Source organism: Variovorax paradoxus (genome assembly GCF_029919115.1).
In the GTDB taxonomy this organism is placed as follows: Bacteria; Pseudomonadota; Gammaproteobacteria; order Burkholderiales; family Burkholderiaceae_C; genus Variovorax; species Variovorax paradoxus_O.
The window spans coordinates 2,569,917-2,626,465 of record NZ_CP123990.1 but is presented as its reverse complement, the minus strand read 5'-3'; the positions used below and the strand labels follow the sequence as shown (position 1 = coordinate 2,626,465).

Annotated in this window: 50 protein-coding genes and 4 tRNA genes (2 of these 54 cut by a window edge); 35 read left to right on the top strand and 19 right to left on the bottom strand. The window is 65.1% G+C overall.

Translation table 11 applies throughout. From position 1 onward, the window contains the following. Positions 1–1,223, bottom strand: the 5' portion of a protein-coding gene (locus tag QHG62_RS12770) for an Hsp70 family protein (protein WP_281151190.1). The gene continues 478 nt to the left of window position 1, outside the view; the window shows 1,223 of its 1,701 coding nt (coding positions 1–1,223); its start codon is at positions 1,221–1,223; the stop codon falls past the left edge of the window. 267 nt (positions 1,224–1,490) lie between these two features. On the opposite strand from QHG62_RS12770, the gene QHG62_RS12765 reads away from it, so the two are divergent. From QHG62_RS12765 to QHG62_RS12730, 8 genes are all read left to right on the top strand, one after another. Continuing rightward, the gene (locus tag QHG62_RS12765) at positions 1,491–2,678 is read left to right on the top strand and encodes a substrate-binding domain-containing protein (protein WP_258506910.1); all 1,188 of its coding nucleotides are present in this window, start codon (positions 1,491–1,493) and stop codon (positions 2,676–2,678) included. A 168-nt stretch (positions 2,679–2,846) separates the two neighbouring features. Continuing rightward, positions 2,847–4,304 carry an extracellular catalytic domain type 2 short-chain-length polyhydroxyalkanoate depolymerase gene (locus tag QHG62_RS12760; protein WP_281151188.1) on the top strand — a complete coding sequence of 486 codons (1,458 nt, stop codon included), beginning with the start codon at positions 2,847–2,849 and terminating at the stop codon, positions 4,302–4,304. Between the two features lie 40 nt (positions 4,305–4,344). Then, positions 4,345–5,112, top strand: coding sequence for an ABC transporter ATP-binding protein (locus QHG62_RS12755; protein ID WP_281151187.1), 768 nt, complete (start codon positions 4,345–4,347; stop codon positions 5,110–5,112). Positions 5,113–5,248: 136 nt separating this feature from the next. Then, positions 5,249–5,977, top strand: a complete 729-nt coding sequence (locus tag QHG62_RS12750) for an ABC transporter ATP-binding protein (protein ID WP_281151186.1) — start codon at positions 5,249–5,251, stop codon at positions 5,975–5,977. Between the two features lie 148 nt (positions 5,978–6,125). Continuing rightward, the gene (locus QHG62_RS12745) at positions 6,126–7,109 is read left to right on the top strand and encodes a branched-chain amino acid ABC transporter permease (RefSeq protein ID WP_281151185.1); all 984 of its coding nucleotides are present in this window, start codon (positions 6,126–6,128) and stop codon (positions 7,107–7,109) included. A 13-nt stretch (positions 7,110–7,122) separates the two neighbouring features. Continuing rightward, positions 7,123–8,190, top strand: coding sequence for a branched-chain amino acid ABC transporter permease (locus tag QHG62_RS12740; protein ID WP_281151184.1), 1,068 nt, complete (start codon positions 7,123–7,125; stop codon positions 8,188–8,190). After that, positions 8,187–9,071, top strand: coding sequence for an alpha/beta fold hydrolase (locus QHG62_RS12735; protein ID WP_281151183.1), 885 nt, complete (start codon positions 8,187–8,189; stop codon positions 9,069–9,071). Before QHG62_RS12740 ends, QHG62_RS12735 begins: the two co-directional genes overlap by 4 nt. A gap of 52 nt (positions 9,072–9,123) precedes the next feature. Beyond that, positions 9,124–9,630 carry a DUF1993 domain-containing protein gene (locus QHG62_RS12730; protein ID WP_281151182.1) on the top strand — a complete coding sequence of 169 codons (507 nt, stop codon included), beginning with the start codon at positions 9,124–9,126 and terminating at the stop codon, positions 9,628–9,630. A 27-nt stretch (positions 9,631–9,657) separates the two neighbouring features. Here QHG62_RS12730 and hemH read toward each other — a convergent pair whose 3' ends face one another. Next, positions 9,658–10,692 carry a ferrochelatase gene (hemH, locus tag QHG62_RS12725; protein ID WP_281151180.1) on the bottom strand — a complete coding sequence of 345 codons (1,035 nt, stop codon included), beginning with the start codon at positions 10,690–10,692 and terminating at the stop codon, positions 9,658–9,660. Positions 10,693–10,707: 15 nt separating this feature from the next. On the opposite strand from hemH, the gene QHG62_RS12720 reads away from it, so the two are divergent. After that, entirely contained in the window at positions 10,708–11,439 is a 732-nt protein-coding gene (locus QHG62_RS12720) for an HAD family hydrolase (RefSeq protein WP_281151179.1), read from the top strand. A 9-nt stretch (positions 11,440–11,448) separates the two neighbouring features. On the opposite strand, the gene QHG62_RS12715 is transcribed toward QHG62_RS12720, so the two are convergent. From QHG62_RS12715 to hpnC, 5 genes are read right to left on the bottom strand one after another with little or no spacing between them, the layout of a single operon-like run. Then, positions 11,449–11,754, bottom strand: a complete 306-nt coding sequence (locus QHG62_RS12715; protein WP_281151178.1) for an NIPSNAP family protein — start codon at positions 11,752–11,754, stop codon at positions 11,449–11,451. A 40-nt stretch (positions 11,755–11,794) separates the two neighbouring features. Further along, positions 11,795–12,097, bottom strand: a complete 303-nt coding sequence (locus QHG62_RS12710; RefSeq protein ID WP_281151177.1) for a hypothetical protein — start codon at positions 12,095–12,097, stop codon at positions 11,795–11,797. Then, positions 12,094–13,353, bottom strand: coding sequence for a hydroxysqualene dehydroxylase HpnE (gene hpnE / locus QHG62_RS12705; RefSeq protein ID WP_281151176.1), 1,260 nt, complete (start codon positions 13,351–13,353; stop codon positions 12,094–12,096). The genes QHG62_RS12710 and hpnE overlap by 4 nt, the downstream gene beginning before the upstream one ends. Beyond that, a complete protein-coding gene (gene hpnD / locus QHG62_RS12700; protein ID WP_281151175.1) occupies positions 13,350–14,189 on the bottom strand; it encodes a presqualene diphosphate synthase HpnD in 840 nt (279 codons plus the stop codon). The genes hpnE and hpnD overlap by 4 nt, the downstream gene beginning before the upstream one ends. Then, positions 14,186–15,097, bottom strand: a complete 912-nt coding sequence (hpnC, locus tag QHG62_RS12695; RefSeq protein ID WP_281151174.1) for a squalene synthase HpnC — start codon at positions 15,095–15,097, stop codon at positions 14,186–14,188. The genes hpnD and hpnC overlap by 4 nt, the downstream gene beginning before the upstream one ends. A 150-nt stretch (positions 15,098–15,247) precedes the next feature. On the opposite strand from hpnC, the gene QHG62_RS12690 reads away from it, so the two are divergent. The 13 genes from QHG62_RS12690 (at position 15,248) to QHG62_RS12630 (ending at position 30,330) form a co-directional block, all read left to right on the top strand. Further along, positions 15,248–17,092, top strand: coding sequence for a potassium transporter Kup (locus tag QHG62_RS12690; protein ID WP_281151607.1), 1,845 nt, complete (start codon positions 15,248–15,250; stop codon positions 17,090–17,092). A gap of 110 nt (positions 17,093–17,202) precedes the next feature. Then, on the top strand, positions 17,203–18,396 hold the full coding sequence (locus QHG62_RS12685) for an efflux RND transporter periplasmic adaptor subunit (RefSeq protein WP_281151173.1): 1,194 nt from the start codon (positions 17,203–17,205) through the stop codon (positions 18,394–18,396). Further along, a complete protein-coding gene (locus tag QHG62_RS12680) occupies positions 18,393–21,548 on the top strand; it encodes an efflux RND transporter permease subunit (RefSeq protein WP_281151171.1) in 3,156 nt (1,051 codons plus the stop codon). The genes QHG62_RS12685 and QHG62_RS12680 overlap by 4 nt, the downstream gene beginning before the upstream one ends. 201 nt (positions 21,549–21,749) lie before the next feature. Then, a tRNA-Leu gene (locus QHG62_RS12675) sits at positions 21,750–21,836 on the top strand. A gap of 26 nt (positions 21,837–21,862) precedes the next feature. Then, positions 21,863–23,179, top strand: a complete 1,317-nt coding sequence (gene tig, locus QHG62_RS12670; RefSeq protein ID WP_281151170.1) for a trigger factor — start codon at positions 21,863–21,865, stop codon at positions 23,177–23,179. 123 nt (positions 23,180–23,302) lie between these two features. Beyond that, a complete protein-coding gene (gene clpP, locus QHG62_RS12665; protein ID WP_281151169.1) occupies positions 23,303–23,911 on the top strand; it encodes an ATP-dependent Clp endopeptidase proteolytic subunit ClpP in 609 nt (202 codons plus the stop codon). A gap of 119 nt (positions 23,912–24,030) precedes the next feature. Beyond that, a complete protein-coding gene (clpX, locus tag QHG62_RS12660; RefSeq protein ID WP_281151168.1) occupies positions 24,031–25,296 on the top strand; it encodes an ATP-dependent Clp protease ATP-binding subunit ClpX in 1,266 nt (421 codons plus the stop codon). A 130-nt stretch (positions 25,297–25,426) separates the two neighbouring features. Next, a complete protein-coding gene (gene lon, locus QHG62_RS12655) occupies positions 25,427–27,865 on the top strand; it encodes an endopeptidase La (protein ID WP_157614308.1) in 2,439 nt (812 codons plus the stop codon). 54 nt (positions 27,866–27,919) lie between these two features. Continuing rightward, positions 27,920–27,995, top strand: a tRNA-Gly gene (locus QHG62_RS12650). Between the two features lie 63 nt (positions 27,996–28,058). Then, positions 28,059–28,132, top strand: a tRNA-Cys gene (locus tag QHG62_RS12645). Between the two features lie 104 nt (positions 28,133–28,236). Further along, positions 28,237–28,328 (top strand) — tRNA-Leu (locus QHG62_RS12640). Positions 28,329–28,350: 22 nt separating this feature from the next. Continuing rightward, positions 28,351–28,983 carry a DUF6806 family protein gene (locus tag QHG62_RS12635; protein ID WP_281151167.1) on the top strand — a complete coding sequence of 211 codons (633 nt, stop codon included), beginning with the start codon at positions 28,351–28,353 and terminating at the stop codon, positions 28,981–28,983. Between the two features lie 39 nt (positions 28,984–29,022). Next, positions 29,023–30,330, top strand: coding sequence for an MFS transporter (locus QHG62_RS12630; RefSeq protein ID WP_281151166.1), 1,308 nt, complete (start codon positions 29,023–29,025; stop codon positions 30,328–30,330). Positions 30,331–30,345: 15 nt separating this feature from the next. Here QHG62_RS12630 and QHG62_RS12625 read toward each other — a convergent pair whose 3' ends face one another. From QHG62_RS12625 to proV, 6 genes are read right to left on the bottom strand one after another with little or no spacing between them, the layout of a single operon-like run. Further along, positions 30,346–31,125, bottom strand: coding sequence for a hypothetical protein (locus QHG62_RS12625; RefSeq protein ID WP_281151164.1), 780 nt, complete (start codon positions 31,123–31,125; stop codon positions 30,346–30,348). A gap of 11 nt (positions 31,126–31,136) precedes the next feature. Next, positions 31,137–31,949, bottom strand: a complete 813-nt coding sequence (gene murI / locus QHG62_RS12620; RefSeq protein ID WP_281151163.1) for a glutamate racemase — start codon at positions 31,947–31,949, stop codon at positions 31,137–31,139. After that, positions 31,946–33,499, bottom strand: coding sequence for a fumarate hydratase (locus tag QHG62_RS12615; RefSeq protein WP_281151161.1), 1,554 nt, complete (start codon positions 33,497–33,499; stop codon positions 31,946–31,948). The genes murI and QHG62_RS12615 overlap by 4 nt, the downstream gene beginning before the upstream one ends. 59 nt (positions 33,500–33,558) lie before the next feature. Next, complete coding sequence (gene proX / locus QHG62_RS12610; RefSeq protein WP_281151160.1) at positions 33,559–34,566, bottom strand: glycine betaine/L-proline ABC transporter substrate-binding protein ProX; 1,008 nt, start codon at positions 34,564–34,566, stop codon at positions 33,559–33,561. A 22-nt stretch (positions 34,567–34,588) separates the two neighbouring features. Then, the gene (gene proW, locus QHG62_RS12605) at positions 34,589–35,734 is read right to left on the bottom strand and encodes a glycine betaine/L-proline ABC transporter permease ProW (RefSeq protein WP_281151158.1); all 1,146 of its coding nucleotides are present in this window, start codon (positions 35,732–35,734) and stop codon (positions 34,589–34,591) included. 20 nt (positions 35,735–35,754) lie between these two features. After that, a complete protein-coding gene (proV, locus tag QHG62_RS12600) occupies positions 35,755–37,008 on the bottom strand; it encodes a glycine betaine/L-proline ABC transporter ATP-binding protein ProV (protein ID WP_281151157.1) in 1,254 nt (417 codons plus the stop codon). Between the two features lie 501 nt (positions 37,009–37,509). Between proV and fumC the strand changes: the two genes are divergently transcribed. Further along, a complete protein-coding gene (fumC, locus tag QHG62_RS12595) occupies positions 37,510–38,907 on the top strand; it encodes a class II fumarate hydratase (RefSeq protein ID WP_281151156.1) in 1,398 nt (465 codons plus the stop codon). Between the two features lie 66 nt (positions 38,908–38,973). On the opposite strand, the gene QHG62_RS12590 is transcribed toward fumC, so the two are convergent. Further along, entirely contained in the window at positions 38,974–39,591 is a 618-nt protein-coding gene (locus QHG62_RS12590; RefSeq protein WP_281151155.1) for an NAD(P)-dependent oxidoreductase, read from the bottom strand. A 101-nt stretch (positions 39,592–39,692) separates the two neighbouring features. Between QHG62_RS12590 and QHG62_RS12585 the strand changes: the two genes are divergently transcribed. After that, a complete protein-coding gene (locus tag QHG62_RS12585) occupies positions 39,693–40,610 on the top strand; it encodes a LysR family transcriptional regulator (RefSeq protein WP_281151154.1) in 918 nt (305 codons plus the stop codon). 20 nt (positions 40,611–40,630) lie between these two features. Here the strand turns inward: QHG62_RS12585 and QHG62_RS12580 are convergent, their stop codons facing one another. Next, entirely contained in the window at positions 40,631–41,269 is a 639-nt protein-coding gene (locus QHG62_RS12580; RefSeq protein WP_281151153.1) for a YqhA family protein, read from the bottom strand. Between the two features lie 145 nt (positions 41,270–41,414). Here QHG62_RS12580 and acs point away from each other — a divergent pair, with 145 nt between their 5' ends. Next, positions 41,415–43,415 (top strand): acetate--CoA ligase, encoded by a 2,001-nt coding sequence (gene acs / locus QHG62_RS12575; RefSeq protein WP_281151152.1) that lies wholly within the window; start codon positions 41,415–41,417, stop codon positions 43,413–43,415. 140 nt (positions 43,416–43,555) lie between these two features. After that, a complete protein-coding gene (locus QHG62_RS12570; RefSeq protein WP_281151151.1) occupies positions 43,556–44,056 on the top strand; it encodes a LapA family protein in 501 nt (166 codons plus the stop codon). On the opposite strand, the gene QHG62_RS12565 is transcribed toward QHG62_RS12570, so the two are convergent. Next, positions 44,057–44,362 (bottom strand): c-type cytochrome, encoded by a 306-nt coding sequence (locus QHG62_RS12565; protein ID WP_281151150.1) that lies wholly within the window; start codon positions 44,360–44,362, stop codon positions 44,057–44,059. Positions 44,363–44,467: 105 nt separating this feature from the next. Between QHG62_RS12565 and QHG62_RS12560 the strand changes: the two genes are divergently transcribed. After that, positions 44,468–44,716: a TIGR04438 family Trp-rich protein gene (locus QHG62_RS12560; RefSeq protein WP_126749684.1), complete on the top strand. Its 249-nt coding sequence runs from the start codon at positions 44,468–44,470 to the stop codon at positions 44,714–44,716. An 82-nt stretch (positions 44,717–44,798) separates the two neighbouring features. On the opposite strand, the gene ilvD is transcribed toward QHG62_RS12560, so the two are convergent. After that, entirely contained in the window at positions 44,799–46,493 is a 1,695-nt protein-coding gene (ilvD, locus tag QHG62_RS12555) for a dihydroxy-acid dehydratase (protein WP_281151149.1), read from the bottom strand. Positions 46,494–46,600: 107 nt separating this feature from the next. Between ilvD and QHG62_RS12550 the strand changes: the two genes are divergently transcribed. The 7 genes from QHG62_RS12550 to QHG62_RS12520 all read left to right on the top strand — a co-directional run bounded on the left by QHG62_RS12550 (position 46,601) and on the right by QHG62_RS12520 (position 54,124). Continuing rightward, positions 46,601–47,539 (top strand): LysR family transcriptional regulator, encoded by a 939-nt coding sequence (locus QHG62_RS12550; protein ID WP_281151148.1) that lies wholly within the window; start codon positions 46,601–46,603, stop codon positions 47,537–47,539. A 56-nt stretch (positions 47,540–47,595) separates the two neighbouring features. Beyond that, positions 47,596–48,417 (top strand): prolipoprotein diacylglyceryl transferase, encoded by an 822-nt coding sequence (lgt, locus tag QHG62_RS12545; RefSeq protein WP_281151147.1) that lies wholly within the window; start codon positions 47,596–47,598, stop codon positions 48,415–48,417. 122 nt (positions 48,418–48,539) lie between these two features. Then, positions 48,540–49,208, top strand: a complete 669-nt coding sequence (locus tag QHG62_RS12540; RefSeq protein ID WP_281151146.1) for a GntR family transcriptional regulator — start codon at positions 48,540–48,542, stop codon at positions 49,206–49,208. 49 nt (positions 49,209–49,257) lie between these two features. Continuing rightward, the gene (locus QHG62_RS12535) at positions 49,258–50,730 is read left to right on the top strand and encodes a malonyl-CoA decarboxylase (RefSeq protein WP_281151145.1); all 1,473 of its coding nucleotides are present in this window, start codon (positions 49,258–49,260) and stop codon (positions 50,728–50,730) included. Between the two features lie 78 nt (positions 50,731–50,808). Further along, positions 50,809–51,798, top strand: coding sequence for a Bug family tripartite tricarboxylate transporter substrate binding protein (locus QHG62_RS12530; RefSeq protein WP_281151144.1), 990 nt, complete (start codon positions 50,809–50,811; stop codon positions 51,796–51,798). Beyond that, positions 51,798–52,577 carry an enoyl-CoA hydratase/isomerase family protein gene (locus QHG62_RS12525; protein WP_281151143.1) on the top strand — a complete coding sequence of 260 codons (780 nt, stop codon included), beginning with the start codon at positions 51,798–51,800 and terminating at the stop codon, positions 52,575–52,577. Before QHG62_RS12530 ends, QHG62_RS12525 begins: the two co-directional genes overlap by 1 nt. A gap of 11 nt (positions 52,578–52,588) precedes the next feature. Then, entirely contained in the window at positions 52,589–54,124 is a 1,536-nt protein-coding gene (locus QHG62_RS12520; RefSeq protein ID WP_281151142.1) for a malonate--CoA ligase, read from the top strand. On the opposite strand, the gene QHG62_RS12515 is transcribed toward QHG62_RS12520, so the two are convergent. Both QHG62_RS12515 and QHG62_RS12510 read right to left on the bottom strand, forming a co-directional pair. Further along, positions 54,121–55,212, bottom strand: a complete 1,092-nt coding sequence (locus QHG62_RS12515; RefSeq protein ID WP_281151140.1) for a phenylacetaldoxime dehydratase family protein — start codon at positions 55,210–55,212, stop codon at positions 54,121–54,123. The genes QHG62_RS12520 and QHG62_RS12515 overlap by 4 nt on opposite strands. Positions 55,213–55,230: 18 nt before the next feature. Beyond that, a complete protein-coding gene (locus tag QHG62_RS12510; protein ID WP_281151139.1) occupies positions 55,231–56,277 on the bottom strand; it encodes a carbon-nitrogen hydrolase family protein in 1,047 nt (348 codons plus the stop codon). Positions 56,278–56,453: 176 nt separating this feature from the next. On the opposite strand from QHG62_RS12510, the gene QHG62_RS12505 reads away from it, so the two are divergent. Beyond that, positions 56,454–56,549: the 5' portion of a helix-turn-helix domain-containing protein gene (locus tag QHG62_RS12505; protein WP_281151138.1), read on the top strand. The gene runs 873 nt beyond the window's last position; only the first 96 of its 969 coding nucleotides appear in the window; its start codon is at positions 56,454–56,456; its stop codon lies beyond the right edge, outside the window.

The window sequence follows — 56,549 nt, the reverse complement described above, 5'->3', positions numbered from 1 at the left end:
GCTGTCTGCCCGTCCTGCACAGTCGAGTAGGACTGCACACGCGACACCGGCACGGCCGTGTTGCGCTCGATGATGGGGGAGAAGCGGTTGGGGTAGTGGCGGCCGTCGATCTCTTCCGACACCACGATGCCGAGCGAGTAGGGCATCACGTCGGTGAGCACGACCTCGTCGAGCGCAGCGTTTCTTTCTTTGAGCGCTGCCTGTATCGCGGCGCCGCGGGCGACGGTTTCGTCCGGATTGATGGTTCGCAGCGGAAGCCGGCCGAACAAGCGTGTCACAACCTGCCGCACGATAGGCATGCGGCTTGCGCCCCCCACCAGAACCACTTCGCTGAGGCCGCTCGGGTCGAGCTTTGCGTCCATCAGGGCGCGTTCGAGCGGCCTTCGCAGACGCAGCAGCAAGTCGGCGCAGCGTTTTTCGTATTCGGCGCGGGTCACTTCCAGCGTGTGCGTGGCTTCATTGCGCTGAAGCTGGAGTTGCGCGGTTTCGCGTTCGCTCAGGTCGCGCTTGGCTTGCTCGGCCGATCGCCAGAGCGCGTTGTCGGAGGCGATGGCTTCCTTGTCCGCATCGTTGAGCGCGGGAATCTTCTCGACGAACCAGTCGACCAGCACCTTCACGAAGTCTTCGCCGCCAAGGCGGGTGTCGCCCGCGCTGGCGCGCACCTCGATCACGCCTTCAAAATATTCGAGCACCGAGACGTCGAAGGTGCCGCCGCCAAGGTCGAACACGAGGAAGGCCGAGTGATCGGCGCGTTCCTGCAATCCGTAGGCAAGCCCGGCCGCGGTGGGCTCGTTGAGCAGCCGCTCGACCTTCAGGCCCGCCAGGCGTCCGGCTGCCTGGGTGGCCTTGCGCTGCACGTCGTTGAAGTACGCCGGCACCGTGATCACGGCCTCGGTGACAGGCTGGCCCAGATAGGCCTCGGCATCGGCCTTCAGGGCGCCGAGCACGAGCGCGCTCAGTTCCTCGGCGCGCATCCGGCGCTGGCCGAGCATTACGGTGTGGTCCGTGCCCATCCAGCGCTTGAAGGCGGTGGCCGTGAGCCTGGGGTGGGTGGCGGCGCGTTCGCGAGCGGGCAGTCCGACGATAAAGCTGCCGTCGTCAGCCACGCCAACGGCAGAAGGAGTCAGCACGTGCCCCAGCGAATTCGGGATCAGTTCTGTTTTTCCGTCTCGGTATACACAGACCAGGCTATTGGTCGTTCCCAGGTCGATTCCAACTAGCATCTCACTCCCTCATAGGACACGTTGCATTTTGTTGCCAAGCATACTTCGGTGCCGTGTCTGCTGCTGTGCCCGTGCATGAGCGACTGCAAGGGTGCACTCCTAGTTAACCCTGATCGAATAGAAGACAGGTGTCTGAAAATCAGACGATTCAGGTGTTCTGAAGCTGGACGAACTGACTGCTGTCCGAGACAAATCCGTTTGGCATCAACGGCTTCGACGCCTGGCACGAACTGTGCAATATTCAGGCATCTAATAAGGAGACAAAGAATGAACCGTCGCCACCTCGTTGCCCTGGCCGCACTCGCCGCCTGCGCCGCCGCTGCACCCGCATGGGCCCAGTCCAACGAAATCCGCATCGCGCACATCTACAGCAAGACCGGTCCGCTCGAGGCCTACGGCAAGCAGACGCAAACCGGCTTCACCATGGGCCTGGACTACGCCACGGGCGGCACGATGACGGTCAACGGCAAGAAGCTGGTGGTCATCGAAAAAGACGACCAGGGCAAGCCTGACCTCGGCAAGTCGCTTCTCGCGGCCGCCTACTCCGACGACAAGGCCGCGCTCGCGGTCGGCCCCACGGCTTCGGGCGTGGCGCTGGCCATGCTGCCGGTGGCCGAGGAATACAAGAAGATCCTGATCGTGGAGCCGGCGGTGGCCGATTCGATCACCGGCGACAAGTGGAACAAATACATCTTCCGCACCGGCCGCAACTCGAGCCAGGACGCAATTTCCAACGCGGTGGCCATCGACAAGGCAGGCGTGACCGTTGCCACGCTGGCGCAGGACAACGCCTTCGGCCGCGATGGCGTGAAGGCCTTCGGCGCCGCGCTCAAGAAGGCGAAGCTGGTGCACGAGGAATACCTGCCGCCCGCCACCACCGACTTCACCGCTGGCGCACAGCGCCTGATCGACAAGCTCAAGGACCAGCCCGGCCGAAAGATCATCTGGATTGTCTGGGCCGGCGCGGGCAACCCGTTCAAGATTGTCGATCTAGACCTGAAGCGCTACGGCATCGAGATTGCCACCGGCGGCAACATCCTGCCGGCCATGGCGGCCTACAAGAACCTGCCCGGAATGGAAGGCGCGGCCTACTACTACTTCGGCATTCCGAAGAACCCGGTCAACGAGGCACTGGTGTCGGCGCACTACAAGGAATTCAAGGCGCCACCGGACTTCTTCACCGCGGGCGGTTTCTCTGCCGCCATGGCGGTGGTCACGGCGCTCAAGAAGACCGGCGGCGACACCGGCACCAACAAGCTCATCAGCGCCATGGAAGGCATGAGCTTCGACACGCCAAAGGGCAAGATGACCTTCCGCAAGGAAGACCACCAGGCGATGCAGTCGATGTACCACTTCAAGATCAAGGTCGACCCAGCATTCGCGTGGGGCGTGCCCGAGCTGGTGCGCGAGATCAAGCCTGAAGAGATGGACATCCCCATCAAAAACAAGCGCTGAGCTGAGCGCCAAACCCTACCGCGGCCCTCGAGGCCGCAAGCCTTTCGCCCCGGGTGGCCGCCGGGCGAAGCGCCAGCTTGCGCCTTGCGGCGCGAGTACGGCGCCACCAACGGCCGATTCGTCAGCAATCAAGCAAAGCGTTCGACAAACCTACAAAAGGAGACAGCGATGGCAGCGATGCGATGGAACTGGAAGGGATTGGCCGCGGCTGCGGCAATGGCGTTTGGCGCGTATGCCTGTACGGCAACCGCGGCGGTGCCGCTGCCGTCACTCGGCGCGAATCCGGCGGAGGTGAGCGTGTCCGGCCTTTCGGCCGGCGGCTTCATGGCGGTGCAATTGCACGTGGCCTATTCGGCCACCTTCAAGCGCGGCGCGGGCGTGGTGGCCGGCGGGCCGTACTACTGCGCCGAAGGCTCGGTACTCAATGCCACCGGGCGCTGCATGACGCACAGCACCAGCATTCCGGTGTCGTCGCTCGTCAGCACCACCAACAGCTGGGCCGTCAGCGGGGCGATCGACCCGGTGTCGAACATGACGGCATCGAAGGTGTACCTTTTCTCCGGCACGTCGGACAACACCGTGAAGCCGGCTGTCATGGACGACCTGAAGACCTACTACCAGAGCTTCGTGCCCGCTGCCAACACGGTCTACAAGAACAACATCGGCGCCGGCCACGCCATGGTGACCGACGACTACGGCGGCGCCTGCAGCACCACCGCCGCGCCCTACATCAACAACTGCGGCTTCGATCTTGCGGGCGACATCCTGCAGCATCTCTACGGCCCACTGAACCCGCGCAACAACGGCACGCTGGGCGGCACGTTCACCGAGTTCAACCAGTCGGAATTCATCACCGGCCACGGCGTGGCCGCGACGGGGTGGATCTATGTGCCGCAGGCCTGCACCACAGCTTCGTGCCGCGTGCACATGGTGTTGCACGGCTGCAAGCAGAACTACACCGACGTGGGCGACCAGTATGTGCGCAAGACCGGCTACAACCGCTGGGCCGACACGAACAACATCGTGCTGATCTATCCGCAGACCAGCACCGCGGCCACCAACAGCTGCTGGGACTGGTGGGGCTACGACAACGCGAACTACGCGAGGAAGTCGGGGCCGCAGATGGCTGCGCTCAAGGCCATGGTCGACCGCGTGACCGGCTCGGGCGGCGGCTCGTCGCTACCGGCGCCCACCGGCGTGGGCACCTCGGGCGCGACCAGCAGCAGCATGGTGATCGGCTGGGCCGGCGTCTCGGGCGCGAGCGGCTACAACGTGTACCGCGGCGGCAGCAAGGTTAACGCCGCCCCCGTCGCGGGCACCAGCTACACCGACACCGGCCTGGCACCGTCCACCACCTACAGCTGGACCGTGGCGGCGCTGGACGCCAGCAACGCGCAGGGTGCGATGTCGGCCGCGGCCACCGGCACCACGCTGGCCGGCAGCGGTGGCGGCGGCACCTGCTACACCGCCAGCAACTATGCGCACACGGTGGCAGGGCGTGCCTATGCGCTGTGGGGCCTGACGTATGCCTACGGCTCGGCGCAGGCCATGGGGCTGTGGAACATCTACGTCACCACCACGCTGAAGCAGACTGGCCCCAACTACTACGTGATCGGCACCTGTTGAGACCGACCGGTCCCCGACTTTTATTTGCAAATGACCAACGATGCTTGAGACCCGAGACCTGACCATCCGCTTCGGCGGGCACGTGGCCGTCAACAACGTGAGCTGCGCCTTCGCGCCGGGCACGCTGACGGCCATCGTCGGCCCCAACGGCGCGGGCAAGACCACGTACTTCAACCTGATTTCGGGCCAGCTCAAGGCGAGCGCGGGCACGGTGTCGCTCGACGGGCAATTGCTCTCGGGCCTCTCGCCGTCCGCGCGCACGCATGCGGGGCTGGGGCGGGCGTTTCAGCTCACCAATCTGTTTCCGAACCTCACGGTGCTGGAGAACGTGCGCCTTGCGGTGCAGGCCACGCGCGAAGGCGCGCACCGGCGCGGGCTCAATTTGTGGAGCATCTGGAGCGACCACAAGGCGCTGACCGAACGCGCGGACCAGATCCTGGCGGATGTGGCGCTGAAGTCGCGCGAGCATGCGACGGTGGCAAGCCTGCCGCATGGAGACCAGCGCAAGCTGGAGGTGGCGCTCTTGATGGCGCTCGAACCCAAGGTCTTCATGTTCGACGAACCCACGGCCGGCATGAACGCTGCCGAGGCGCCAGTCATTCTCGACCTGATCCGCAAGCTGAAGCGGGACAAGACCAAGACCATCCTGTTGGTCGAGCACAAGATGGATGTGGTGCGCGAGCTCGCGGACCGCATCATCGTGCTGCACAACGGCACGCTGGTGGCCGATGGCGAGCCGGCCGAGGTGATTGCATCGCCGGTGGTGCAAGAGGCCTACCTGGGCATTGCGAAGGAGGCGACTGCATGAAGGCGTCGATGAATTTCTCCCTCCCCCGCTGGAGGAGGGCAGGGGTGGGGGCTCTCGGCCGTCGAACCGCCGCGGCCTTTCAAGCGCCGCATGCCCCAATCCCAACCTTCCCCCGAAAGGGGAAGGAGCAACACCGATGACAACTCAGAACCTGTTGACCCTCGAAGGCGTGCAGACGCACATCGGGGCGTATCACATCCTCCACGGCGTCGACCTGCATGTGCCCAAGGGCCAACTCACCATGCTGCTGGGCCGCAACGGCGCGGGCAAGACGACCACGCTGCGGACCATCATGGGCCTGTGGCATGCGTCGGAGGGCAGGGTGCGCTTTGGTGACAAGGACATTACTGCCCTGCACACGCCGCAGATTGCGGAGCTGGGCATTGCCTATGTGCCCGAGAACATGGGCATCTTTTCCGACCTCACGGTGAAGGAGAACATGCTGCTCGCCGCGCGCGGCGCGAAGAACGCCGAGCAGATGGACGACACGCGGCTGAAGTGGATATTCAAGCTCTTTCCGGCGGTGGAGAAGTTCTGGAACCATCCGGCGGGCAAGCTCTCGGGCGGGCAGAAGCAGATGCTGGCGGTGTCGCGCGCCATCGTCGAGCCGCGCGAACTGCTCATCGTCGACGAGCCCAGCAAGGGGCTCGCGCCGGCCATCATCAACAACATGATCGATGCGTTCGGCGAGCTCAAGCGCAGCGGCGTGACGATTCTTCTGGTGGAGCAGAACATCAACTTCGCCCAGCGCCTGGGCGACACCGTCGCGGTGATGGACAACGGCCGCGTGGTGCACAGCGGCGGCATGGCGGAGTTCTCCGCGGATGCGCAATTGCAGCAGTCGCTGCTTGGATTGGCTCTATGAAGTACTCGACGTTTTTCTCCGTCCCCTCCCGGGGGAGGGTTGGGGTGGGGGCTCGCGGCCTTCGATACAGCATGGCCTTGCAAGTGCCGTCAGCCCCCATCCCAGCCTTCCCCCAGAGGGGCAAGGAGCGAGAGAAGGGGGCGCAACAATGAAAGCACTCGACTTCGACTGGAAGCCGCTGCTTCTCGCCCCCGTGCTCGCAGCGGTCGCGTTGCCGCTCACCGGCTCGTTCTCGACGTGGCTCACACTCACCGTGGCGGGCCTGGCCATGGGCATGATCATCTTCATCATCGCCTCCGGCCTCACGCTGGTGTTCGGCCTGATGGACGTGCTCAACTTTGGCCACGGCGTATTCATTGCGCTCGGCGCCTTCGTGGCCAGCAGCGTGCTCGGCCTGATGGGCGACTGGACCGGTTCGCAGGAGCTGTGGCGCAACCTTGTGGCAGTGTTTCCAGCCATGCTGGTGGCCATGGCGGTGGCCGGCGCGGTGGGGCTGGCGTTCGAGCGCTTCATCGTGCGGCCGGTGTACGGCCAGCACCTGAAGCAGATCCTCATCACCATGGGCGGCATGATCATCGGCGAGGAGCTCATCAAGGTCATCTGGGGACCCGCACAGGTGCCGCTGCCGCTGCCCGAAGCCCTGCGCGGCTCGCTGCTGATCGGCGATGCGGCCATCAGCAAGTACCGCCTGCTTGCGGTTGCGGTGGGCGTGCTGGTGTTCGGGCTGCTCGCGTGGACGTTGGGCCGTACCAAGATCGGCCTGTTGATCCGTGCCGGCGTGCAAGACCGCGAAATGGTCGAGTCGCTTGGCTACCGCATCGGCCGGCTGTTCGTCGGCGTGTTCGTGGTGGGCAGCGCGTTGGCGGGCCTGGGCGGCGTGATGTGGGGGCTGTTCCAGCAGAACCTGGTGCCGCAGATGGGCGCGCAGGTCAATGTGCTGATCTTCATCGTGATCATCATCGGCGGGCTGGGCTCGACGGGCGGGGCGCTCATTGGCGCACTGCTGGTGGGGCTCATGACCAACTACATCGGCTTTCTGCTGCCCACGCTCACGCAGTTTGCGAGCATCTTGCTGATGGTGGCCGTGCTGCTGTGGCGGCCGCAGGGCGTGTACCCGGTGGCCAACCGTTGAGAAAGAAGACGCCATGTTCCTGAAACGACTTCTCTCCAACGACATGCCCCGAAGCCGCCTGCTGGCGCTGCTGCTGGTGGCGCTGTTCATTGCGCTGGCCTTCGCGCCCTTTATCTTCCCGGGCGTGAAGGCGCTCAGCGTTGCGGCCAAGATCCTGGTGTTCGTGGTGCTGGTGGCCAGCTTCGACTTGCTGCTGGGCTACACCGGCATCGTGAGCTTTGCGCACACCATGTTCTTCGGCATCGGTGCCTACGGCATCGCCATTTCGGCGTCGCGGCTCGGGCCCAACTGGGGTGCGATGCTGCTCGGGCTGGGGGCGGCGCTCGCGATCTCGCTGGTGCTCTCGTTTGCCATCGGGCTGTTCTCGCTCCGGGTGCGCGCCATTTTCTTCGCGATGATCACGCTGGCGGTGGCCTCGGCCTTCCAGACGCTGGCTTCGCAGCTCTCGGACTTCACCGGCGGCGAAGACGGCCTTACCTTCAAGCTGCCCGAGCTCATTTCGCCGAGCTTCGAGTTCTCCGAAGAGCCGTTTCTCGGCGTTTCGCTCGACGGCCGGCTGCTGTGCTATTACCTGCTGTTCGTCGTCGCCGTGGTGCTGTTGCTGGCATTGCTGCGAATCGTGAATTCGCCGTTCGGCCGCGTGCTGCAGGCCATTCGCGAAAACGAATTCCGCGCCGAGGCCATCGGTTACCGCGTGGTGGTGTACCGCACCACGGCGGCCGTGCTGTCCGCGCTCTTCGCCACGCTGGCAGGTGCCATGCTCGCGATCTGGCTCCGCTACAACGGGCCAGACACGTCGCTGAGCTTCGAAATCATGATCGACGTGCTGTTGATCGTGGTGATCGGCGGCATGGGCACCATGTATGGCGCGGCCATCGGCGCGGTGCTGTTCGTGCTGGCGCAAAGCTACCTGCAGGACCTGCTGCGCGTGGGCAGCGAGGCGGCAAGCGGGCTGCCCTGGCTTGCCGCTCTGCTGTCGCCCGACCGGTGGCTGCTGTGGCTGGGGGTGCTGTTCGTGCTGTCGGTGTATTACTTTCCGACCGGCATCGTCGGCAAGCTCAGGGCGAGGGCTGCGCGATGAGCAACGATCTCGTTCCGGTTTCACGCTACGCGCAACTCGCCGGCCGCGAAATTCACTGGCTCGATTGGGGCGCGTCCGATGCGCCGGTCGTCATTGCGTGGCATGGCCTTGCGCGCACCTGCCGCGACATGGACGAGCTGGCACAGCACTTTGCCGCGCGCGGCTTCCGCGTGATCTGCCCCGACACCATCGGCCGCGGACTGAGCCAATGGAGCCCGCTGCCCGACGAGGAATACCAGCTCTCGTTCTACGCGCGCCTTGCCGGCGCCCTGTGCGACGAGCTGCGCCTAGGCCGCGTGCACTGGGTCGGCACCTCGATGGGCGGCGCCATTGGCACGGTGTGCGCGTCGGGCCTGTTCGAGCCGCGAATGAAGGGGCGCATTGCGAGCCTGGTGCTCAACGACAACGCGCCGCAGCTTGCACAGGCGGCCATCGAGCGCATTCGTGCCTATGCCGGCGAGCCGCCCGCATTCGACACGGTGGCCGAGCTCGAGCTTTTCTTTCGTACCGTCTACAAGCCCTATGGCTGGCTCAGCGATGCGCAGTGGCGCCGGTTGACCGAAAGCTCCACGCGCCGCCTGCCCGACGGCCGCGTCACACCGCACTACGACCCGGCGATGGTCCGGCAGTTCAGCGCGCACGACAACGACTACCTCATCTGGCCGCACTACGACGCGATCGAGGTGCCGGTTCTGTGCCTGCGCGGCGCCGATTCGGATCTGGTGCTGTCCGAGGTTACCCGGCAGATGCGGGAACGGGGGCCTGGCGTTTCGGGCCAGCTGCAAGTGGTCGAAATCGAGGGGTGCGGTCACGCCCCCGCGCTCAACGTGCCCGAACAACTGGAGCTCATCGAAGGGTTTATTCGGGCCGCCGGCCGCTAGTGGCAAGTCGGCGAGACAATCGCCGCCGATTCCAACCACAAGGACTTTTGCCATGGCGCTTTCGATGTACGACCTCTCCGTGCCGGTCTTCTCCCGCGGGCTCGGCCAGCTCACCCATCTGCTCGAAAAGAGCCTGGCACATGCCAAGGCCAACGATATCGATCCCGCAACGCTGGTGGAAGCAAGGCTTGCACCCGACATGCTCACGCTGGCCGGGCAGATCCAGCGCGCGAGCGACGCCTCGAAGCTCGGCGTGGCTCGCATCGCCGGCATCGCGGCGCCAAGCTTCCCCGATGAGGAAAAGACCTACGACGATCTGCTGGCCCGTATCGTGAAGACGCAGGACTTCCTGGCGACCGTGGACCGCGCGTTGATTGACGGCCACGAGGAGCGCCCCGTCACCATCAAGGCCCGCGAAGGCGAAGCGCATTTCACCGCGCAGCGCTACCTGCTCCAGTTCGCGCTGCCCAACTTCTTCTTCCACGTGACCACGGCCTACGGCGTGCTGCGCCACAAGGGCATGCCGATCGGCAAGATGGACTATTTGGGCAAGTTCTAGGCGCGGGCCTTCCTGAGTTCCAGCGTCTCAAGTGCCGGCGGGCCGCTGCGTCGGCCAGCCCGCCAGGTTGCGTTCGGCAATACCCGCCAGCGCGGTGATCCACGCGGGGCTGTCGTTCAGGCACGGGATGTAGCTGAAGGCCTCGCCGCCTGCATGCATGAAGGCTTCGCGGCCCTCCATGGCAATTTCTTCCAGCGTTTCGAGGCAGTCGGCCGGAAAGCCCGGGCACACCACGTCGACGCGCTTCACGCCGCTCGCGCCGAGCTCGCGCAACGTGGGCTCGGTGTAGGGCTCGAGCCATTTGGCGCGCCCGAAGCGCGACTGGAAGGTCACGCGATGCTGGGCCGCGGAGAGGCCGAGCCGTGCCGCAAGCAGGCGCGCGGTTTCGAGGCACTGCGCCTGGTAGGGGTCGCCGAGTTCGATGTTGCGCGCCGGAATGCCATGGAAGCTCATCAGCAAGACTTCGCCGCGGCCTTCTTTCTTCCAGTGCTGCTCGATACCCGACGCAAGCGCCTCGATGTAGGCCGGATCGTCGTGGTACTGGTTGACGAAGCGGAACTCCGGAATACGCCGCTGGCGGCGGCTCCAGTCGTTCACCGCATCGATCACGCTGGCCGTCGTGGTGGCCGAATACTGCGGGTAGGCCTGCAGCACCAGCACACGCGTGGCGCCTTCGGCCTGCAGCGCATCGAGACGCGAGGCGATAGACGGGCTGGCGTAACGCATGGCGTCGCGCACCGTCACGCGGTGGCGGCGTTCGCCGAGCCAGCCGGCAAGCAACGTGGCCTGCCTTTGCGTCCATACCTTCAGCGGCGAGCCCTCGGGCATCCAGATGCTCGCGTACTTGGCGGCCGACTTGGCGGGCCGCACGCGAAGGATGATGCCGTGCAGGATCAACGCCCAGACCAGCTTGGGAATCTCCACCACGCGGGGGTCGCCGAGAAACTCCGCAAGGTAGGGCCGGACGGCGGCCGCGGTGGGTGCGTCGGGTGAGCCCAGGTTGCACCAGAGCACGGCGGTACGCCCGGCGATGGAACTGTCGTTCGTGTTGACTTGAGGCATGCGATATTCTCGGGCATGACCTCCGCTTCCACGGCGCTCGCGAACGCCGAGCCCCTCGATATCAAGCGCATTGCCGCGATCTCGCTCGACCTGGACGACACCCTGTGGCCGATCTGGCCGACCATCGAGCGTGCGGAGACCGTGCTGCAGGAGTGGCTGCTGCGCGAGGCACCCAAGACCGCCTCGCTGCTGCTGACGCCGGGCATCTTGCGCGAACTGCGCGAAGCCACCGCCAAGGAGCGTTCAGACCTGGCGCACGACCTGAGCGCGCTGCGCCGCGAATCGATTCGAACGGCGCTGAAGCGGGCGGGCGAAGACCCCGCGCTGGCCGACCCGGCCTTTGATGCCTTTTTTGCCGAACGCCAGCGCGTGACGCTGTACGAAGACGCGCTGCCTGCCCTCAAGTGGCTGAGCGAACGCTATCCGCTGGTGGCGGTGTCGAACGGCAATGCCGACATTCATCTGACCGGTGTCGGCCGATGGTTTCGCACCGCCTTCAATGCACGCGCATTTGGCAGCGGCAAGCCGCATGCACCGATTTTCCGCGCCGCGGCCGCTTCGGTCGGCTTGTTGCCGAAAGACGTGCTGCATGTGGGCGACGACGCGGAGCTGGACGTGGTGGGCGCGCTCAACGCCGGCATGCAGGCAGCCTGGCTGGTGCGCGACGAGCGCCCGTGGGTGCACGGCGCACGGCCGCAGCTCATCGTGCCGAACCTGCACGCCTTGTGCGTGGCGCTCGGCGCCTGAACTCCCGCTCTACGAGAACACAGGCCGGAAGAAGCTGCGCTCGTAGCTCACGATGCAGCGGGTGTCTTCGGCGTACCTGAATGCGGCCTGGCATTCGGGGTCTTGCATCGAATCGGCCCGGTACTGCTCGTAGGCCGCCAGGCTCGGAAAGCTGAACATCGCCAGTGCCACGTTGTTGGCACCTTCAGACGGCAGGAAGTAGCCATGGTGCTGCCCGCCGAACTTCTCGACCAGCGGAATCCACAGCTTGCCGTAGTGCTCGAATTCCTTGAGCTTGTAGGGATCGACGATGTAGCGGAGATAGCAGGTGACCATGGTTCTTTCCGTGAACAAGTGGGATCGGCAAATCGGCTTTTCAGTCCAGCCTGAACTGTTCGCGCAGCGCGGCGCAGAAATCGGCGGTGCCGCTGAGCGAGAAGGTCACCGTGTCGAGCTCCGGCGCTTCGCTGGTCTGCTGCAGGTCGAAGTCCCAGGCGGCGCCGTCTTCCAGCGCGCCTTGCGCATCGGGAAAGGTGGCGTTGGCCCAGGCCAGCACTTCAGCAACTTCGGCCAGCACTTCGCGAGTCTTGGCGGGCACGGTCGTGGCCATTGCATCGAAGGTGCCGTGGCCTTCGGTGTCTTCGCTGTAGTCGAAGTCGAGATAACGCAGGTGGTTCATGGTGAGTGCAGGGCATTGGCGGCGGCGAGCCCGCTGAGTACCGCGCCTTCGAGCGTGGCGGGGTAGGGGCCTTCGGTGTAGTCGCCACAGGCCAGCAGGCCGGAGGCGATCTTCGCAGGCGGCCGTGCGAGCGCCGGCGTGCACGCGAAGGTGGCGCGCTTCTCCACGACGGTCTGCACGAGCTGCAGCGAGGTCTGTCCCAACTGCGCGGCAGCCTGGGCCATCACCTGATGCTCCAGCGCCTCGCGCGGAGTTTCATTCGCGCTCACGACCATGGCAAGCACGCCCTCCGGCCCGCCGAGTTGCGCGCGATCGAACACGAACTGCGCCGGTGCCGTGGCGGGATGGCTGCGCAGCGCAAGCATCGGCTCTGTAAGGCGTGTGGCGCCGCGCACATAAACGGTGGCAATGGCTTCGAAGCGCAAGGCCTCGGTGGTTTCGCACCAGCGCTCTGCCGGCAGGCCGGATGCGCGCACCAGCCGGGCCGCGTCCCACGGTGCGCAGGCGAGCACGACTTGATCGAAGCCCTCATCGTCTACGCGCCATTGCTCGCCTTGACGCGAGATGGCGCGCACGCGCGTGCCGATGCGCAGCGTGGCGCCATGCTGTGCGAGCCAGGTCAAGGCCGCGTCAGGAAAAAGCGCACCCAGGTCCACACGCGGAATCAGCAGGTCGGCGCCGCCGCTGCCGCTGAAAAGTGCGTCGCGCAGCACGCGCAGGAACACTTCTCCGCTCGATTGATCGACCGGCGTGTTGAGCGCCGAAACGCACAGCGGCTCGATCAGCTCGTGCATCACGCGCGGTGTGAGGCCGGTGCAGAGCGCGCCAACGGAAGTGCCGGGCGCGCAGCGGAATCCGACGAGGCGCCACTGCACGGCGGTGCGCAGCAAGGTGGATTTGTCGCGCCATGTCCAGCCGCGCGCGCTGAAGATGCCAGCCAGCAGATCGAGCGGCGCTGGCAGCCGCGGCAGCTTCAATCCGCCGCCGTCGGCAAAACGCAGCGAAAGCGGCATGCGCAGCAGCGCAGTGCTTGCATCGACGCCCACATCGCACATGAGATTCAGCGTTGCGGTGTAGGCGCCGATGAGGATGTGCTGCCCGTTGTCGAGCGCCATTCCGTGCATGTTGTCGACCCGCCGCGCCCGTCCGCCCGCCATGTGCGCGGCTTCGTGGAGCGTGACGGCATGGCCGAGGCGCGTGGCTTCGACGGCGCAGGCGAGGCCGGCCCAGCCGGCGCCGATGACGGCTGTTCTCAAATGCGCCCCAGCGCCTGAACCTTCCACGCCAGCCAGAACTTGCGCACCGGCGTCAGGCTCACGCGCTGGTTCAGCACCTGGAAGTTGTCGCGCTCTATTTCGCGCAGCAGCGTGCGGTAGATGCTGGCCATCATGAGGCCGGGCTTCTGGGCGCGGCGGTCTGCAATGGGGAGGAGGGCGAGGGCCTCGTCGTATGCCGCATGCGCGCGCTCGGCCTGGAACTTCATGAGCGCGACAAAGCGCTCCGAATGCACGCGGTTGAGAATTTCGTGCGCCTTCACGTCGAACTTCTGCAGTTCGTTCACGGGCAGGTAGATGCGCCCGCGCAGCGCGTCTTCGCCCACGTCGCGAATGATATTGGTGAGTTGCAGCGCCAGGCCGAGCTTGTGCGCATAGGCGGTGGTCTGCGGATCGGTCTGGCCGAAGATGCGTGCTGCGACTTCGCCGACCACGCCGGCCACGAGGTGGCAGTAGCGCGCGAGGCCCGGAAAGTCGAGGTACCGGGTCTGGTCGAGGTCCATCTGGCAGCCGTCGATCACTTCGTTGAGCTGCCGGGGCTCGATGCCGTAGGCCGCGGCATGCGGCAACAGCGCCTGCATCACAGGGTGCCGCGGCGGGCCCGAAAAAGATTGCGCCACCTCGGTGCGCCACCAGGCGAGCTTGGTGGCGGCCACACCGGGGTCGCTGACCTCGTCGACCACGTCGTCGATCTCGCGGCAGAAGGCATAGAACGCCGTAATGGCCGCGCGCCTGGGTTTGGGCAAGAACAGGAAGGCGTAGTAGAAACTGCTGCCCGAAGCGGCGGCCTTGTCTTGTACGTATTGCTCGGGAGTCATCGGGGGAGCGCTTTCATGGGCGGCAATTGTCTCCGCATCCGCAGGGCCCGCCACACCAGCAGCGGTGCATCGCTCTTGCCGATCTTGGGGCGCTGCGAGAAGGTGTCGAAGCCCAGGTCTTCGATCTTGTCGAGAATGCGCAGGCCCCCCTGCACGACGAAGCGCAGTTCCCAGCCCGCGCGGCCCGGCAGCCGGTGGACCAGCGGTGCGCCCAGCGTCATCAGTTCCCGTGCCCAAGCGCTTTCAACGGCAATGAGGTTGATGGCTTCCTGCGGAGGCGGTGCGTCACCCAGGGGGGCGAAGACCTTGAAGCTCTCGCGCGCCAGGCCGCGCCGGGTGCAATCGGTGAGCGGAAAGTAAAAGCGGCCGCGGGGCAGGTCCACGCTCGGGTCCTGCCAGAAATTGATCAGTTGCAGCGCGCTGCAGATGGCGTCGCTCTGCGCCAGAGATTCCGCATCGGTCACGCCGTAGAGATGCAACAGCAGGCGGCCGACCGGGTTGGCGGAGCGGCGGCAATAGTCGAGCAGTTCGGCGCGGTCGGCATAGGTACCGCCGTCGCGGGTCTTTTCGATGTCCTGGATGAAGGCACTCAGCAGGTCGGCGAGCAAGTCTTCCGGCAGTGCGAACTGCGCCATGCTGTAGGCGAGCGGGCCGAACACCTCGGGCCAGCGCGGGGAGGGCGGCATGCTGCCCAGGGCGGCGGCGCGGAGCTCTTCGCGGTAGGCGCGCAGGTCGGCCAGCCGCTCGTCGGGCGAGGCATCGCCTTCATCGGCGATGTCGTCGGCGGTCCGGGCGAAGTGGTAAATGGCGGCAATCGGCGCGCGCAGGTGCGGCGGGCACAGCCACGAGGCGACCGGAAAGTTTTCGTAGTGCGCGGGCGGCGCGGCAATGGGGGATGGTGCGGACACGCGGCGATTGTCCGCGACGAGCGATGCGGCGGACTATGCTCATGGTGTCGCCATCAACAGTTTTCAGCTTTCATGAATGCATCGGCACCGGTTCCCTCTGCCCCTACTCCAGCGCCCGGCGAGGCGCCTCATGCGGCAGGGCCGGGCCTGATGATTGCCGCCTTGGGCGTGGTGTTCGGCGACATCGGCACGTCGCCGCTCTACGCCTTCAAGGAAACGCTGAACCCGGAGCACGGCGTGGCGTTTACGCCCGGTGCGGTGCTGGGACTGCTCTCGCTGATCTTCTGGGGCCTGATGTTCGTGGTAACGCTGAAGTACGTGGTGTTCGTGCTGCGCGCGGACCACGACGGCGAAGGCGGCATTCTTGCGCTGCAGGCGCTTGCCCGCAGCGCGGTGGCAGGCCCCCAGGCCCGGCCGTGGATGTGGAACGTGATCGGGGTGCTCGGCCTGGTGGGCGCGGCCATGTTCTATGGCGACAGCCTGATCACGCCGGCCATCTCGGTGCTGTCTGCCGTCGAGGGACTCGAGGTGCAGGCACCCGTGCTGCAGCGGGCCGTGATTCCGATCACCATGCTTATCCTGCTCGGGCTCTTTGCGGTGCAGCGCAAGGGAACCGGCGTGGTCGGCAAGGTGTTCGGGCCGGTCATGCTGCTGTGGTTTGCGGTGCTGGCGCTTGCGGGAGGCTGGCAGGTGCTGCAGCAACCGCAGGTACTTGCGGCACTCGATCCGCGGTGGGCCGTCGGGTTTCTGGTCGAGCACCGGGCCCAGTCGCTGGCGGTGCTTGGCGCGGTGTTCCTGGCCTTTACCGGCGGCGAGGCGCTGTATGCCGATATGGGGCATTTCGGCGCGCGGCCGATCCGCCTGGCCTGGCTTTTCATTGCGCTGCCGGGCCTGGTGCTCAACTATTTTGGGCAGGGTGCGCTGGTGCTGGCAAACCCGGCGGCTGTCGACAACCCGTTCTTCCGGCTCTTTCCTTCCTGGGGTGTGGTGCCGATGGTGGTGCTTGCCGCCATGGCAACCGTGATTGCCTCGCAGGCCGTGATTTCGGGTGCCTTTTCCCTCACGGCCCATGCCATGCGCATGGGCTACCTGCCGCGCATGCGCGTGGTGCAGACCTCGGGTGCGGCCATCGGCCAGATCTATGTGCCCACGGTCAACTGGCTCCTGATGGTGGGGGTGTTGCTGCTGGTGCTGGGCTTTCGCAGTTCGGCGGCGTTGTCGGCGGCGTATGGCATTGCGGTGTCGATCACGATGGTGACCACCACGCTGCTGGCCGGCATCGTGGCCTGGGGCCTGTGGCGCTGGAACCGGGCGGCGGTGTTGCTTGGCGTGGTGGCTTTCGCGCTGGTCGACCTGACCTTCGTGGTGGCAAACAGCCTCAAGGTAGCTGAAGGCGGCTGGCTTACGCTGGCCGTGGCGGCCGGGGTGATGGTGCTTTTCACCACCTGGGCCAAGGGACGCCGCCTGGGCCTCGAAGCCGCGGCGGCCGAAAGCCTGCCGCTCAAGGCATTTTTCGAATCGCTGGCGCTGCACATGCCGCATCGGGTGAGCGGCACGGCGGTGTTCCTGAATGCCGATGCGACCTCGGTGCCGCACGCCTTGCTTCACAACCTCAAGCACAACCAGGTTCTGCACGAGCAGGTGATCGTGTTGCGGGTACTGGCCTGCGACACGCCGCGGGTGGAAGCACGCATGCGCATAGAGGCCGAGTGCCTGATGAAAGGCATCTGGGTGTTTACCGCCCGCCATGGCTTCATGGAGCGGCCCGATGTGCCCGAGTTCATCCGCATCCTGGCGTACCAGAAGGCGTTGGCGATCGACTCGATGAAGACCTCGTACTTCGTTTCGCGCGCCTCGGTCGGCGAAGAAAACCTTCCGGGCATGAACCCCGTACGCCGCGCGCTTTTCGGCTGGCTGCAGCGAAACGCCGGCCGTGCGTCCGACTATTTCGAGATTCCGGGCAACCGGCTGGTGGAAATGGGGCAGCGAACGTAGAAACGAAGCGCCCCGGCTGTCACGCCGCGATTGACAGTGTTTAAGGTTTACCCTAGATTACTAACCGGTGGGTCAGTAATTGACCCGGTTCGACCTTTCTAGGGTGTCTCATGACCGCCTCTTCCGGCCTCTCTCCTCTTGCCCGCGGTGCCGCCTGGCTACTGCTTCCCGCCTTGTTCCTGGCCGGCTGTTCGCAGTCGAAGCCGGCCGAGGAACCTGTGCGCGCGGTCAAGCTGGTGACCGTCGGCACCAGCGACTTCGACGCCCAACCCGAATTCTCGGCCGAGGTCCGGGCGCGTGTCGAATCGCGCCTGGGGTTCCGCGTGGCGGGCAAGATCATCAAGCGCCAGGCAGAACTGGGCCAGCACGTGCAGGCCGGGCAGGTCTTGGCGCAACTCGATCCGCAGGACTACCGGCTGGCAGCCGAAGCGGCGAGGGCCCAGTTGGCCGCAGCGCAGACCAACCGCGATCTTGCGGCGGCCGATCTCAAGCGCTACACCGAATTGCGGTCGCAAAACTTCATCAGCGGCGCCGAACTCGAGCGCCGCGAGTCGACTTTCAAGGCTGCGCAGGCCCAGCTCGAGCAGGCGCAGGCCCAGCTGTCGTCGCAGGGCAACCAGGCCAGCTACACGTCGCTCGTTGCAGACGTGGCCGGCGTCATTACTGCCATCGAAGCCGAACCCGGACAAGTGGTGCAGGCCGGTACGCCCGTGGTGCGCATTGCGCAGGACGGTGCGCGCGATGTGGTGTTTGCGGTGCCCGAAGACCGGGCCGCGCTGATCAAGCCCGGCTCGCCGGTGACGGTGCGCGGCTGGTCGGGCGGCGATGAACTGCAAGGCCAGGTGCGCGAAGTGGCGGCCAGCGCCGACGCCGTTACGCGCACCTATTCGGTCAAGGTGGCAATCGACGCGGCAACCTCGCCTGCGCTCGGCGCCACCGTCTACGCGCGCCCGCAGGCGCTGGCTCGCGCCGGCGGCGCGGTCATCAAGCTGCCGACCAGCGCATTGCGGCAGGAGGGCAAGGGCACCGCGGTCTGGGTGCTGGACAAGCCGACGATGACAGTGCGGTCGCAGCCGGTGCAGGTTGCCACGGCAGACGGAAACGAAGCCGTGATCGGCGCCGGGCTCGCACCCGGCATGATGGTCGTCGCCGCGGGCGTGCATGTGCTTTCGCCGGGACAAAAGGTCACCATCTACCAGACGAAAGAGGCTGCCGCCGCAGCCGCCAGCGCGAACGAATCGGTTAAGCCCGCCCAACCCGTTGCGGCGACGAAGAAGGAGATCGCAGCAGGTGCCTCCAAATGACGCAGGGCGCTGCGACAACGGACAAGCCCGCAGGCTTCAATCTCTCCAAATGGGCGCTGGACCACGCGCCGCTCACGCGCTACCTGATGGTGGTGTTGATGGTGCTGGGAGCCTTTGCGTATTTTCAGCTCGGTCAGGACGAAGACCCGCCGTTCACCTTTCGTGCGATGGTGGTGCGCACCTATTGGCCCGGCGCCACGGCGCAGCAGGTGGCCGAGCAGGTAACCGACAAGCTCGAGCGCACGCTGCAAGAGGCCCCCTACGCCGACAAGATCCGCAGCTATTCGAAGCCGGGCGAGTCGCAGATCATTTTCCAGATCAAGGATTCGTCCAAGGCGGCCGATGTGGCCAACGTCTGGTACACGGTGCGAAAGAAAATCGGCGACATGCGCAACACGCTGCCGCCGGGCGTGCAAGGCCCATTCTTCAATGACGATTTCGGCGATGTGTATGGCGTGATCTACGCGCTGGAGAGCGAGGGCTTCAGCCAGGCCGAGCTCAAGACGCTGGCTGACGAAGTGCGCCAGCAGTTGCTGCGCGTGAAGGACGTCGCCAAGGTCGACCAGTTCGGCGTGCAGGACCAGAAGGTCTATATCGAGATTTCGCAGAAGCGTGTTGCGCAGCTGGGGCTCGACTTCAACGCCGTGCTCGCGCAGCTCGGCTCGCAAAATGCCGTGGAAAGCGCGGGCACGATCCAGTCGCCGCTCGACGTGGTGCAGGTGCGCGTGGGCGGGCAGTTCACCAACGTCGAGCAACTGCGCGAAATGCCGATCCGCGGCAGTTCTGGCAACCAGCTCAAGCTTGGCGACATTGCCGAAATCCATCGCGGCTATGTCGATCCGCCTGCCGTGAAGGTGCATCACCAGGGCAAGGAAGTGGTTGCGCTTGGCGTTTCGATGGCCAAGGGCGGCGACATCATTGCGCTGGGCAAGGCATTGCGCGCCACCACCGCAACCATCGACCAGCGCTTGCCCGCCGGCGTGAAGCTCGCGCAGGTGCAGGACCAGCCAGTGTCGGTGGCCAGCTCGGTCAATGAATTCGTCGGCGTGCTGATCGAGGCCGTGGCCATCGTGCTGGCCGTGAGCATCATCTCGCTCGGCCTGCACAAGGGTGGGCGCTTCGGCTGGTACATCGATATTCGCCCGGGCCTGGTGGTGGCAATCACCATTCCGCTGGTGTTGGCCGTTACCTTCCTGGCCATGAACTACTTCGGCATCGGGCTGCACAAGATATCGCTGGGCTCGCTGATCATTGCGCTGGGCCTCCTGGTGGACGACGCGATCATCGCGGTCGAAATGATGGTGCGAAAGATGGAAGAGGGCTACGACAAGGTGCGGGCCGCCACCTTCGCCTATGACGTCACCGCCAAGCCCATGCTGACCGGCACGCTCATTACCGCGGCGGGTTTCCTGCCCATTGGCATTGCCAAGTCGGTGACGGGTGAATACACCTTCGCCATCTTTGCGGTGACGGTCATTGCGCTGGTACTGTCGTGGATCGTGTCGGTGTATTTCGTGCCCTACCTCGGCACGCTGCTGCTCAAGGTCAAGCCGCACGACCCCGATGCGCCGCCGCACGAGCTGTTCGACACCCGGTTCTACAACAGCTTCCGCCGCGCGGTGAACTGGTGCGTGCAGCACCGCTGGCTGACCATCGGCGCCACCGTGTTCATCTTTGCCCTGGGCATCTTCGGCATGGGGAAGGTGCAGCAGCAGTTCTTCCCGGATTCGAGCCGGCCCGAAATCATGGTGGACATCTGGTTCCCCGAAGGCACCTCGTTCCCCGCGAACGAAGAGGTGGCCAAGCGGGTAGAGCAGCGCATCATGAAGGAAGAGGGCGTGAAGACGGTCAGCACCTGGATCGGTTCCGGCGTGCCGCGCTTCTACCTGCCGCTGGACCAGGTGTTTCCGCAGACCAACGTGTCGCAGCTCATCGTGCTCGCCAAAGACCTGAAGGTACGGGAAAGCTTGCGCATCAAGCTGCCCGCGCTGCTGGCGCAGGAGTTCCCGGAAGTGCGCGGCCGCGTGAAGCTGCTGCCCAATGGGCCGCCGGTGCCCTACCCGGTGCAGTTCCGCGTCATCGGAACCGACCCGGCGCAACTGCGCGCGCATGCCGACGAGGTGAAGGCCGTGCTGCGCGACAACGCCAACATGCGCGGCGTGAACGACAACTGGAACGAGTCGGTCAAGGTGATCCGGCTCGAGGTCGACCAAGCCAAGGCGCGCGCGCTCGGCGTGACCAGCCAGGCAATCGCGCAAGCGTCCAAGACGATGTTCTCCGGAACCACGGTGGGCCAGTACCGCGAAAACGACCTGCTGATCGACATCGTTCTGCGCCAGTCAGCGGACGAGCGCGAGGCCATTTCGGACATCGGCAACGCCTACCTGCCCACGACCTCCGGGCGTTCGATTCCGCTCACGCAGATCGCGCGGCCTGTATTCACCTGGGAGCCGGGCGTGATGTGGCGCGAGAACCGCGACTACGCCATCACGGTGCAGGGCGACGTGGTCGAAGGGCTGCAGGGCGCCACGGTCACCGAGCAGCTGCTGCCGCAGTTGCGCAAGCTCGAAGCCGGCTGGCATGCAGCGGGCGAGGGCGCCTACCGCATCGAGGTGGCGGGCGCCGTCGAGGAAAGCAGCAAGGGCTCGGCTTCCATCGTGGCGGGCGTGCCGATCATGCTGTTCCTGGTGTTCACGCTGCTGATGCTGCAGCTGCACAGCTTCAGCCGCTCGCTGCTGGTGTTCATTACCGGTCCCATGGGCATTGCCGGCGTTGCCGGTGCGCTGCTGCTGCTGAACCGGCCGTTCGGCTTCGTCGCGCTCCTGGGCGTGATTGCGCTGATGGGCATGATCCAGCGCAACGCGGTGATCCTGATCGACCAGATCGAGAGCGACCGCGCAGCCGGCGTGCCCGCGTGGGACGCCATCGTCGAGTCGGCCGTGCGGCGCCTGCGCCCCATCGTGCTGACCGCGGCGGCGGCGGTACTGGCGATGATTCCGCTTTCCCGCAGCGTGTTCTGGGGGCCGATGGCCGTTGCCATCATGGGCGGGCTGGTCGTGGCTACGGTCTTGACCCTGCTGGCCCTGCCGGCAATGTACGCCGCCGCATTCCGCATCAAGCGGGAGCCGAAAGAGGGTCTGATTAGCGCTTAAAATACGCGGTTGACCGATTTCAGGCGGACGGTCGCGGGAGCCGAAAGAGGGTCTGATTAGCGCTTAAAATACGCGGTTGACCGATTTCAGGCGGACGGTCTTTGGGCGGCGGGTATTCGATATCGGCGATATCGAATACCCGTGGCACCAGGACCGTCCGCCTGACCGTCCGCCTTTGCATTCACCTGAAAAATTTGGCAAGCGCGGGTGGCGAAATTGGTAGACGCACCAGGTTTAGGTCCTGACGTTCGCAAGAACGTGCCGGTTCGAGTCCGGCCCCGCGCACCAGCCACACCCCTCACAAGGAAGACACCATGACCGTGACCGTTGAAACTCTCGAGAAGCTCGAACGCAAGATCACGCTGACCCTGCCGGTCGGCACCATCCAGTCCGAAGTCGATTCGCGCCTCAAGAAGCTCGCGCGCACCGTCAAGATGGATGGCTTCCGTCCGGGCAAGGTGCCGATGAACGTCGTGGCCCAGCGCTACGGCTACTCGGTGCACTACGAGGTCATGAACGACAAGGTTGGTGAAGCCTTCTCGCAAGCCGCCAACGAAGCCAAGCTGCGCGTGGCCGGCCAGCCCCGCATCACCGAGAAGGAAGAGTCGCCCGAAGGCCAGCTCGCCTTCGACGCGGTGTTCGAGGTGTTCCCCGAAGTCAAGATCAAGGACCTGTCGGGCGCCGAAGTCGAGAAGCTCTCGGCCGAGGTGGGCGACGACGCCATCGACAAGACGCTCGACATCCTGCGCAAGCAGCGCCGCACCTTCGCGCAGCGCGCACAAGACGCCGTGGCCCAGGACAACGACCGCGTGACGGTCGACTTCGAAGGCAAGATCGACGGCGAGACCTTCCAGGGCGGCAAGGCCGAAGACTTCCAGTTCATCGTCGGCGAAGGCCAGATGCTGAAGGAATTCGAAGACGCCGTGCGCGGCATGAAGGCCGGCGACAGCCGCACCTTCCCGCTGTCGTTCCCGGCCGACTACCACGGCAAGGACGTGGCCGGCAAGCAAGCCGACTTCATGGTCACCGTGAAGAAGATCGAAGCCTCGCACCTGCCGGAAGTCAACGAACAACTCGCCAAGTCGCTCGGCATTGCCGAAGCCACGGTCGAAGGCCTGCGCGCCGACATCAAGAAGAACCTCGAGCGTGAAGTCAAGTTCCGCCTGCTGGCCCGCAACAAGAACGCCGTGATGGACGCCCTGGTGGCCAACGCCGAGCTCGACCTGCCCAACGCCAGCGTGCAGTCCGAAGTGAACCGCATGATCGAAGGCGCCCGCGCCGAGCTCAAGCAGCGCGGCATCAAGGACGCCGACAAGGCGCCGATTCCCGAAGAAGTGTTCCGCCCGCAAGCCGAGCGCCGCGTGCGCCTGGGCCTGGTGGTGGCCGAACTGGTGCGTGCCAACAACCTGCAGGCCAAGCCCGAGCAGATCAAGGCGCACATCGATGAGCTGGCAGCCAGCTACGAAAAGCCGGCCGACGTCGTGCGCTGGTACTTCAGCGACAACAACCGCCTGGCCGAGGTCGAGGCAGTCGTCATCGAGAACAACGTGACCGATTTCGTGCTCAGCAAAGCCAAGGTCAACGAAAAGTCGGTTTCGTTCGACGAGTTGATGGCTCAGCAGCAAGGCTGAGCGCCGGGCCTGCCCGCCGCCCGCAACGCCAATGGGGCTTGTGCTTTACGGCACGAGCCCCATTTCACTCAGGCGTACAGTTAAATTCGAACAGCGAACGAACCTTTTCCGGAGAGCAAATCAATGAGCGCACAGGATACCAAGGCCCTCGGCATGATTCCGATGGTCATCGAGCAGTCGGGTCGCGGCGAGCGGTCCTACGACATCTATTCGCGTCTCCTCAAGGAGCGCATCATTTTCCTGGTGGGCGAAGTCAACGACCAGACCGCCAACCTCGTGGTGGCGCAGTTGCTGTTCCTGGAGAGCGAGAATCCGGACAAGGACATTTCGTTCTATATCAATTCTCCGGGCGGCAGCGTGAGCGCCGGCATGGCCATCTATGACACCATGCAGTTCATCAAGCCCGACGTTTCCACGATGTGCATCGGCTTTGCGGCCAGCATGGGCGCCTTTTTGCTGGCGGCCGGCGAAAAGGGCAAGCGCTTTTCGCTGCCCAATTCGAAGATCATGATCCACCAGGTGCTCGGCGGCGCTCGCGGCCAGGCCACCGATATCGAGATCCATGCCCGCGACATCCTGCGTACCAAAGACCAGATGAACCGCATCCTGGCCGAGCGCACGGGCCAGCCGCTCGAGAAAGTCAAATCGGACACCGAACGCGACTATTTCCTCACGGCGGACGAAGCCAAGGATTACGGCCTGGTCGACCAGGTTATTGCAAAGCGCGGCTGATCAATCGGCCCGCGCCGTGGCGCCGGTGCGCCAAAAAGGCAAAAACGGCGTTTTCCCCACGGGAAACGCCGTTTTTGTTTAGTTATCATTGTCCCCACCCCGTTACGAGGCACCTGTCCATGGCCGAAAAAAAAGGCTCTTCCAGCGAAAAAACGCTTTATTGCTCGTTCTGCGGCAAGAGCCAGCATGAGGTCAAAAAGCTGATCGCGGGCCCTTCGGTCTTCATTTGCGACGAGTGCATCGACCTTTGCAACGAAATCATCCGCGACGAGCTCCCGGCCGGTGAAGAGGCGCGCGAGTCGCGCAGCGACCTGCCCACGCCGCTGGAGATCAAGACCAACCTCGACAACTACGTGATCGGCCAGGAGCCGGCCAAGCGCATGCTGTCGGTGGCGGTGTACAACCACTACAAGCGCCTGCGCCACAAGGAAAAGGCCAAGGGTGACGACGTCGAACTCAGCAAGAGCAACATCTTGCTGATCGGTCCCACGGGCTCGGGCAAGACGCTGCTCGCGCAAACCCTGGCCCGCATGCTCGACGTGCCCTTCGTCATGGCCGACGCCACCACGCTCACGGAAGCGGGCTATGTGGGCGAAGACGTCGAGAACATCATCCAGAAGCTGCTGCAGAGCTGCAACTACGAGGTCGAGCGCGCCCAGCGCGGCATCGTCTACATCGACGAAATCGACAAGATCTCGCGCAAGTCGGACAACCCCTCCATCACGCGGGACGTGTCGGGCGAGGGTGTGCAGCAGGCGCTGCTGAAGCTCATCGAAGGCACCATGGCCAGCGTGCCGCCCCAAGGCGGGCGCAAGCACCCGAACCAGGACTTCCTGCAGATCGATACGACCAACATCCTGTTCATCTGCGGCGGTGCGTTTGCCGGCCTCGAGAAGGTCATCGAAAACCGCACCGAAGCCTCGGGCATCGGCTTTGGCGCTTCGGTCAAGAGCAAGGCGCAGCGCAGCATCACCGAGGTGTTCCGCGAGGTCGAGCCTGAAGACCTGATCAAGTTCGGCCTGATTCCCGAACTCGTCGGCCGTATGCCCGTGGTGGCTTCGCTGGCCGAACTCAGCGAAGACGCGCTGGTGCAGATCCTGACCGAGCCCAAGAATGCGGTGGTCAAGCAGTTCACCAAGCTGCTGCAAATGGAAGGTGTCGACCTCGAGATCCGTCCCGCGGCGCTGAAGGCCATTGCCCGCAAGGCGCTGGCCCGCAAGACCGGGGCACGGGGCTTGCGTTCGATCCTCGAACAGTCGCTCATCGACACCATGTTCGAGCTCCCGAATGCCACCAACGTCGACAAGGTTGTGGTCGAAGAATCCACAATCGATGAAAACAAGCCGCCGCTGCTCGTGTACCGGGAAGCGGCCAAGAAGGCTTGAGCGAGGCTTGAATGAACGCGGCGCCGGCTCTTTCCACCAAAGCTTCCGGCGCCTTCGACAAAGACCGGGTGCATGGGCTTGAAATGCCCCAACACCCATCCATCTTTGCCTGATCAATCAAAGGATATTCATGTCCGGTCATACCCCCCTGCCTGCCGACGCGATCGACCTGCCGCTGCTGCCGCTGCGCGACGTCGTCGTGTTCCCCCACATGGTGATTCCGCTGTTCGTGGGGCGCCCCAAGAGCATCAAGGCGCTCGAGCTGGCCATGGAGGCCGAACGCCGCATCATGCTGGTGGCCCAGAAAGCCGCCGCCAAGGACGAGCCCTCGGTCGAGGACATGTTCGAGGTGGGTTGCGTCTCCACCATTTTGCAGATGCTGAAGCTGCCTGACGGCACCGTGAAGGTGCTGGTCGAAGGCCAGCAGCGCGCCCGCGTGAACCGCATCGACGACGGTGAAACCCATTTCACCGCCAACGTCACGCCTGTCGAGGCGCCCGAAGGCGGCGAGAAGGGCACTGAGGTCGAGGCGCTGCGCCGCGCCGTGATGCAGCAGTTCGACCAGTACGTCAAACTGAACAAGAAAATTCCGCCTGAGATCCTTACCTCGATCTCGAGCATCGACGATCCGGGCCGCCTGGCCGACACCATTGCGGCGCACCTGCCGCTCAAGCTCGACAACAAGCAGGCCGTGCTCGACCTCGACGACGTGAAGTCGCGGCTCGAGAACCTGTTCGGCCAGCTCGAGCGCGAGGTCGACATCCTCAATGTCGACAAGAAGATCCGCGGGCGCGTGAAGCGCCAGATGGAAAAGAACCAGCGCGACTTCTACCTCAACGAGCAGGTCAAGGCGATCCAGAAGGAGCTTGGCGAAGGCGAAGAGGGCGCGGACATCGAGGAGATCGAGAAAAAGATCAAGCTCGCCAAGATGCCCAAGGACGCGCTGAAGAAGGCCGAGGGCGAGCTCAAGAAGCTCAAGCTCATGTCGCCCATGTCGGCCGAAGCCACTGTGGTGCGCAACTACATCGACGTGCTGGTCGGCTTGCCGTGGAGCAAGAAGACCAAGATCAAGCATGACCTGGCCAACGCCGAGGCGGTGCTCAACGCCGACCACTATGGCCTCGAGAAGGTCAAGGACCGCATCCTTGAATATCTCGCGGTGCAGCAGCGTGTCGACAAGGTCAAGGCACCCATCCTGTGCCTCGTGGGCCCGCCAGGCGTGGGCAAGACCTCGCTCGGGCAGTCGATCGCCAAGGCGACCGGCCGCAAGTACACCCGCATGGCGCTGGGCGGCATGCGCGACGAAGCCGAGATTCGCGGCCACCGCCGCACCTACATCGGCGCGCTGCCGGGCAAGGTGCTGCAGGGGTTGAACAAGATCGGCACGCGCAATCCGCTGTTCCTGCTCGACGAAATCGACAAGCTGGGTACCGACTTCCGCGGTGATCCTTCGAGCGCGCTGCTCGAAGTGCTCGACCCGGAGCAGAACCACACCTTCGGCGACCACTATGTCGAGGTCGACTTCGACCTGTCCGACGTGATGTTCGTGGCCACCTCGAACTCGATGAACATTCCGCCGGCGCTGCTCGACCGGATGGAAGTCATCCGCCTCTCGGGCTACACCGAGGACGAGAAGACCAACATCGCAATCAAGTACCTGCTGCCCAAGCAGATGAAGAACAACGGCGTGAAGGAAGACGAGCTGCTCGTCACCGAAGAGGCCGTGCGCGACATCGTGCGCTACTACACGCGCGAAGCCGGCGTGCGTTCGCTCGAACGCGAGCTCTCCAAGATCTGCCGCAAGGTGGTGAAGGGTCTTCTGCTGAAGCAGCTCACGCCAAAGGTCACGGTCGACGGTGCCAACCTCAACGACTTCCTCGGTGTGCGCAAGTACAGCTTCGGCTTGGCCGAGAAGCAGAACCAGGTCGGCCAGGTGGTCGGTCTGGCCTGGACGGAAGTCGGTGGCGACCTGCTCACCATCGAAGCCGTCACCATGCCCGGCAAGGGCGTGATCAGCCGCACGGGTTCGCTCGGCGACGTGATGAAGGAATCGGTCGAGGCCGCGCGCACCGTGGTGCGCAGCCGTTCGCGCCGCCTTGGCATCAAGGACGAGATTTTCGAGAAGCGCGACATCCACATCCACGTGCCCGACGGCGCAACGCCCAAGGACGGCCCGAGTGCGGGTGCCGCGATGACGACGGCCTTCGTGTCGGCGCTCACGGGCATTCCGGTGCGAGCGGACGTCGCCATGACCGGCGAGATCACGCTGCGAGGCGAGGTCACCGCAATCGGAGGGCTGAAGGAAAAACTGCTGGCGGCATTGCGCGGCGGCATCAAGACCGTGCTCATTCCCGAGGAGAACGCGAAAGACCTGCAGGACATTCCCGAGAACGTGAAGAACGGCCTCGAGATCGTGCCGGTGAAGTGGATCGACAAGGTCCTGGAAATCGCGCTCGAGAAAATGCCGGAGCCGCTGTCCGACGAAGAAGTTGCGGCTTCCGCCGCTGCCGTGGCCGAACTGGCCAAGCAGCGCGAAGCACGCGCTTCCGAGGGTTCCGTCAAACATTGATTGGCAAAACTTGCCGGGCCCCGAAAAAGTGTTCTATAATTCGAGGCTCGAAACGCGGGAATAGCTCAGTTGGTAGAGCGCAACCTTGCCAAGGTTGAGGTCGAGAGTTCGAGACTCTTTTCCCGCTCCAGTTTTTGAAAAAGGGAAGCAATGCTTCCCTTTTTTTCGCGAGTTCGATTTCGTTTTTCAGCGTGGCGCGATAGCAAAGCGGTTATGCAACGGATTGCAAATCCGTCTAGCCCGGTTCGACTCCGGGTCGCGCCTCCACCTCTCTCTGATCAAGTTCGATCCACCCTCCACTGAAAATGAGCCCCGCCAACCTCGTTGCCGGGGCTCGTTTTGTTTGGGTTATCGTCGATGTTCAACCCGAGGCCCGGATGGTGAAATTGGTAGACACATCGGACTTAAAATCCGCCGCTTCCTTAATCGGGGCATACGGGTTCGACCCCCGTTCCGGGCACCACATCTAGACAAGGGAGCACACAATGCCTCGTTACAACGCTCCATTTGAAATTCATGTGCACGGCGACGTGCCGCTGCGGTCCGACGTCAGCTTCGACCAGATCCAGGAAGCGCTCAAGCCCCTCTGGACCTATGCGGGCGCCAAATCGCTGGCAGACGGTGCCACCAGCACCTACGAGGAGGAACCCGGCATCCGTTTCGAGCAGAAAGACCACATGCTCCAGATGTGCTGGACGGTGCCGGGCGACGAAGACTTTCGCCAGGCGCTCGACGAGATGTGCATGGCGCTGAACGAACTCTCCGAGCGCGGCGCGGCCATCGAGGTCACGTTCTACGACACCGACTTCGACGAGGAAGAGGGCGACCCCGAAGAAGAGTCGCGCGACGACTTCCTGATGCTGTTCGTCGGCCCCAATCCGGCCGCAATCATGCAGGTGCAGCGCGATTTGCTGGTGGAAGACGTCGTCAACCTCATGGAGCGCCACTTCGACGGTGCCGAACTGGGCGGCGTCGTCTCCGAAATCGACCGCCTCTTCAGCGACCGCTTCGATGCGCTCGTGAACTCGCTCGAAATCGGCAAGCGTCCGCGCGGCACCGGCGGCAGTGGCAGCGGCGGCGGGCATGGCGGGGGCCGCCGTCCGCGCCACCTGCACTGACGCGGTTCGCGAAGGCTCCGGCGCCCTGATCAACGCCGCATGGCGCTGTTTCCGTCCTCCGCCCTGAACGCCGGCGTGCGCAAGCGCGAGGTGTTCGGCTGGGCGATGTACGACTTTGCCAACTCGGGCTACACCACGGTCGTCATCACGGCCGTGTTTGCCGCCTACTTCGTGGGCGGCATCGCCAAGGGCGCGCCTTGGGCGGCCTTTGCATGGACGGCGGCACTCAGCGTCTCCTACGCCATCGTCATGCTCTCCATGCCCGCCATAGGGGCCTGGGCCGACCGGCGTGCAGCCAAGAAACGCGTGCTTGCCGTTGCGACCCTCGGCTGCGTCGTTGCAACGGCCGCGCTCGCGCTCACACCGGGCTTCTCCGGGGCCGAAGGCGTGGCCCTGGCCATGCTGCTGGTGATCGTCTCGAACACCTTCTATTCGTACGGCGAGTCGTTGACCGGCGCTTTCCTGCCCGAACTCGCAACAGCCGAGGGAATGGGCAAGGTCAGCGGCTGGGGATGGAGCTTCGGCTACGTCGGCGGCATGCTTGCGCTCGGCTTGTGCCTGGCTTATGTCCTTTCGGCCCAGGCCAAGGGGCTGCCGGCTTCGCACTTCGTTCCGGTCACCATGCTGATCACGGCGGCCATCTACGGCGGGGCGGCGTGCGCTACCTTTGCGTTGCTGCCAGAGCGCGCGCAGCCCCAGGCCGCCATCGAGGCGTTGGGCACCTGGCAGCGACTGCGCAACACCTTTGTGCAGGCCCGTGCGTACCGCGATTTCATGCGGCTCCTGGTCTGCACCGTTTTCTACCAGGGCGGGGTGGCGGTTGCCATCACGCTCGCAGCCATCTATGCAGAACAGGTCATCGGCTTCGTTGCAAGCGAGACCATGGTGCTGATCTTCGTGCTCAACCTGGCAGCCGCGCTGGGGGCGTTCAGCTTCGGCTATGTGCAAGACCGCATCGGCCACAAGGTTTCGCTGGCCGCCACGCTGGTGGCGTGGATTGCGGTGTGCGTAATTGCCGCCCTGGCAACCACCAAGGGAGCCTTCTGGTGGGCCGCGGCCATTGCGGGGCTCGCCATGGGCTCGAGCCAATCGGCTGGCCGCGCAATGACCGGCTATCTCGCGCCGCCACAGCAGCTCGCCGAGTTCTTCGGCCTCTGGACCTTCGCCACGCGGCTGGCGAGCATCATCGGTCCACTGATGTTCGGCGCCATTGCCTGGGCCGCTGGCGGCAACCAGCGCATTGCCATTCTCTCGACGGCGGCGTTGTTCGTGGTCGGCCTGTTGCTGTTGCTGCCCATCGACATGGCGCGGGGCCGGGCCGCGGCCCTGCGCACAGCCGATAGATAAAAAAAAGCCGGCAGGTCAGGGCATTTGCGGCTGCAGGGACTTCGGTACCCGGTACCGATCACCGTCGTAGCGCAGCGTCACATTGCTCAACCGTGTAAGCAGGGCTTTTTCAGTGCAGCCCAGGTCTTCCTGCATTTGCGCATGGCTTTGCACCAGCGTGCGCGAGAGTTGCAGGTCGGCGTAGCCGTTGCTGGTCGATTTGCCGACCGAAAGCATGGTGCGCAGTTTTTCGAATCGGCCGGTGCAGGTGCTGTCCCATTCGCCGCTGTCGTGGTCGAGTTCTACTTCTTGCAGCACCTGGCGCAACTTGCTTCCGTGATGCACGTAGAGGCGAATGGTTTCGCTCGCAGCCGAGCTGCCGGGTGCCGTGCTCTTGTAGCGCACGCGCAGCCCGAAGGCACGCGTGTCGGACGACAGCACGTAGCGCGAAGTGTCGATGCGAACGTCCTGGATGGCCGTGGCGTTGTCTTCGTCAAGCGCTTCGGGCTGGAAGACACGGCCGATGACCGTGTCGCGCTCGGTGTTGCCGTTGTCCGGCCGCTGGATCAGCAGCAGCTCCAGGTCGAACACCTTGGCGCCGGTACTGCTGGTTTCGCGCGGCACGGGCAGCACCACGATGCTGCGCCCCGGAAACGCCGGCCAGGGCTTGCATGCGGCGAGCCGTTCGTCGAGCGCGCGGTTCGGATACAGCTTCGCGTGCATGCGCTCGGCCAGGCCGCTTTCGCAGGCCGCGTGGCTGAGGCCTGCGGCCGAGAGGCACAGCAGGAGCAGGGTGTGGCGCAAGACCAGGCGCATGCCGAACGGTTTCAGGCGGCGGTTGCTGCGGGCGCTGCCGCATCTTGTTGCCGGGGCTTTTGCAGCCAGTGCGCGGCGGCAGCTTCGAGCACGGCCAAGTCGCCGCTGCCCTGCAGGACCAGTCCTCCCTCGCCGCTGCCTGCGAGGCGCCCGAGCGAAGCCAGCACGCGCCGGGTTTGCTGCGCAACCGGCGCGCCGGTGTCGATGAAGCGCAGCGTTGGCGGTGCATGGCGCTGCAGTTCGTTCTTCACGAGCGGGTAGTGCGTGCAACCGAGCACCACGGTATCGACCTGGCCGGGTGCATCGCCGAAAGGCCCGGCCTCAGCCATGTAGCGTTCGCACAGCGCGGCAATGGCCGCGGTGTCGAGGCCTTCGATGGCCTTCACGAGTCCGTCGCAGGGCACGGCGCGCACGGTTGCAGACCGGGCAAAAGATCCGCGCAGCGCCGCGTACTTGGCGCTGGCCAGCGTGCCGCGCGTGGCCATCACCGAGATGTGCCCTGTGCGGCTTGTTGCCACGGCCGGCTTGAGCGCAGGCTCCAGGCCCACGATGGGCAACCCCGGATGCTCTGCGCGCAGCAGGTGGATAGCGGCCGTGGTGGCCGTGTTGCAGGCCACCACCAATGCCTTGATGCCGTGCTCGCCGATGAGCTGTTCGGTCACCTTTCGCGAGCGTTCGATCACATAGGCATCGCCGCGCTCGCCATACGGCGCGTAGGCGGTGTCGGCAAAATAGACGAAGCGCTCGTGCGGCAGCTCGGCGCGCAGCGCGGCGAGCACGCTGAGCCCGCCGACACCGCTGTCGAACACGCCGACCAGGCTCAAGCTTCTTCCATCATGATGGTCTTGAACTCGCCGCTGGCAATGCGCTTCTGCCACTCGGCCGGGCCGGTGATGTGCGCGCTGGTGCCGCCCGCGTCGACTGCCACCGTCACGGGCATGTCGACCACGTCGAACTCATAAATCGCTTCCATGCCCAGGTCTTCGAAGCCCACCACCTTGGCGGTCTTGATGGCCTTGCTTACCAGGTAGGCTGCACCGCCCACGGCCATGAGGTAGGCGCTCTTGTGCTTCTTGATGGCTTCGATGGCAACCGGGCCGCGCTCGGCCTTGCCGATCATCGCGATCAGGCCGGTTTCGGCCAGCATCATTTCGGTAAAGCCGTCCATGCGCGTGGCCGTGGTCGGGCCTGCCGGGCCCACGGCCTCATCGCCGACCGGATCGACCGGGCCGACGTAGTAGATGACGCGGTTGGTGAAGTCGACCGGCAGCTTCTCGCCCTTGGCCAGCATGCCCTGGATGCGCTTGTGCGCGGCGTCGCGGCCGGTGAGCATCTTGCCGTTGAGCAGCAGGGTGTCGCCCGGCTTCCAGCTTGCCACTTCGGCGGGCGTGAGCTTGTCGAGATCGACGCGCTTGCTCTTCTTCTCGTCGGGCGCCCAGTTCACGTCGGGCCACAGGTCGAGCGACGGCGGATCGAGGTACACCGCGCCGCTGCCGTCCATCACGAAGTGCGCATGCCGGGTGGCCGCGCAGTTGGGAATCATGGCAACGGGCTTGCTGGCCGCATGCGTCGGGTACATCTTGATCTTGATGTCCAGCACGGTGGCCAGGCCGCCCAGGCCCTGCGCGCCGATGCCCAGGGCGTTGACCTTCTCGTACAGTTCGATGCGCAGCGCCTCGACCTTGCTGAGTTCGGCGCCCGAGGCCTTCTTGGCCTGCAGTTCGTGCATGTCGAGGTCGTCCATCAGGCTTTCCTTGGCCATCAGCGCGGCTTTCTCGGCCGTGCCGCCAATGCCGATGCCCAGCATGCCGGGCGGGCACCAGCCGGCGCCCATGGTGGGCACCGTCTTCAGCACCCAGTCGACCACGCTGTCGCCGGGGTTCAGCATGACCAGCTTGCTCTTGTTCTCGCTGCCGCCGCCCTTGGCCGCCACCGTCACTTCGACCGTGTTGCCCGGAATGATTTCGGTGAAGATCACCGCGGGCGTGTTGTCCTTGGTGTTCTTGCGGTCGAACTGCGGATCGGCCACGACCGAGGCGCGCAGCGTGTTGTCGGGGTGGTTGTAGCCGCGGCGCACGCCTTCGTTGACGGCGTCGTCCAGCGAGCCGGTGAAGCCGCCCCAGCGCACGTCCATGCCCACCTTGAGGAACACGTTGACGATGCCGGTGTCCTGGCAGATCGGGCGGTGGCCCGTGGCACTCATCTTGCTGTTGGTGAGGATCTGCGCAATGGCGTCCTTGGCGGCGGGGCTCTGCTCGCGCTCGTAGGCCTTGGCCAGGTGTGCGATGTAGTCGGCGGGGTGGTAGTAGCTGATGTACTGCAGCGCGGCGCTGATCGATTCGATCAGGTCGGCCTGCTGGATCGTGGTCGTCATGGTGGGGGGGTGTTCTTTGGAGTGTGGAAACGCCCCCCGATTATCTCAGCCGCCGCGTTCTACCTTGCGGCGGCCCGGGCTTCCTCGATCCAGCCCTCGAACAGCGGCCGGTGCGCCTGGATCCAGCCGTCCGCGTGGCGCTCCAGGTCTTGCTGGGTGCTGGCGCCCTGGCTCATGCGCAGGTTCTGGGCGTTGATGTCGCCGATCGGCAGTTTCATCACTTCGAACAGCCTGCCGGCGGCCGGATTCTTCTCGACGAAAGCCCGGTTGGCGACGATCTGCTCCTGGTTGGCCTGGAAACCGTAGTTCTTGCCGTTGGGGAGTTGCGTGTCTGCATTGCCGCCCTGGGAGGAAGAGGAGGGCACCTGCAGCCACACAACGTCCGCGCCCGGGCGCAGTACGGCGCTCACCCAGTACGGCGTCCACGTGTAGTACAGCACCGGCTTGTCCTGCTTGAAGCGGGCGATGGTGTCGGCCATCAGCGCGGCGTAGCTGCCCTGCTTGTGCGTGACGGTGTCGCGCAGCTGGTAGGCCGTCAGGTGGCTCTCGATCGCCAGTTCGCAGCCCCAGCCCGGGTTGCAGCCGGTGAGGTCGGCCTTGCCGTCGCCGTCTGCGTCGAACAGCTTGGCGATGGCCGGGTCTTTCAATTGCGCGATGTTGGTGATGTTGTACTGCTCGGCCGTCTTGCGGTCGATCAGGTAGCCCTGCACCGCACCGTCCGAATACACGCCCTTGCGCCACAGCTTGGCATCGCCACCGCTGTTCTTGTAGAAGTCGGCGTGCAGCAGGCTCCAGTGGTTGGCCATGAAAGTGGCGTCTCCGTTGGCGATGGCCAGGTGCTCGGTGGCGGGCTCGAGGTCCTTCATGGGTTCCACCCTGTAGCCGAGCTTTTCGAGCGCGCGCATCACCAGCAGCGTCTGGAACGCTTCTTCGGCGAGCGAGCTCTTGAGCGGCTGCACGGTCACGCCTTGGCCGGGCAGGTCGTTGGCGGCCTGTGCGCCCATGCAGAAGGCGGTGAAGCCGAGCGCCAGCAGGCTGCGGGCGATGATGAGACTGGTCTTCTTCATGCGTCGGATTCCTGCGTGGTGGTCATTGCGCTTGCGTGGAAAGGGCGGGAGCCGGCTCGCTCGCATCGCGCTGCGGCGCACTCACGAGCCGCTGCAGCAGGCGTAGTGCAAACCCGGCGGGGCCGGCATGCCACCAGCGGCGACCGGCGCTGCGGCGCGATTTGCCCATGGCCTGCGTGAGGCGGTCGAGCGAAATAGCCAGCAGAACAATGCCCAGGCCGCCCACAGTGGCCAGCCCCATGTCGAGCCGGCCAATGCCGCGCAGCACCATCTGGCCGAGGCCGCCGACGGCGATCATCGAAGCGATCACCACCATCGACAGCGAAAGCATCAGCGCCTGGTTGATGCCCGCCATGATCGACGGCATGGCCAGCGGCAGTTGCACCTTCACCAGCATCTGCCAGGGCGAGGCGCCATAGGCGCGCGCAGCCTCGATCAGGTCGGGCCGCACCTGGCGCAGGCCCAGGTTGGTCAGGCGCACGAGCGGGGCGAGCGCAAAGATGATCGTCACGATCACGCCCGGCACGTTGCCGATGCCGAACAGCATCACCACCGGCACCAGGTACACGAAGGCCGGCGTGGTCTGCATCGCGTCGAGCACCGGGCGCGTGAGGTGCTGGGCGCGCTCGCTGCTGGCCAGCAATATGCCGAGCGGCAGGCCGATGATCAAGCAGAACACCAGCGAGGTCAGCACGAGCGACAGCGTGACCATCGCCTCGGGCCAGATGCCCAGCATGGCCACGAGCAGCAGCGCCACCGTGGTGCCGATGGCGAGCGCGCGGCCCGCGAACTGCCAGGCGAACAGACCGATGAGCGCGATCATCGCGAGCGTCGGCAGGCCGGTCAGCAGGCCCTGCACCCAGTTCAGCGTGCTGTCGATGGGCAGGCGCACGGCCTGGAAGAAGGGGCGGAAATGCTCGACCACCCAGCCGAGGCCCTGGTTGATCCAGGATTCGACGGGAAGGGAGCCGTCCCAGAGGCGGTGCAGTTGCAGTCCGCCGGCCATGGCATCGGCCGGGCCGGGCAATGGATGGGCCATGTCGACGGGGGCGTCGAGCCAGCCGCTGGTGGCCGATGTGTCGGGCGCAGCCGAGAGTGCTTCCCACGGATCGACGAAGGTGGGGGTTGCGGGCGTGCTCAGGTCGGAAGGAAGTGTGTTGTCGTTCATCGTTCAGGGACTTCGTGAATTCAGTGCGGTTCGGCAGCGAGGGCGGGCGCGGCATTGGGCAGGACGGGCTCGATCGGCGGCGTGTCGCGGTCGAGGAACTTGAGCAACGTCGTCTTGCTGATCGCACCGCAGAAGCGGCCGTCGTTCGCCACCACCGGCAGCGCGCACGGCGCCTGCGCGAGCTGGCCGATGAGGCCGGCCACCGGCGCCTCGGCGTCGATGCGCGGCAGGTCGGCCAGGAACGCGTGCTGCAGCCCCAGCGAGCCCGAATGCCCGTCGAGCGCGGTTCGCAGCGTGTCGGCCGAAACCACACCGAGGTAGCGCTTGTTCGGATTCACCACATAGGCGAACTCGCGGTCCTGGTCTTCGAGCAGCTTGAGTGCCGCGCGCGCACCACGCTCCGGGTGCTCGCACACAACCGTCAGCGACTTGCGCGCGATGTCCGCCGCCTTGAACACGGCCGCCGCGTCGACGCCCCGCACGAAGCTGCGCACGTAGTCGTCCGCGGGGCTTCGCAATATCTCGTCGGGCGTACCGACCTGGATCACGTGGCCGTCCTTCATGATCGCAATGCGGTCGCCGATGCGCATCGCTTCGTCGAGGTCGTGCGAGATGAAGACGATGGTGCGGCGCTGCTCTTTCTGCAGCCGCAGCAGCTCCGACTGCATCTCGGTGCGGATGATCGGGTCGAGCGCCGAGAAGGCCTCGTCCATCAGCAGGATCGAAGGGTCTGAAGCCAGCGCCCGCGCCAGGCCCACGCGCTGCTGCATGCCGCCGGAGAGTTCGTCGGGGTAGCTGTCGCCCCAGCCCGCCAGGCCCACCTGCGCAAGCGCCAAGTCGGCTTGCGCAAGGCGCTCCTTCTTGCCGGTGCCCGAGAGCTCCAGGCCAAACGCGGTGTTCTCGCGCACCGTCATGTGCGGCATGAGCGCAAACGACTGGAACACCATGCTGATGTCCTTGCGGCGCAGTGCGCGCAGCCTGGCGTCGGAGTGCTCGTTGATGTCTGCGCCGTCGATCACGATGCGCCCGGCGGTCGGCTCGATCAGCCGGTTCAGGAGGCGCACCAGCGTCGACTTGCCAGAGCCCGAGAGGCCCATGATCACGAAGATCTCACCGGCCTGGATCTCGAAGGTGGCATCGAACACGCCGATCGACTGGCCCGTTTGCGCGAGGATTTCCTTCTTCGAAAAACCTTGGCGGACCAGTTCGAGTGCCTGCTCGGGTGAATCGCCGAACACCTTGAAGACGTGGTCGATGAGAATTCCTTTGGCCATACGCCGGGGACTCCTTGTGAGATGTTTTGACACAGCACCGCCCCTGAAGCAGAAGGCGGCAACGGTCACGCCATCAGCCGAGGGGCAGGCTGAACACAGAGCGCGAGAAAACGCGTGCAATGGCCCGGCGAACCTCTGGGGCTGCCGACAGGCACTGAAGACGACGTGGCGACGAAACCAGTGCCCGCCGAAAGGTGGCGTGGCAGTGGGGCCGGAAACGATCCGGCCGGTTTTGCCGGACAGGGCCCGGCGCGAGAACCTTGCACCGCGACGGGATTCGGAGATCCGCGAGTAGTGCAGGGCCGATCAACATGACTTGTTGGTCGTCTGGAGCCCACGATTATAACTTTTTGACATGACGCGGGTCAACCCGACGGGCGTAACGTGATGTTTGGCGGCGGGCCGAATGGCCCCGTCAAATGCGAGCCATTCTTATTGGCGGATACTGGGGCCCGCGTCCGATCAGGTGGCGCGACCTTCCATGATTGCGGAGCTTTTCTCATGACGACTTCCCCCAAGACCCGTGCCGAGCGCGATACCTTCGGTCCGATCGACGTGCCGGCCGACAAGCTGTGGGGCGCGCAAACGCAGCGCTCGCTGCAGAACTTCGACATTTCAGGCGAGCAGCAGCCGCGCGAGATCATCAAGGCGCTGGCGCAGGTCAAGCGAGCATCGGCCGTGGTCAACCACGCACTGGGCCTTCAGGACGAAAAGAAGACCAAGGCCATCGTTGCCGCGGCCGATGAAGTCATCGCCGGCAAGCACCCGGGCGAGTTTCCGCTCGTGGTGTGGCAGACCGGCTCGGGCACGCAGACCAACATGAACGTGAACGAGGTGCTGGCCAACCGCGCAAGCGAATTGCTCGGCGGCGAGCGCGGGGAAGGGCGCCTGGTGCATCCCAACGACGACGTGAACCGCAGCCAGTCGAGCAACGACGTGTTCCCCACTGCGATGCACGTGGCCGCCGTGGAGGCCATCACGCACAAGCTTCTGCCGGCCATCGCCAAGCTGCGCGGCACGCTCGAGCAAAAGTCGAAGGACTTTGCCGACATCGTGAAGATCGGCCGCACCCACCTGCAAGACGCCACGCCGCTCACGCTGGGTCAGGAGTTCTCGGGCTACGTGGCGCAACTCGCGCACTGCGAAGCGCACGTGCGCGCCGCGCTGCCGCACCTGTGCGAACTGGCGCTCGGCGGCACCGCCGTGGGCACCGGACTCAATGCGCCCAAGGGCTATGCGGAGCAGGTGGCGGCCGAACTGGCCAAACTCACGGGCCTGCCTTTCGTGACCGCGCCGAATAAATTCGAAGCCATGGCCAGCGTCGATGCGCTGGTGCATGCGCACGGCGCGCTCAAGACATTGGCGGCCAGCATGACCAAGATTGCCAACGACGTGCGCTGGCTCGCGAGCGGCCCGCGCAGCGGCATCGGCGAACTCAGCATTCCCGAAAACGAGCCCGGCTCGTCGATCATGCCGGGCAAGGTCAACCCGACGCAGAGCGAAGCCGTCACGATGCTGGCCGCACAGGTGTTCGGCAATGACGTGGCCATCAACATCGGCGGCGCTTCGGGCAACTTCGAACTCAATGTGTTCCGGCCGATGGTGGCGCACAACTTCTTGCAGAGCGTGCGCCTCCTGGCCGACGGCATGGTGAGCTTCAATGACCACTGCGCGGTGGGTATCGAGCCGAACCGCGAGCGCATCACCGAGCTGGTGCAGCGCTCGCTGATGCTGGTGACCGCGCTCAACACGCACATCGGCTACGACAAGTCGGCCTACATCGCAAAGAAGGCGCACAAGGAAGGCACGAGCCTGCGCGAAGCGGCAATCGCTTCGGGGCACCTCACGGCCGAACAGTTCGACCAGTGGGTGGTGCCTGAAAACATGACGGGCCGGTAAGACCGTCTCGCCCATGAAAAAAGGACCCGCGGGTCCTTTTTTGTTTGCCGGCCGATCAGTGGTCGATCAATAGCCGATGGTGTAGCGCTGGCGCGAGTGCGCGGGCTTCTCGAGCTCGTCGATGAACGCGATCGCGTAGTCTTCAAAAGTGATCCAGCTGCGGCCCTCGGCGCTCACCAGCAGGTCGTCCTTGCCGAGGCGGAACTTGCCGGTGCGCTCGCCTTCGACGAATTCGGCGGAGGGCGAGAGAAAGGTCCAGTCGAGTTCGTTCTCATTGCGCAGCGCGTCGAGGAACACACCGCCTGCCGTTGCTTCGGCGCGGTAGGCATCGGGGAAATTCGGCGTCTCGATGACCTTCAGTCCGGGCGCCGCGAACAGGCTGCCCGCGCCGCCGACCACCAGCAGCCGCTTCACGCCCGCGCGCTTCACCGGCTCGATGATGGCTGCTGGCGGCACCGTGGAGAAGTGCGCAGCGCTGAACACCGCGTCGTGGCCGGCCACGGCCTTTTCCAGCGCTTCACCGTCCAGCACATCGAGGTCGACTGCCTTCACATTGGCGCGCCCGGAGAGCTTGGCGGTTGCCTTGCGGGCAATGGCCGTCACGGTGTGGCCGCGGCGCAGGGCCTCTTCGAGAAGGCGGCTGCCGGCACGACCGGTGGCGCCGATGATGGCAATGTGGCTCATGAATGCTCCAGAAAAGTTGATTCGATGAAGCGCATCTTAGGTTTCTGGTTTCGAAAGAAATACCTCGGATTTCGCGTTTCTTTATTCCTAAAATCGTTCGAATGGATCGTTTGAACGCAATGCGGGTCTTCGTGACCGTGGTGGATTCGGGCAGCCTCTCTGCGGCGGCCGACAAGCTCGACCTTTCGCGGCCGGTGGTCACGCGCTACGTGGCTGAACTGGAGCAATGGACCGGCGCGCGCCTTTTGCACCGCACCACGCGGCGGCTGAGCCTTACTGCCGCGGGCGAAGAGCTGCTGCCGCGCTGCCGCCAGGTCCTCGAGCTCGCGGGCGACATGCAGGCAGCGGTGCGGCACCCGGCGGAGGCGCCGCGCGGGCAGCTGCGCATCACGGCCAGCACCTCGTTCGCGCAGGCGCAGTTGGCCGACGCCGTGGCCGACTACGTGCGGCTTTATCCGGGCGTGGCAGTCGACCTGGTGCTGCTCGACCGGGCGGTGAACCTGGTGGACGAGCGCATCGATCTCGCAATCCGGGTGGCGGTGGAGATCGATCCCAACCTGATCGCGCGCAGGCTCACGGATTGCCGATCCGTGGTGTGCGCTTCCCCCGGGTATCTGAAGGAGCACGGCGAACCGCTGCGCGTGGAAGAACTGGCCCAGCGCAACTGCCTCACGCATTCTTACTTCGGGCGCAGCCTCTGGAACTTCACACGCAAGGACGACGGCACGCCCGTCTCGGTGGCGGTAGGCGGCAACGTGTCGACCAACGATGCCGCGAGCCTGATGCAGCTTGCGCGGTCTGGGGCCGGCATCGCGATGTTGCCGACTTACCTGACGTCATGCCTTTTGAAGTCCGGCGAACTGGTGCGCCTGTTTCCTGAATTCGAGCCGCAGGTGGTGGGCATGTATGCGGTGTATGCCTCGCGCAAGCACATGCCGGCCACGCTGCGCACGATGCTCGACTTTCTGGCCGGGCGATTCACGGAGGTGCCGGCCTGGGACGCGCCGCGCGCCGGGTAGGGCGCGCGGGCCTGTTCTCTTCAGTGGGGAGCGCCGGGCCTGGAGGCGTTTCCGGTCATCAGCTTGTCGGTATAGGCGATGGCGATGGCCGACAGCAGGAAGGTGATGTGGATCACCGTCTGCGCAATCAGCACGCGGTCGGTGTAGTTGTCCGCGTTGATGAAGGTCTTCAGCAGGTGGATCGAGCTGATGCCGATGATGGCGGTTGCCAGCTTGACCTTGAGCACCGAGGCGTTCACATGGCTCAGCCATTCGGGTTGGTCGCGGTGGCCTTCCAGGTCCATGCGGCTCACAAAGGTTTCGTAGCCGCCGACGATCACCATGATGAGCAGGTTCGAGATCATCACCACGTCGATCAGCGCCAGCACCACCAGCATGATCACCGTTTCGTTGAGCGTGCCCACCGGCGCCGTGGTCTTGTAGCCGATGCTGGTGATCAGCGCCTGCAGCGCATCCTTGTTGCCGAAGGCGGCTTCGACAAGGTGCAGCAGTTCGACGAGGAAGTGCACCACGTACACCGCCTGCGCCACGATCAGGCCCAGGTACAGCGGCAGCTGGAGCCAGCGGCTGGCAAAAATAAGCTTGGGCAGCGGCCGAAGCGGCGAGCCGCGGGCTGGTACGGGCGGGTTCCGGGTATCGAAGGGGTCGGGAGCGGACATCGGGAGGAAGGTTGGAAACGACCGGGGATTCTAGGGGTGCCCTCGTGTCGGGCCCGTGATAACCCTGCGAACTAATATCGGACCGTCAGTGACCCGTAAGTGGGTCCGCCGACATTACGGCCGCACCTACCCAGGAGACAAGAGAATGAGCAGCAGCGCATCGAAGAACATCGAATCCGTTCTGGTCGAGAACCGCGTGTTCCCGCCCGACACCCGCGCCACCCAAGGTGCCCGCATTGCCGGCATGGCCGCCTACGAGGCGCTGTGCAAGGAAGCCGAGCAGGATTTCGAGGGCTTCTGGACCCGCCAGGCCCAGGCCAACCTGAACTGGACCAAGCCGTTCACCCGCACGCTCGACGAATCGAAGGCGCCGTTCTACGAATGGTTCGGCGACGGCGAGCTCAACGCCAGCGCCAATTGCCTGGACAAGCACATGGGCACGCCGGTCGAGAACAAGACGGCCATCGTCTTCGAGGCCGACGACGGCACCGTCACCAACGTCACCTACAAGGAACTGCTCGGCCGCGTGAGCCAGTTTGCCAATGCGCTCAAGGCCGCCGGCATCCAGAAGGGCGACCGCGTCATCATCTACATGCCGATGACGGTCGAAGGCGTGATTGCCATGCAGGCCTGCGCGCGCATCGGCGCTACGCACAGCGTGGTGTTCGGCGGCTTCTCGGCCAAGGCGCTGCAGGAGCGCATCATCGACGCCGGCGCCGTGGCTGTCATTACCGCCAATTACCAGCTGCGCGGCGGCAAGGAGCTGCCGCTCAAGGCCATCGTCGACGACGGCATTGCGATGGGCGGCTGCGAGTCGATCAAGACCGTGTTCGTCTACGAGCGCACGTCCTCCGCATGGAACCGCGTCGAAGGCCGCGACAAGACCTTCGACGAGGCGCTGAAGGGCCAGAGCACCGATTGCCCGCCGGTGGCGGTGAATGCGGAGCATCCGCTCTTCATTCTGTACACCTCGGGTTCCACCGGCAAGCCCAAGGGCGTGCAGCACGCCACCGGCGGCTACCTGCTGTGGGCCAAGCTCACGATGGATTGGACCTTCGACGTCAAGCCCGAAGACGTGTTCTGGTGCACGGCCGACATCGGCTGGATCACCGGCCACACCTATGTGGCCTACGGTCCGCTCGCGGCCGGCGCCACGCAGGTGGTGTTCGAGGGCATTCCCACTTTCCCGCACGCGGGCCGCTTCTGGCAGATGATCGAGAAGCACAAGGTGTCGGTGTTCTACACCGCGCCCACCGCCATCCGTTCGCTCATCAAGGCGGCCGAGGGCGACGAGAAGGTGCATCCGAAGAACTGGGACCTGACCAGCTTGCGCATCCTCGGTTCGGTGGGCGAGCCCATCAACCCCGAGGCATGGATGTGGTACCACCGCAATATCGGCGGCGAGCGCTGCCCCATCGTCGACACCTTCTGGCAGACCGAGACCGGCGGCCACGTGATCACGCCGCTGCCGGGCGCCACGCCGCTGGTGCCGGGCTCTTGCACCCTGCCGCTGCCGGGCATCATGGCCGCCATCGTCGACGAAACCGGCAAGGACCTGCCCAACGGCGCGGGCGGCATGCTGGTCATCAAGCGGCCCTGGCCCTCGATGATCCGCACCATCTGGAATGACCCCGAGCGCTTCAAGAAGAGCTACTTTCCGGAAGAGATGGGCGGCACCATCTATCTGGCAGGCGACGGCGCGGTGCGCAGCGCCGACCGCGGCTACTTCCGCATCACGGGGCGCATCGACGACGTGCTCAATGTGTCGGGCCACCGTCTCGGCACGATGGAAATCGAATCGGCGCTCGTGTCCAAGACCGACCTCGTGGCAGAGGCCGCCGTGGTCGGTCGGCCCGACGACGTGACGGGCGAGGCCGTGTGCGCCTTCGTCGTGCTCAAGCGCAGCCGCCCGACCGGCGAAGAGGCCAAGCAGATCGCCAACGAGCTGCGCGCCTGGGTGGCCAAGGAAATCGGGCCGATTGCCAAGCCGAAGGACATCCGCTTCGGGGACAACCTGCCCAAGACGCGCAGCGGCAAGATCATGCGGCGCCTGCTGCGCAGCATCGCCAAGGGCGAGGCCATCACGCAGGACACGTCCACGCTCGAAAATCCTGCAATTCTGGAACAGTTGTCACAGACCAATTGATTCGATCTGTAGGACATGGCCGTTAGTGGGAAGCAGGGGCTGTTGCGGCCCGCGGCCTGAGGTACAACCAGCGGACTTGCCGTGCGCCGGGGCGCGCATGGCGCGTTCCGTTGTGTTCGATCTGTCCGAAGGAGGCCCCCATGGGTGTGAGATCTGCTTTCCTGTTTGCCATTCTGCTGCTGATCGCGGCCCTTGCCGCGCTCAACTGGGGCACGCTGTCGACGCCCGTGCCGGTCTCGCTGGGCTTCATGACCGTTTCTGCGCCGCTGGGCCTCATGATGCTGGGGCTCACCGTGGCCTTGGGCGTCTTCTTCCTGGTCTATGTGCTGTACCTGCACAGCTCGGTGCTGCTGGACGCCAAGCGCCACAACAAGGAAATGCAGGTGCAGCGCGACCTTGCCGACAAGGCCGAGGCTTCGCGCTTTACCGAGCTGCGCAACTTCCTGGAAGCACAAGAGAACAAGCACATGGCGGAGAACGCCGAGCGCCATGCCGCATTGATTGCGAGGCTGGGGCAGGTCGAGAGCGTGATCCGTCAGCGCTCGGAGCAGTCGGACAACACAGTGGCTGCGCACATCGGCCAGCTCGAAGACCGCATCGAGCGCCGGCCGTTGCCCACGGACATCGATCCGCGGGTTTGATCAGCGCGTTGCCAGCACCCAGGCCGCGAGCTTCTTGGCGTCGGCTTCGCTGACCTGGTTGTTGGCGGGCATGGGCACCGGCCCCCACACGCCCGAACCACCCTTGATGATCTTTGCCGCGAGCATGTCGGCGGCGCCGGCGTTGCCCTTGTACTTGGCGGCCACATCCTTGAACGCGGGGCCAAGCACCTTGCGGTCGACCGCATGGCAGCTCATGCAGTTTTTCGACGTGGCCAGCGCCAGGTCGGCAAAGGCGGGCGCCGCCAGGCCAAGGCCCAAAAGCGCGAAGGACAGGAGTCTTTTCATGGGGCTTATTTCGTAATGGCTGGGTTACATTCGATCTAACGCGATTGTAGGTAACGCCGTGTACCGGCGTCCGGAAGCGTTTCCAATAAACCCGAGGGATTCGCGATGCTTTTTCTGCTGTTGGGCCTGCTGGGCATAGGCCTGAAATACTTCGAAGTGGGCATGGTCGCCGGCTGGAGCTGGTGGATCGTGCTGTCGCCTTTTGCGCTGGCCGTGGCGTGGTGGGCGTGGGCCGATTCGTCGGGCTACACAAAGCGCAAGGTCATCGAGCGCGAAGAGCGGCGCAAGCAGGCGCGCATCGACCGCCAGCGCAGCAACATGGGCCTGCCGCCCAACAACCGCCCGAAGCGCTGACACTCCATGCGCGGGATCACGACTGCATGAGTGCGCGGCCCGCGCCATGGGCGGGCCGCCCACCCCATGTTCGCCCGCTTTTTCAGAACTTGTCGAGCACCGCACCCGAGCTTGCGCTCGATGCATTGAACGCGAACTTGGCCTGCACGCCGCGCGTGTAGCGCGGAGCCGGCGGCTTCCAGCCTTCGCGGCGCTTGGCAAGCTCTGCTTCGGGCACGTTGAGTTCGAGCACCAGCTTGTGCGCATCGATGGTGATCGAATCGCCTTCGTTCACGAACGCAATGGTGCCGCCGGCCGCCGCTTCAGGCGCCACGTGGCCCACCACCATGCCCCAGGTGCCGCCCGAAAAGCGGCCGTCGGTGATGAGGCCCACGCTTTCGCCCAGGCCCGCGCCGATGAGCGCGCCCGTCGGCGCCAGCATTTCGGGCATGCCCGGGCCACCCTTGGGGCCCAGGTAGCGCAGCACCATCACGTCGCCCGCCTTGATCTTGCCGTCAAGAATGGCCTTCAGCGCCGACTGCTCGTCATCGAACACGCGCGCAGGGCCGGTGATCACGGGGTTCTTCAGGCCGGTGATCTTGGCGACCGCGCCTTCGGGCGACAGGTTGCCCTTGAGGATGGCCAGGTGGCCTTCTTCGTACATCGGGTTGTCGATGGGGCGGATCACGTCCTGGTCGGCGCGCGGCACGTCGGGCACATCCTTCAGCACTTCGGCAATCGTCTGGCCGGTAATGGTGATGCAGTCGCCGTGCAGCAGGCCCGCGTTCAGCAGCACCTTCATCACCTGCGGAATGCCGCCGGCCTGGTGCAGGTCGACCGCAAGATACTTGCCCGAAGGCTTCAGGTCGCAGATCACCGGAACCTTCTTGCGCATGCGCTCGAAATCGTCGATGGTCCATTCGACCTCGGCCGCGTGCGCAATGGCCAGGAAGTGCAGCACTGCGTTGGTCGAGCCGCCCGTGGCCATGATGACGGCCACCGCGTTCTCGATGGCCTTCTTGGTCACGATGTCGCGCGGCTTCAGGTCTTTCTTGATCGCCTCGATCAGCACCTTGGCCGATTCCTTCGCCGAGTTGGCCTTTTCATCGTGCGGGTTGGCCATGGTCGACGAGTAGGGCAGCGAAATGCCCAGCGCCTCGAATGCACTGGACATGGTGTTGGCGGTGTACATGCCGCCGCACGAGCCGGTGCCCGGAATGGCACGCTTTTCGATCTCCAGCAGGTCTTCGTCGCTCATGTTGCCGGCGGCGTTCTGGCCCACGGCTTCGAACACGCTCACGATGTTGAGGTCTTGCCCCTTGTACTTGCCCGGCAGGATGGTGCCGCCGTACACGTAGATGGCGGGCACGTTGGCGCGCAGCATGCCCATGAGGCCGCCGGGCATGTTCTTGTCGCAGCCGCCGACCACCAGCACGCCGTCCATCCACTGGCCGCCCACGCAGGTCTCGATGCAATCGGAGATGACTTCGCGGCTCACCAGCGAGTACTTCATGCCTTCGGTGCCCATGGCCATGCCGTCGGAGATGGTGGGGGTACCGAACACCTGTGCGTTGCCGCCTGCTTCCTCGATGCCCGCAATGGCTGCGTCGGCCAGCTTCTGCAGGCCCGAGTTGCACGGCGTGATGGTGCTGTGGCCGTTGGCCACGCCGACCATCGGCTTCTTGAAATCGCTCTCCTGGTAGCCCATGGCGTAGAACATCGAGCGGTTGGGCGCGCGGCTCTTGCCTTCGACGATGTTCGCGCTGCGGCGGTTGATCTGGATTGGCTTGGTGTCCATGGTGGGTGTCTCTTCTCGTGGGGAAATTCTCGGGGAAGGGTCAAGTATCGGACTTCTCATTGATTCATTCCAATCCCTTTTTGTGCTTGGATTGATATGCTCGGCATATGAAAGAAGCCCTGATCGACCTGCGTGCCTGGCGCCAGTTCGTGGCCGTGGCCGAAGAACTTCATTTCGGCCGCGCCGCCGAGCGCCTTCACATGACCCAACCGCCGGTCACGCAGGCCATCGCCCAGCTCGAGAAGACATTGGGCGTGGCGCTGTTCGACCGCACCCGTCGGCGCGTGGCCCTTACGCCCGCCGGCGAAGCCTTGCTGCCCGACGTGCGCGAACTGCTCGCCCGCGCGCAGGCGCTGCCCGAAAGGGCCCGCGCGGCGGCGGCGGGGCAGGTGGGCCGGGTGCGCATTGCCTTTGTTTCGACCATCGGATTCGAGAAGCTGCCGGCCTGGGTGCGCGAATTCCGCGTGCTGTGCCCGGAGGTGGCGCTGGAACTTGTCGAGGCCACGGGCGACGTGCAGCTCGAAGCCTTTGCGCGCGGCGAGATCGACGCCGGGCTGATGCTCCATTCGCCCGGTGCAGCCCCGCCGGGCCTCGCGCGGTTGCCGGTGGAGCAGGAGCCGCTGGTGCTGGCCATGCCGGCGCAGCATGCGCTGGCGAGTGCGGCGCCCGTGCAACTGGCACAGGTGCTCGCGGAACCCCTGGTGATTTTTCCGCGCCGTATCGTGCCTTCGCTGCACGACGCGATTTTCAGTCTCTATCACTCGGCCGGCCGTACACCCACCTTGGCGCAAGAGGCCATCCAGATGCAGACCATCGTCAACCTGGTCTCAGGCGGCATCGGCTTGGCCTGGGTGCCGCACAGCGTGATGCAGTTCAAGCGCGCGGGCGTGGTCTACCGCCAGGCGCAAGAGTTCAAGGGACCGGGCCGCGGCCGGGTGGCGCTGCCTGCATGCGAAACCAGCCTGGTGTGGCCGGCACACGCGATGCATCCAGCGCTGGCGCGGTTCGTGGAGTTCGTTCGCGAGCGGACTCACAAGCGAGGTTGACCAGCGGTTGACCACAGCCGCGAGCAACGCCACATCGCCGGGGCACAATCTGCGCCATGCTCATGTACCCGCAGATCAATCCCGTCGCCCTGCAGCTGGGACCCGTCGCCATTCACTGGTACGGCCTGACCTACCTGGCCGCGTTCGCGCTGTTCTACTTTCTTGGCACGCGCCGCCTGCGGCACGAACCGTACCGCTCGCTCGCCGGTGCGGGCGCGTGGCAGCGCAAGGACATCGAGGACATTCTTTTTCTTGGCGTGATGGGCGTCATCGCGGGCGGGCGGCTCGGCTACTGCCTGTTCTACAAGCCCGAGTTCTATCTTTCGCATCCGCTCGAAATTCTCTATGTGTGGCAGGGCGGCATGAGCTTTCATGGCGGACTGCTGGGGGTGATTGCCGCAATGGTCTGGTTTGCGCGCTCTCGCGCCCGGCCGTTCTGGCAGGTGATGGACTTTGTCTCGCCCTGCGTGCCCACGGGCCTTGCGGCGGGCCGGGTGGGCAATTTCATCAACGGCGAGCTTTGGGGCCGTTTCAGCAGCCCCGACCTGCCATGGGGCATGGTGTTTCCGCAGAGCGGATCGATGCTGCCGCGCCACCCTTCGCAGGTTTACCAGTTCCTGCTCGAAGGGCTGCTGCTGTTCGTCATCATGTGGCTGTACGCACGCAAGGAACGCAAAGAGGGGCAAGTGGCCGCGGTATTCCTCATCGGCTATGGCGCGTTGCGCTTCATTGCCGAATACTTCCGCGAGCCGGACGACTTTCTGGGCCTGCGTGCGCTGAATCTGAGCCAGGGGCAATGGCTCAGCGTGCCCATGGTGCTCTTCGGCATCGGTCTTTGGCTCTGGGCCGCAAGGCGTCCCCGGCCGGTTGCCGCCTGAGCGGCAAGTTCTCAGGGTAAGCCCGGGCCGCGCATGGGTTGCGCGGCCCTTGCGCTGTATTGGTTGCGGGCTCACAATTATGCGTAATTACAGGAAATTACGCTGCTTCACAGCACTCCGCCATGCGCCTCGTTCCCAACTCACTGCACGACGAAGTCGCCGCAACGCTGCGTGAGCAGATCTTCGCGGGCGACCTGGCGCCGGGCAGCTTCCTGGACGAGGCGGCGCTCTGCGAAAGGCTGTCGATTTCGCGCACGCCCTTGCGCGAGGCGCTCAAGGTGCTCACGGCCGAGGGCCTGCTGCGGCACGAGCCGCGGCGCGGGTGCTTCGTGCGCGAGGTAACGGAGCGCGATCTCGATGAGATATTTCCGGTCATTGCCTTGCTCGAGGGCCGCTGCGCCTATGAGGCCGCGCGCAACGCAAGCGATGCCGAGCTGCACGAGCTGGACGCCCTGCATGAACGGCTGGTGCGCCATGCCAAGGCCAAGCGCATCAACGACTATTACGCCACCAACCACCTCATTCACGAAGCGATCATCCAGCTGGCCGACAACAAGTGGCTGGCGCAGGTGATCGGCGACCTGCGCAAGATTCTCAAGCTCGCGCGGCTCCAGCAACTGCACGCACCGGGCCGGCTCGAGCAAAGCCTGTCGGAGCATCTGGCGGTTTTTGCGGCGCTCAAGGCGCGCGACAGCGAAGGCGCGGATGCCGCCATGCGCACGCACCTGACCCGTCAGCGCGAGGCACTGCGCGAAGTGGCGCGGCAACAGAAATCCAGGGTGATGTCATGAACAACACAAAAAAGCGCATCTCCCGACCCAACCGAATTGGAGTTTGTCGATGAGTGCGACCGAATGGTTCCAGGCGCGGCTGCGCTCTGGCGACAAGTCAGACAACAAGGTGCCCGTGGCACCCGAGGGCGCGGCCCGCAGTGTGCCCAAGGCGGCCGCAAAGCCCGCAGCGCGCTCGACCACCGAGCGCATGCAGGCTACCTTGCGCAAGGCCGACGAGGCGTTGTCGCCGCGTGCCCTGCGCCGCGTGCTCACGGCCTTGCAATCGGTCATCGATCCACGCGTGAGCGAGGTGGAGGGCGGCCGCAGGGCACATGCCATTGCGCGCGAATACGCTGCCGCCACGCCGGAGGAGCGCCGCGACTATTGGGCGCTGATGAGCGAGCATTTCGCGGCCGATCCGCAAAAGCTCAAGTCCGCGCGCGACCAGCACCAGGCCGCCGTGGGCACGCCCGACGAAGGCCAGGCCGAGCTGAAGCTGCGGCGTGCGCTGGTGTCGCCTCGCATGCGGCTGCTGCAGCGCTTTGCGGTCGAGCCGGAGGGCATGCGCTTTCTGGTCGACCTGCGCGCCGAGCTGCTGCCTTTTCTCAAGTCCGACAAGCGGCTGATTGCGCTCGATGCCGAGCTGGAGCACTTGTTCTCCACCTGGTTCGACGTTGCGTTTCTCGAACTGCGCCGCATCGACTGGCATTCGCCTGCCTCGCTGATCGAAAAGCTGATTCGCTACGAGGCCGTGCACGACATCAAGAGCTGGACCGACGTGAAGAACCGGCTCGACGACAGCGACCGCCGCTGCTATGGCTTCTTTCATCCGCGGCTGCCCAATGAGCCGCTGATCTTTGTCGAGGTTGCGCTGGTCGATCGCATCAGCGACGGCATCATGCCGCTGCTCGATGAAGCCGCCGTGCCCATCCAGCCGGCCAAGGCGACCACCGCCATCTTCTATTCGATCAGCAACACCCAGAACGGCCTGCGCGGTGTGAGCTTTGGCGATTCGCTCATCAAGCGCGTGGTCGAGACGCTGCAGGACGAACTGCCGCGCCTGAAGACCTTTGCCACGCTCTCGCCGATTCCCGGCTTTCGCGCCTGGCTCTCCAAGAACGCCGCGGATCTGCTGCCGCGCCTGGACGAAAAACGAGAGGCCGAGCTTGGGCGCCTCGTCGGCTCGCTGCCGCCCACGGCCGACCGCCTGCTTGCGGCGGTAGACGGCGCTGCCACGCTCGATGCAAAGTCGCCGCTGCGCCAATGGCTGCTGCAGGCGGCGGCCGAGTACCTGGGCCACACGCTGATCGACGGCACGCCGGCCGACCCTGTGGCACGCTTTCACCTGGGCAACGGCGCCCGCGTGGAGCGGCTCAACTGGGCCGGCGACCCGTCGCCCAAGGGGCAAAAGCAGTCTTATGGCCTCATGGTCAATTACCTCTACGATCTCAAGCGGCTCGACAAGCATCGCGCATGGTTGGCCGAAGGCAAGGTGGCAGTTTCGGGAGATGTCGAAAGCCTGTTCTTCAAAAAAGGCTGAGTTCTGAAAGAAAAAGTCCGGCGCGCGAGGTGCCGGCGGCCGCATGGGGCGGCATTCCACAACGACAGGAGATGACAGATGACTCAGGGTTTTCAACGACGCGACGTGCTGCGTCTGGGCGCAGCCGGTGCCGCCGTTCTGTGCGGCGGTGCGGGCGCGCAGGGAGGTAACTGGCCCACCCGGCCGGTGAACATGGTCGTGCCGTTTCCGGCCGGCGGCGGCACCGACGCGTTCGCGCGCCCGCTCTCGGCCCAGTTTGCCAAGGTAGCCGGCCAGACACTGGTCATCGACAACCGCGGCGGCGCCGGCGGCACCGTGGGCGCGAGCATCGCCTCCAAGGCGCAGGCCGACGGCTACACGCTCTTCATGGGCGCGGTTCACCACGCCATTGCGCCGTCGATCTATCCCAAGCTCGACTACGACATCGAGAAAGATTTTGTCCCGCTGATGCTGCTGGCCAATGTGCCGCAGGTGGTGGTGGTCAATCCCAAGCGCGTCACGGCCAACACGCTCCAGGAGTTCGTGGCCGCAGCCAAGCGCAATCCGGGCAAGCTCAACTACGGCTCGGCGGGTTCGGGCACCTCGCATCACCTGGCGGGTGAGCTGTTCAAGCTGCAGACCGGCACCTTCATTACCCACATTCCGTACCGCGGGGCAGGCCCGGCGCTGTCCGACCTGATCGCGGGCAACGTCGACCTGATGTTCGACGGCCTGGGCTCTTCCGCCCAGCACATCAAGGGCGGCCGCATCAAGGCGCTGATGGTGGCCGGCAGCAAGCGCAACCCCGCGTTCCCGGACGTGCCGTGCGCCGCAGAGGTTGGCCTGCCCGACTACACCGTTACCACCTGGTACGGCCTGTGGGCGCCCAAGGGCACGCCGGCCGACTTGCAGGCGCGCATCGTCGACGACATGAAGAAGGCGCTTGCCACGGACGAGCTCAAGGCCATCTGGGCCCAGAACGGCTCCGAAATTCCGAGCCTCACCATGGCCTCGTACGGCGGCTTCGTCAGTTCCGAGATCAAGCGCTGGGCCGCTGTGGTCAAGGCCTCGGGCGCCAAGCTCGAGTAATGAGCCAAAGCACCGTTTCATTGCGCCGCGAGGGCGCCATTGCGTTCGTCACCTTGTCGAACGCTGGGCGCCTCAATGCAATGACGCGCGCAATGTGGCGTGAACTGCGCGCGGTGTTCGACGGCATCGCCCATGCGAACGACGCCGGGCTTCGATGCGTGGTCGTCAGCGGGGAGGGCGCCGCGTTCTGCGCCGGCGGCGACATTTCGGAGTACCCGTCGTTCCGGTTCGACGAAGCCAGCCTGCGCGAATTTCACGAGAACGAAGTCTGGGCCGCGCTGCAGGCCATGCTCGATTGCCCGGTGCCCCTGGTCGCGCAGATCGAAGGCGCATGCATGGGCGCCGGCATCGAGATAGCAAGCTGCTGCGACATCCGGCTGGCGGGCGCCTCCGCGAAGTTCGGCGCACCCATTGCAAAGCTGGGCTTTCCCATGGCGCCGCGAGAGGCGGCACTGGTGCATGGCGCCATCGGCGACGTGCTCGCGCGCGACATGCTGCTGGCCGCCGGAGTGCACGGGGCACAGCGCCTGTACGACGCCGGCTTCTTGCTGCACGTGCTGCCCGACAGCGAAGTGGCTGCCGCCGCGCAGGCACACGCCGCGCGCATAGGCGCACTGGCGCCGCAGGCCGCCCGGCTGCACAAGCGCACCTTTGCCATGCTGAAGGCCGGCGCGCAATCGACCGAGAACCTGCTCGCAACCGCCTACGACTACGCTGACTCCGCCGAGCACCGCGAAGGCATTGCCGCCTTTCTTGCCAAGCGCACACCGAATTTCTGAAGACCTGCCCGATGAAGACGAAAGCCAACCCCAATCTGTTTGCCGCCTTGCGCGCGGCCTTTCCCGCCAACCTCGACGGCATTGCCGTTGAAACCGACAACGGCCTGTTCTACTCGTGGAGGGATCTCGACCGCGCCAGCGCAATGATCGCCAACCTGCTGGGCGCGCTGGGCCTGGAAGAGGGCGCCCGCATCGCGGTGCAGGTCGAGAAGTCGGTCGAGGCGATGATTCTCTATCTCGCCACGCTGCGCGCCGGCTATGTGTTCCTGCCGCTCAACACTGCCTACCAAAGCGCCGAGATCGAATATTTCATCGGCAACGCCGAGCCGGCCGTCGTGGTGTGCACCAGCCGCAATGCGTCGTGGGTCGGGCCTATTGCCAATGCGGCGGGCACCCGGCATGTGTTTACGCTGGACGACAACCGCACCGGCACGCTGCTCGAAGTTGCCGCGCAGTGCAGCGACCAGCATGCGGTCGCCCACCGCAAGGCGGACGACCTGGCCGCCATTCTCTACACCAGCGGCACCACCGGCCGGAGCAAGGGCGCCATGCTCACGCACGGCAACCTGCTCTCCAACGCCGAGGTGCTGAAGGACTACTGGGGCTGGACGCAGGGCGACGTGCTGATCCACGCGCTGCCCATCTTCCACGTGCATGGCCTCTTTGTCGCATTGCACGGCGCGCTGCTCAATGGCAGCAAGATGATCTGGCTGTCCAAATTCGACCCCAAGCGCGTGGTCGAGAAGTTGCCCGAAGCCACGGTGTTCATGGGCGTGCCCACGCTCTACGTGCGGCTGCTGGCAGAACCCGGCCTCACGCGCGAGGCGGTGCGCAACATGCGGCTCTTCGTTGCGGGCTCGGCACCGTTGCTCATCGAAACCTTCGACGAATGGCGCGAGCGCACCGGCCACACCATTCTCGAACGCTACGGCATGAGCGAAACGGTGATGCTCACCTCCAACCCCTACAGCCCGACGCAGGGCGAACGCCGCGGCGGCACCGTCGGCTTTGCGCTGCCGGGCGTGCAGCTGCGCGTGCGCGACGACAGCGGCCGCGACTGCACCACCGACGAGATCGGCAATATCGAGGTGAGCGGCCCCAACGTCTTCGCGGGCTACTGGCGCATGCCCGAGAAAACCAAGGAAGAATTCACTGCCGACGGTTTCTTCAAGACGGGCGACGTCGGCAAGATCGACGGCCGCGGCTACATCACCATCGTCGGTCGCAGCAAGGACCTGATCATCAGCGGTGGCTACAACGTCTACCCGGCCGAGATCGAGGGCTACATCAACGAGCTTCCCGGCGTGGCCGAGAGCGCGGTGATCGGCGTGCCGCACCCCGACTTCGGCGAGGTGGGCGTGGCCATCGTCATTCCCAAGGCGGGCGGCACGCTTGATGCCGATGCCATCGTGGCGGAACTCAAGTCGAAGCTGGCGAATTTCAAGATACCGAAGCGCTGCTTCGTGGTGAACGAACTGCCGCGCAACACGATGGGCAAGGTACAGAAGGCGCTGCTGCGCGCCGAGCACAAGGGGTTGTTCGCCTAGGCTCCGGGTCTTTCAAGCACGGCCTCCTGAGCCGTGTGTAACCCGTTCATCAGCCCGCTGCGCGGGTGGCAGTTGATGTACTCGTAGCTCTGCTCGTCGGCCTTCAGCACCGACACCTCGTGGTACACGCGCAGCTGCAACTGAAAGTCGAGTGCCTGCACGTAGCGCATGAAGCTGCCGAAGATTGCAACATGCGTGGGGTGCGACTCGGCCCAGCGCTCCATGTCGGCAAGCGAATGCCAGAAACTCAGGCCGAACGATTTTTCGAGCGGCGAGCCCGTGGCATCGAGATGGCGCATGTAGCGGTTGACGTAGCACCCGATGCCCAGGCCGCTGTCGCGCAAAAAGTCCATGCCCTCGCGCAGCACCGGCTCCATCTGGTCCAGATAGAGTTTGCGTTCCTGGCCAGTGGTGTCGGCCCATTCCTGGCCGGAACGGATCATCGCGATGTTCTCGTGGCCGGCAACGCGCACGCGCTGCCCGTGTGCCGGCGCGCCGGCAATCACCGCGCGTGTGCCGGTAGGCGCCATGGCGTCGGTCTGCGAGAGCGGGATGCGGTCGCGCATTGAACCCCAGTAGCCGTGCTCCTGCAGTTCGCCGCTCACGGTGCCCATCACCACGCCCACGCCCTCGAGCCGGTCGGGCGTGTTGAACATGGTTTCGAAGTGCTCGGCGCGCGGCGAGACGATCTCGCGAAAGTAGCCCAAGCCATCCGAGAGCCTTTCTGCAGAGCGCCACCACGCATCGATTTCGGGCGTCGCGCACCAGCGTGCATGGGCGGCAGGGTCATCCCAATAGGCAATGGCGATCATGTTGTCGTAGCCGTCGGCATCGACATGGTGTGCGAAGTCGTGGTGGCCCGGGCCGTCGGGCAGCGCGAAGCCGGCTGCGATCTTCATCAGCGCAGCGCAAGCTCGCCCTTGCATATCGGCGCCGCGCGATTGCACGCCGAAGTAGCCCATCACCACCTGCCTCACCGCGGCCGGCGCGCGTGCCGACCAGACGGGGTAGGGCGGCGCGTAGTCGTCTTCCACGCGGCGGTGGCGCGTGCGTGGGCACTTCAGGTGCTCTGCAATGGCTGATTCCATGGCGTGGCTCCTGCTGGTTCAGGCGGCCAACTGCTGGCGCGCCGCGGCGCCCGGCTCGGGCGTGGCGACGATGGCTTCGAAGGCGCCGCCTTCGACCTCGGGCGCACGCTGCAGCACCACCGGTTCGCGCCGCGTCTTGTTCAGCAGCAACTGCGTCACGTCGGGGCGTGAGTAGTGGCCGCTGGGGTCGGCCGCCGCCTTGGCGAGCGCAATCATTCCAAGGTCGATGTCGGCAATCACCAAGCCTTCCTGGTCCTCGGCCAGGGGCGTCCCAAGCGGTGAGCCGTCGGGCGCGTAGATGCGTGCAAAGCCGCCGCCCACACGCAGCAACTGCTGCTTGCCGGCATCGGTGCACATCAGCTCGCTCATGGCCTGCGAAACCGTGGCGCAGGGCGCGACGACGAAGCACTGGCCCTCCGCCGCATACACCTGGCTGGCCGCATTGTTGAGCTCGGGGCCAAGGGCGAAGGCCGCGCCGCGGTAGAGCGAGAAGCTGGGCCATGCGCCGCAGTGGATCTGCTCGTTCTGCGCATACATCGCGTACTTGCTGAGCGGCTGCAGGTGCTCCCAGCACGAGAGCGACCCGATGTTGCCGATGGCTGTTTCAGCCACGGCAAGGTCGGAGCCGTCGCCTTCGCCGAACACGGTGCGCTCCACGTGGGTGGGCTTGAGCTTGCGGCGTGTCTGCACGGTGTTGCCCTGGTCGTCGATCAGTGCCTGCGCAATGTAGAGGCTGCCGGCGGCCTTTTCGCTGTAGCCCAGCGAAACCCAGATCCTGTGTTTGCGCGCGGCATCCCGAATGCGGTCGAACTCGCCCGAGCCGACGACCAGCGCGTTGTCGTGATAGCGCTGCACAAACTGCATGCCCGAGGCCGGCGAGTCGAGCCAGATCCACCAGGGGTAGCCCGGCACCCAGGTTTCAGGAAAGGCGATGAGCTTCACGCCCTGGCCGGCCGCCTCGGCCATGAGGTCGATGGTCTTGTCGATCGTGCCGTCGAGATCGAGGAACACTGGCGCGGCCTGCACGGCGGCAACGCGAAGCTTGGGATGAACGGTGGCGGGCATGGTGGGTCTCCAGAAGCGGTTGGTGAAACAACTTCGCACACCTTGCACCGGGTTTGCGCGGTGGCATGCGGGTTGCTTCAAGCGTAGATTCGCCGCCGCGAAACGCCTTGACCCGGACTTGCGGCGTTCTTGTTCCAGCGTTGCATGCCGGCTTTTCAAGAAACCGAGAAATCCCGATGAATCAGTTGCTCAGCACCGAAGCCGTTCCGCGCAACCAGCGGCTCGCCTACTGGACGGACATGATCTGCAACGTGTACGTGCAGCTTGGGTGC

Excerpts from the sequence above, each read along its gene's own strand:
- QHG62_RS12765 (WP_258506910.1), top strand. The coding sequence starts at position 1,491 with ATGAACCGTCGCCACCTCGTTGCCCTGGCCGCACTCGCCGCCTGCGCC.
- QHG62_RS12760 (WP_281151188.1), top strand. The coding sequence starts at position 2,847 with ATGGCAGCGATGCGATGGAACTGGAAGGGATTGGCCGCGGCTGCGGCA.
- QHG62_RS12755 (WP_281151187.1), top strand. The coding sequence starts at position 4,345 with ATGCTTGAGACCCGAGACCTGACCATCCGCTTCGGCGGGCACGTGGCC.
- QHG62_RS12750 (WP_281151186.1), top strand. The coding sequence starts at position 5,249 with ATGACAACTCAGAACCTGTTGACCCTCGAAGGCGTGCAGACGCACATC.
- QHG62_RS12745 (WP_281151185.1), top strand. The coding sequence starts at position 6,126 with ATGAAAGCACTCGACTTCGACTGGAAGCCGCTGCTTCTCGCCCCCGTG.
- QHG62_RS12740 (WP_281151184.1), top strand. The coding sequence starts at position 7,123 with ATGTTCCTGAAACGACTTCTCTCCAACGACATGCCCCGAAGCCGCCTG.
- QHG62_RS12735 (WP_281151183.1), top strand. The coding sequence starts at position 8,187 with ATGAGCAACGATCTCGTTCCGGTTTCACGCTACGCGCAACTCGCCGGC.
- QHG62_RS12730 (WP_281151182.1), top strand. The coding sequence starts at position 9,124 with ATGGCGCTTTCGATGTACGACCTCTCCGTGCCGGTCTTCTCCCGCGGG.
- hemH (WP_281151180.1), bottom strand. The coding sequence starts at position 10,692 with ATGCCTCAAGTCAACACGAACGACAGTTCCATCGCCGGGCGTACCGCC.
- QHG62_RS12720 (WP_281151179.1), top strand. The coding sequence starts at position 10,708 with ATGACCTCCGCTTCCACGGCGCTCGCGAACGCCGAGCCCCTCGATATC.
- QHG62_RS12715 (WP_281151178.1), bottom strand. The coding sequence starts at position 11,754 with ATGGTCACCTGCTATCTCCGCTACATCGTCGATCCCTACAAGCTCAAG.
- QHG62_RS12710 (WP_281151177.1), bottom strand. The coding sequence starts at position 12,097 with ATGAACCACCTGCGTTATCTCGACTTCGACTACAGCGAAGACACCGAA.
- hpnD (WP_281151175.1), bottom strand. The coding sequence starts at position 14,189 with ATGACTCCCGAGCAATACGTACAAGACAAGGCCGCCGCTTCGGGCAGC.
- QHG62_RS12690 (WP_281151607.1), top strand. The coding sequence starts at position 15,248 with ATGATTGCCGCCTTGGGCGTGGTGTTCGGCGACATCGGCACGTCGCCG.
- QHG62_RS12685 (WP_281151173.1), top strand. The coding sequence starts at position 17,203 with ATGACCGCCTCTTCCGGCCTCTCTCCTCTTGCCCGCGGTGCCGCCTGG.
- QHG62_RS12680 (WP_281151171.1), top strand. The coding sequence starts at position 18,393 with ATGACGCAGGGCGCTGCGACAACGGACAAGCCCGCAGGCTTCAATCTC.
- tig (WP_281151170.1), top strand. The coding sequence starts at position 21,863 with ATGACCGTGACCGTTGAAACTCTCGAGAAGCTCGAACGCAAGATCACG.
- clpP (WP_281151169.1), top strand. The coding sequence starts at position 23,303 with ATGAGCGCACAGGATACCAAGGCCCTCGGCATGATTCCGATGGTCATC.
- clpX (WP_281151168.1), top strand. The coding sequence starts at position 24,031 with ATGGCCGAAAAAAAAGGCTCTTCCAGCGAAAAAACGCTTTATTGCTCG.
- lon (WP_157614308.1), top strand. The coding sequence starts at position 25,427 with ATGTCCGGTCATACCCCCCTGCCTGCCGACGCGATCGACCTGCCGCTG.
- QHG62_RS12635 (WP_281151167.1), top strand. The coding sequence starts at position 28,351 with ATGCCTCGTTACAACGCTCCATTTGAAATTCATGTGCACGGCGACGTG.
- QHG62_RS12630 (WP_281151166.1), top strand. The coding sequence starts at position 29,023 with ATGGCGCTGTTTCCGTCCTCCGCCCTGAACGCCGGCGTGCGCAAGCGC.
- QHG62_RS12625 (WP_281151164.1), bottom strand. The coding sequence starts at position 31,125 with ATGCGCCTGGTCTTGCGCCACACCCTGCTCCTGCTGTGCCTCTCGGCC.
- QHG62_RS12615 (WP_281151161.1), bottom strand. The coding sequence starts at position 33,499 with ATGACGACCACGATCCAGCAGGCCGACCTGATCGAATCGATCAGCGCC.
- proX (WP_281151160.1), bottom strand. The coding sequence starts at position 34,566 with ATGAAGAAGACCAGTCTCATCATCGCCCGCAGCCTGCTGGCGCTCGGC.
- proW (WP_281151158.1), bottom strand. The coding sequence starts at position 35,734 with ATGAACGACAACACACTTCCTTCCGACCTGAGCACGCCCGCAACCCCC.
- proV (WP_281151157.1), bottom strand. The coding sequence starts at position 37,008 with ATGGCCAAAGGAATTCTCATCGACCACGTCTTCAAGGTGTTCGGCGAT.
- fumC (WP_281151156.1), top strand. The coding sequence starts at position 37,510 with ATGACGACTTCCCCCAAGACCCGTGCCGAGCGCGATACCTTCGGTCCG.
- QHG62_RS12590 (WP_281151155.1), bottom strand. The coding sequence starts at position 39,591 with ATGAGCCACATTGCCATCATCGGCGCCACCGGTCGTGCCGGCAGCCGC.
- QHG62_RS12585 (WP_281151154.1), top strand. The coding sequence starts at position 39,693 with ATGGATCGTTTGAACGCAATGCGGGTCTTCGTGACCGTGGTGGATTCG.
- QHG62_RS12580 (WP_281151153.1), bottom strand. The coding sequence starts at position 41,269 with ATGTCCGCTCCCGACCCCTTCGATACCCGGAACCCGCCCGTACCAGCC.
- acs (WP_281151152.1), top strand. The coding sequence starts at position 41,415 with ATGAGCAGCAGCGCATCGAAGAACATCGAATCCGTTCTGGTCGAGAAC.
- QHG62_RS12570 (WP_281151151.1), top strand. The coding sequence starts at position 43,556 with ATGGGTGTGAGATCTGCTTTCCTGTTTGCCATTCTGCTGCTGATCGCG.
- QHG62_RS12565 (WP_281151150.1), bottom strand. The coding sequence starts at position 44,362 with ATGAAAAGACTCCTGTCCTTCGCGCTTTTGGGCCTTGGCCTGGCGGCG.
- QHG62_RS12560 (WP_126749684.1), top strand. The coding sequence starts at position 44,468 with ATGCTTTTTCTGCTGTTGGGCCTGCTGGGCATAGGCCTGAAATACTTC.
- ilvD (WP_281151149.1), bottom strand. The coding sequence starts at position 46,493 with ATGGACACCAAGCCAATCCAGATCAACCGCCGCAGCGCGAACATCGTC.
- QHG62_RS12550 (WP_281151148.1), top strand. The coding sequence starts at position 46,601 with ATGAAAGAAGCCCTGATCGACCTGCGTGCCTGGCGCCAGTTCGTGGCC.
- lgt (WP_281151147.1), top strand. The coding sequence starts at position 47,596 with ATGCTCATGTACCCGCAGATCAATCCCGTCGCCCTGCAGCTGGGACCC.
- QHG62_RS12540 (WP_281151146.1), top strand. The coding sequence starts at position 48,540 with ATGCGCCTCGTTCCCAACTCACTGCACGACGAAGTCGCCGCAACGCTG.
- QHG62_RS12535 (WP_281151145.1), top strand. The coding sequence starts at position 49,258 with ATGAGTGCGACCGAATGGTTCCAGGCGCGGCTGCGCTCTGGCGACAAG.
- QHG62_RS12530 (WP_281151144.1), top strand. The coding sequence starts at position 50,809 with ATGACTCAGGGTTTTCAACGACGCGACGTGCTGCGTCTGGGCGCAGCC.
- QHG62_RS12525 (WP_281151143.1), top strand. The coding sequence starts at position 51,798 with ATGAGCCAAAGCACCGTTTCATTGCGCCGCGAGGGCGCCATTGCGTTC.
- QHG62_RS12520 (WP_281151142.1), top strand. The coding sequence starts at position 52,589 with ATGAAGACGAAAGCCAACCCCAATCTGTTTGCCGCCTTGCGCGCGGCC.
- QHG62_RS12515 (WP_281151140.1), bottom strand. The coding sequence starts at position 55,212 with ATGGAATCAGCCATTGCAGAGCACCTGAAGTGCCCACGCACGCGCCAC.
- QHG62_RS12510 (WP_281151139.1), bottom strand. The coding sequence starts at position 56,277 with ATGCCCGCCACCGTTCATCCCAAGCTTCGCGTTGCCGCCGTGCAGGCC.